Here is a 57671-nt window from a genome sequence, read left to right on the forward strand (position 1 = left end):
GCCTGTGGAGAGGAAGGCACTGGCTTGGGTCGTAAGACCCGAGTGAAACCAGCCTCTGTGAAGCAGGAAGCAATCGGTAGATTTAATCAGAAATGATTAGATTTGCGTAGGTATTGCAGAACGGTAGTGATGGTGTAAATTACGTTTTCCCCATCGTCGATAGCGTGCTTTACAAGGCGCGGTTGACGACGCCCGATGCGGCTTTTACCGACATCTCGCCGCCGGGCCAGAGTGGCAAAGTTGTGTCTTACGATTTGTCCTCGGAAAATTTCATTATTGCCTCTACCGGAGAAGCCGGTTTCTGGCGTTCGGATGATGGCGGGGCCACTTGGGCAGAAAAAAACGATGGCCTGCCATGCCAGAAGACAAGGGCTATCCGCATAATTTCGTCCAATTTGATCTTGGCTGCTGTGCGCTGCAATGACCGTGATGAAGTTTATCGCTCTAGCGATGGTGGCGAGAGTTGGAGTCGGGGTGTTGATTTTGGGCCGGGTGTGTATGTCAACCGCTTTAATATATCAAGAAGTGGCCGGGCTATTGCGATGACCACGTCAGGGCTTTACTTCTCCTCGGACGGTGGTCAGAGCTGGGTGAATGCCAATACCATGTCCTACTTTGCCGCTCTGCCGTCGGACGCAGATGTCAAGGATATGGCCAGCACAGCCGACTCTTCTGGCATAGTGAACGAAGTGGATTTGGTGCAAGGGGTTGGCGCGTATGTTGTAGTGAATAGCACCCAAGCCGGTGCTACTGCCATTTTGCACAATGACGGCCTGCCCGCTGTCCGGTTTGGCCAGCGTATCAGTGGTTTTAACGGCAAGCTGCATATTCCGGTCAAGGGGTACGGACTCTATGCCCAAGAAAATGGCCGTTGGGTGTTAAAGCTGCCCGAGCAGACCTTGCCCGGCGTGAATCGCGTGGTGGCATTGCCGTCTGCATCCAACACCTTGTTTGCCTCCACGCGCAATCAGGGCTTGTGGCGCAGCAATGACAGCGGAGCCACATGGACCAAGGTGGCTATGGCCCCTGCCCTGACGGTATCGGCATTGTTTGATTGGGCCGAAACCAGTTATAGCGACTTCTTCCCCGGCCACCAAACCGACCAGACGCTGCCACCCTACACTTACCGCTACTATCCAAGCACCGGCAACTATCTGGGCACCGATGGCTCTTTTGTCTATGTGCTGGGCACTTTGTCAGGCAACCAATTGCAGTCGGTGGGCAAGTTGTCGGATTTGACTTGTGTGGCGCTTCCAGCCACTTGTTCCAACCACTGAGATAAAAAGGTGCAATCACCAATTTTCATGCCCTAGATGCTGCTGGTTCAATAACTCGCGGCGGCTTTTCCAATGGGGCAGGTGTTGGTCTAACAAGGCCCTGAACTGGGCCGAATGGTTGGGTACTAACAAGTGCGCCAGCTCGTGTACGGGTTTCTTGCCTCACTGACCGGCACGCCAATCGGTTGCCAGCTTGGCGCGCCCGTGGCTTATGCCGCGCTGAGTGCGCCCGCTTGGGTCAGGCGCTCGGGCACCAGCAGCTGGTTCATTTCAGCTTGGCCCATGATGCCCAGCTCCTCGGCGGTGGCGGCGATGGTTTTGCCGCTGGCCATAGCAGCCTTGGCAATGGCGGCGGCTTTCTCGTAACCAATGAGGGGGTTGAGCGCCGTCACCAGCGTGATGGACTCGGCCATGCGCTGGGCCAGCAGCGCGTGGTTGGCCTCAATGCCCTCGACGCAATTAACCTGCAAAGTATGGCAGGCGCGTGCCAGGTGCGTCAGGCTTTGGTGCAGCGCCCAGCCCATCAGCGGCTCAAAGGCGTTGAGCTGCAACTGACCGCCCTCTGAGGCCATCGTGATGGCCACATCGTTGCCAATCACTTCAAAGCAGACCTGGTTCATTACTTCCGGAATCACCGGGTTGACCTTGCCTGGCATGATGGACGAGCCAGCTTGACGCGCTGGTAATTGGATGTCGCCCACCCCGGCCTGTGGGCCGGACGAGAGCAGGCGCAGGTCGTTGCTGATTTTGGACAGCTTGGTGGCAATGCGCTTCAAAATGCCTGAAATATCGACAAAAGCGCCGGTATCTGCGGTGGCGGCAATCATGTCCGCTGCTGCCGTCACCGGCACGCCCGAGAGCCGCGCCAGCTCAGGGATGACCACATCGACATAACCCACCGGGGCGTTGATGCCGGTGCCAATGGCGGTGCCGCCCAAATTCACTTCGGTCATCAGGCTGGCCGACGCGCGCAGGCGCGCTTCGTCGGCGGCAATCATGCTGGCAAAGGCGGTGAACTCTTGGCCCAGCGTCATCGGCACGGCGTCTTGTAGTTGGGTGCGGCCAATTTTCAGGACAGAGGCAAATTCATGTGCCTTGGCTTCAAACGCACCGCGCAGCTTGGTCAGGGCTTGCAACAGCTCTTGGATTTCAACCCAAGTGGCCAGCTTCAGGGCGGTGGGGTAGGCATCGTTGGTGCTTTGCGATGCGTTGACGTGGTCATTCGGATGCACAACGTCGTAGCGGCCTTTGGGCAATCCCAAGTGCTCTAGCGCACGGTTGGCAATCACCTCATTGGCGTTCATGTTCGTGGAGGTGCCAGCGCCGCCCTGAATGACATCGACCACAAACTGGTCGTGCAACTGCCCGGCGATCAGGTCGTCACAGGCTTGGGCAATGGCGTGGGCTTGGGTGGGGGTGATGGCACCGAGCTGCAAGTTGGCGTGGGCAGCGGCTTTTTTGACAAAGGCAAAGGCACGGATGAGTTGGGGCATGTGGGCCACGGTGTGGCCGGTGATGGGAAAGTTCTCCACCGCACGGGCGGTGTGAACCCCCCAGTAGGCAGCGGGAGGGATGGTCTTGACTCCGATGAAGTCGCTTTCTTGGCGCATGGTCATAATCTCGGCAGATGATAAAAAAACGGGGTGCCCAGCCCGAACCGGCCTGGCACCACCAGTGCAAAAGCCCTGCCTCAGTGAACGGGTAAACCAGTGCACCAACGCAGAGCTTCGGCATGGATTATCGCGTGTTGCGGCATACAGCCCATACCTATTGCGCCAGCGTGCCACTCAGAGTTTTTTTACCAGCACTTGGCTGCGCCGGTCCCAGTTGTATTTGCGTTTGCGTGCTTCGGGCAGCCAATCGGGGTCCACATTCTGAAAACCGCGTTTGATAAACCAGTGCATGGTGCGCGTGGTCAGGACAAAAATGCTGCTCAGGCCCATCGCGCGCGCACGTTGCTCAATGCGTTTCAGGATTTTTTCGCCATCGCCGGTGCCTTGGCTTTGCGGCGATACCGTCACGGCGGCCATTTCGGCGGTTTTGGCTTCGGGGTAGGGGTACAGGGCGGCACAGCCAAAAATCACGCCATCGTGTTCGATGATGGTGTAGTTTTCAATGTCGCGCTCAATTTCGGTGCGGTCACGTTTCACCAGCGTACCGTCGCGCTCAAAAGGCTCAATCAGCTGCAAAATGCCACCCACATCATCGGCCGTGGCTTCGCGCAGTTCTTCCAACTTTTCATCCACAATCATGGTGCCAATGCCATCGTGGACATACACCTCTAACAGCAGGGAGCCATCGGTGGCAAAGGGCAGAATATGGCTGCGCTCTACGCCGCCTTTGCAGGCTTTGACGCAGTGCTGCAAGTAAAAAGCGGTGTCGCTGGGTTGGAGTGCTGGCGGTAGCCGCTTGAGCAGGGCTTGCGCCGCATCCAGCGGCAATTCGGTGTCGATAGGGTTGTCTTCGCTGGCGGGCTGCTCCGGGTGAATGCGAATGCCCGGCACTTCGGTTAAAAAAATCAACTTATCAGCTTGCAATTCAATCGCGACGCTGGTGGCCACTTCTTCCATCGTCAGGTTAAAAGCCTCGCCGGTGGGTGAAAAACCAAACGGCGACAGCAGCACCATCGCACCAAAATCCAAGGATTGCGTGATGCTGCCAATATCAATTTTTCGCACCAAGCCCGAGTGCTTAAAATCCACGCCATCCACAATGCCCACTGGGCGCGCCGTGATGAAATTGCCCGAAATCATGCGGACTTTAGAGCCGGCCATCGGGGTGTTGGGCAGCCCTTGGCTGAACACGGCCTCAATTTCGTAGCGCAATTGGCCTGCGGCCTCTTGGGCGCAATCTAGCGCCAGTTCGTCGGTGATGCGGATGCCATGTGAATACTGGGCCGCGTGGCCTTTGGCGCGCAATTGCTCATTCACTTGCGGCCGAAAGCCATGCACCAACACAATTTTGACCCCCATGCTTTGAATCAGGGCCAAATCTTGGGCAATGCTGGGCAGTTTGCCCGCAGCGATGGCCTCGCCCGCCAAACCCACCACAAAGGTTTTACCCCGGTGCATGTGGATGTACGGGGCTACCGAGCGAAACCAAGGTACAAAGGTGAAATTAAAGACAGTGGACATGAAAATTTTAGAAAAAATCAACCGGGTAAACCCAGCATTAAGCTGGAAACATGGCTGATTTTCGCTGATTTTCTATGCAGCCGCTGCCATCGACAGCGTCCTTTGTCTTGGTTTGCGCCACGCCAAGGCGCCGGATTTTTAGCGCATCAAGAACGGCCAGCGCGCTTGCGCTCGCTTTCTTTCAGGTAGCGCTTACGCAGACGGATGGACTTGGGCGTGATTTCGACCAACTCGTCGTCCTCGATGAATTCCACGCCGTATTCCAGCGTCAGGTCAATCGGCGGCGTGATTTTGATGGCATCTTCCTTGCCCGAAACGCGGAAGTTGGTCAGTTGCTTGGTACGGGTCGCGTTGACCACCAAATCGTTGTCGCGGCTGTGGATGCCGACAATCATGCCCTCATACACCGGGTCGTTCGCCTTGACGAACATGCGGCCACGGTCGTCCAATTTGCCCAAGGCGTAGGTGAAAATTTCGCCTTCGTCCATCGAAATCAGTACGCCGTTTTTGCGGCTACCGATGTCGCCCTTGTGCGGTTCGTAGCTGTCAAAGATGTTGGAAATCAGGCCGGAACCACGGGTCAGGTTCAAAAACTCGTTGGTAAAGCCAATCAGGCCACGCGCCGGAATGCGGTACTCTAGGCGCACACGGCCACGGCCATCGGGTTCCATGTTGACCAGCTCGCCCTTGCGCTCGCCCAGCGCCTGCATCACGCCGCCTTGGTGGCCTTCTTCGATGTCGGCAGTCACCAGCTCGATAGGCTCGTGCTTGACACCGTCGATGTCACGGAACACCACGCGCGGCTTGGACACAGCCAGCTCATAGCCTTCGCGGCGCATTTCTTCCAGCAAGATGGTCAGGTGCAGTTCGCCCCGGCCCGAGACTTCAAAAATGCCGTCTTCGTCGGTTTCCTTGACGCGCAGGGCCACGTTGGAGCGCAGTTCGCGCTGCAAGCGGTCCCAGATTTGGCGGCTGGTGACGAACTTGCCTTCGCGGCCAGCCAGTGGGCTGGTGTTAACGCAGAAGTTCATGGTCAGGGTGGGTTCGTCCACCTTGAGCATCGGCAGCGGTGCGGGGTTGGCGATGTCGGTCAGGGTCACGCCAATGCCCAAATCGGCAATGCCATTGACCAGCACGATTTCACCGGGGCCGGCTTCGGTCACTTGGACGCGGTCCAGGCCCTGGAAAGTCAGCACTTGGTTGATGCGGCCTTTGTAGCTCTTGCCGTCCGGGCCTTCCATCACCAGCACATCGGTGTTGGGCTTGATGGTGCCTTGGCTGACGCGGCCCACGCCGATGCGGCCGACGAAGGTAGAAAAATCCAGGGCCGAAATTTGTACTTGCAGCGGTGCGGTGGGGTCGCCCTTTTGCGTGGGCACATGGCGCAAGATGGTGTTGAACAGGGCCGACATGTCGGGACCCCACTGTTCACCAGGCTCGCCCTCTTCCAGCGCCGACCAGCCGTTGATGCCCGAGGCATACACCACCGGGAAATCCAGCTGCTCGTCGGTAGCACCCAGCTTGTCGAACAGGTCAAACGCGGCGTTGACCACGTAGTCAGGGCGCGCACCGGGTTTGTCCACTTTGTTCACGACGACGATGGGCTTGAGGCCCAGCGCCAGCGCTTTTTTGGTGACGAAGCGCGTTTGCGGCATCGGGCCTTCTTGCGCGTCAATCAGCAGCACCACGCCATCGACCATCGACAGGGCGCGCTCGACTTCACCGCCAAAGTCCGCGTGGCCGGGCGTGTCGAGGATGTTGATGTGCGTGCCTTCCCAGCTGACGGCGCAGTTTTTGGCCAAGATGGTGATGCCACGCTCGCGTTCGATGGCGTTGTTGTCCATCACGGTATCCACGACTTTTTCGTGTTCGGCGAAGGTGCCCGACTGGCGCAGCAGCTGGTCCACCATCGTGGTTTTACCGTGGTCAACGTGGGCGATGATGGCGATATTGCGAATTTGTGTGCTCATAATGTTTCCAAAATGCTGGCAGCAGGGGCGGCCAGCGTACGACTTTCTAAAATTTGTTGAATTTCTATCGGGCTAAGAAGGCGCTCGGGGATGAGCTCTCCGGCCACGGTATGCCCAACGCCTAGCAAGGCCGCTGGTTCTTGGCCAAACACGGCCACGGCTGTGCAATCGGGCCAAGGGCCACGGCGGCGCAATCCAGACAGAAAGCGCCCTGCATCTTCAGGCCCCAATGTGACAGGCAGATGCTCGGCCAGCAGGGCTTCGGGGGGCAATAGGCAGGCCAAGCGCTGTGCTTCGTTCATGGCCTCCAAATCGGCCAAGGTAACGCAGCGCGCTACGCCCAAGCCGCCGGTGTCTGTGCGGCGCAAAAAGGTCAGGTGGGCGCCACAACCGAGTGCCGCGCCGATGTCCTCGCCCAGCGTGCGGATATAAGTGCCTTTGCTGCATGTGACTACTATTTTAAGCACGGGCTGGCCTTGGGTATCTGACGCTAACGTCAGGGCCAAAGCGTGGATGGCTACGGCGCGCGCGGCACGCTCGACTTCGACACCTGCGCGTGCGTATTCATACAGGGCTTTGCCGTCTTTTTTCAGGGCGCTGTACATGGGCGGCACCTGAAGAATAGGCCCGGTAAATTGCTGTTGCACCGCTGCCAAGCGCGCTGGGGTGAGCATCTCGGCGGTCACGGCGCATTCGTGCAGCACCTCGCCTTCGGCATCGCCGGTGGTGGTGGTGCGGCCCAAAGAGGCAATAGCTTCGTAGGTTTTGGCAGCATCGAGCTGCAACTGGCTAAACTTGGTGGCAGCACCAAAGCACAGCGGCAGCACGCCAGTGGCCAGTGGGTCCAGCGTACCGGTGTGACCGGCTTTTTCGGCGCGCAACAACCACTTGACCTTTTGCAAGGCTTGGTTGCTGGAAAATCCCAGCGGCTTATCGAGCAGCAACACCCCATGCACGGGGCGCCGCTGCACCCTCGTGCGTGGCGCGTTCATGCCTTAATCCTCTTGGGCGCGCGAAGAAACCGCCTTGGCAATCAAGGCGTTCATGTCAGCGGCGCGCTCGCTGGTGCGGTCATAGACAAAATGCAGCGTCGGCACGGTGTGGATGTGCAGGCGCTTGAATAAACCACTACGCAGAAAACCTGCGGCTTGGTTCAAGCCCTCTTGGGTTTGCTGGGGGTCGCCCACCAGCAAACTAAAGAACACCTTGGCATGGGCGTAGTCGGGGGTCAGTTCTACGCCTTGCAGCGTCACCATGCCCACGCGCGGGTCTTTCAACTCGCGCGCAATCAGTTCGGTCAAATCGCGTTGGATTTGATCGGCTACCTTGAAGGCACGGTTGGGCGTAGCAGACTTTTTGGCAGCCATGATTTACAACGTCCGCGCGATTTCCTTGATCTCGAAGAACTCCAGCTGATCACCTTCTTTGATGTCGTTGCAGTTCTTGAGCTTGATACCGCACTCGAAGCCTTCTTTGACTTCTTTAACGTCATCTTTGAGGCGGCGCACGGATTCGACATCGCCAGTGTAGATAACGATGTTTTCGCGCAGCAGGCGGAAACGGCAGTTGCGCGTAACCTGGCCCGAGGTGATGTAAGAACCAGCCACGGTACCAATTTTGGAGGCCACGAACACGGTGCGGATTTCGGCGGTGCCCAGTGCTTCTTCGCGTTGCTCTGGAGCCAACATGCCCGACATGGCGGCTTTGACTTCATCCACGGCATCGTAAATGATGTTGTAGTAGTGGATGTCAACGTCGTTGCCTTCGGCGGTTTTGCGCGCACCGGAATCAGCACGCACGTTAAAGCCAATGATGATGGCCTTGGAGGCAATCGCCAAGTTGACATCCGACTCGCTGATGCCGCCCACGCCTGCATAGACCAACTGCACCCGAATTTCGTCGGTGGACAGTTTAAGCAGCGAGGCACCAAGCGCTTCTTGCGAGCCTTGCATGTCGGCCTTGATGATGATAGGCAGGGTTTTGACCTCGCCCGCCGTCATGTCGGCAAACATGTTTTCTAGCTTGGCTGCTTGTTGCTTGGCCAGCTTGGTGTTGCGGAACTTACCGGCGCGGTAAGTGGCGACTTCACGGGCGCGGCGCTCGTCGGACAGCACGACAAAGTCGTCGCCCGCCTGCGGCACATCGGTCAGGCCTTGGATTTCTACCGGGATGGACGGGCCAGCGGTTTTGGCAACCTTGCCTGCTTCGTCCAACATGGCGCGCACGCGGCCAAAAGTTTGACCGGCCAGCACAATATCGCCCACCTTGAGGGTACCGGACTGCACCAGCACGGTGGCCACGGGGCCACGGCCCTTGTCGAGTTTGGCTTCAATCACCAGGCCCTTGGCTTGGGTCTCTACCGGGGCCTTGAGTTCTAGCACTTCGGCTTGCAACAGCACTTGTTCTAGCAGCTCGTCAATGCCCATGCCGGTTTTGGAGGAGACAGCCACGAAGGGCGATTCACCACCGTATTCTTCGGGCACCACTTGCTCGACCACCAACTCTTGCTTGACACGTTCGAGGTTGGCATCGGGCTTGTCGGCCTTGGTGATGGCCACCACGATAGGCACACCCGCTGCTTTGGCGTGTTTGATGGCTTCTTTGGTTTGCGGCATCACGCCGTCGTCGGCGGCCACCACCAAAATCACGATGTCGGTCGCTTTGGCACCACGGGCGCGCATGGCGGTAAACGCCTCGTGGCCGGGGGTATCGAGGAACGACACCATGCCGCGTGGGGTTTCGACGTGGTAAGCGCCAATGTGTTGGGTAATGCCGCCGGCTTCGCCCGTAGCTACCTTGGTGCGACGAATGTAATCGAGCAACGAGGTTTTACCGTGATCCACGTGGCCCATGACGGTCACCACAGGGGCGCGCGACAACAGCGGCACATCTTGCTGGGTGGCCTCGTCGGTAAAGGCTTCGGGGTCATCCAGTGCAGCCACTACGGCCTTGTGGCCCATTTCTTCGACCACAATCATGGCCGTGTCTTGGTCTAGCGGCTGGTTGATGGTGACCATTTGGCCCATCTTCATCAGTGCCTTGATGACTTCAGAGGCTTTGATGGACATCTTGTGCGCCAATTCGGCCACCGTGATGGTTTCGGGTACATGCACTTCGATGGTGCGTGCTTCGACCTGTGCCGCTTGGGCGTGCTGGTCATGGCCACCACGGTCGTTGCGGTCATTGCCACGACGGCCTTTGGGTGCGGCGCCGCGCCAAGAACTGCCACCGCGACCAGCACCCGCGTTGGTATCGCCACGGGTTTTGATTTCTTTCTTTTTCGCCGCTGGGTCAGCAGCCCAGCTGGAGGACAGCTTGGCCGATTTAACCTCTTTGCCCGCATTGGCGGGTGCTGGGGCGGGCGCTGCACCCGCACGACCGCCTGCTGCATTGGGCGTGCCTGCGGGTTTGTGCAGGGTGCCTTTTTTGGCTTCTGGGGCGGGTTTGGGGGCAGGCTTAGGCTCTTCGGGCTTTTTGGCCACCAAAACTTTGGCCGGTGCCGACATCATCGAGCGGATGGCAGCCGCTTCAGCCAGCGCTTTGCGGCGGCGTTCGTCCAAATCGGCAGCGCGGGCGGCTTCTTCGGCAGCGCGGGCTTTGGATTCTTCTTCGGCCTTAGCGCGCGCAGCAGCCTGTGCCGCAGCACGGGCGGCGGCTTCGGCAGCGGCTTCGCGTGAAGCCTCTTGCTTCATGGCATTGGCTTGGGCTTTTTTCTGTGCTTCTTTGGCAGCGTAGGCGGCGGCACGCTCGGCGGCTTCGCGCTCGCGGCGTTCGCGGTCTTCACGCTCTTTGCGTTTTTCGGCCAATTCTTGCTCTTGTTGGCTGAGTAACTCTACTTGCTGGCGCGCTTGCTCTTCGCGGCGCACCAGGTCAGAAGTTTGCTCTGGGGTGATGGTGGGGGCTTGAGTTTCGGTTTCGGCCTCGGCTGGCATGTCGGCTTGTGCTGCTAAGGCGGCATCTGCCGATGCGTTATCGGACGCATCTTCACGTTTGACGAAGGTGCGCTTTTTACGCACTTCGACTTGAATGGTGCGCGCCTTACCCGAAGCATCCGCTTGCTTGATTTCGCTGGTGGAACGGGTGACCAGCGTGATTTTTTTGCGGTCAGCCGCATTCACGCCGTGGCTGGCTTGCAGATGGGCCAAGAGCTTCTGCTTGTCAGACTCGGTCAGGGCATCAGAGCCTCGGTTTTTGGAAACACCGGCCTGCTTGAGTTGCTCTAGCAGGGTTTCGGGCGATTTCTTGAGTTCTTTAGCGAACTCGGCGACAGTGGTGCTGGACATATGTGATTTGTACCTCCCTGACCTTTATGCTTGCCCTGCGAACCAGTGTTCGCGTGCCTTCAGGATTAAGGCTTTGGCTTCTTCTTCGGACTGGCCGGTCAGGTCGGTCAGCTCGTCGATGGCCAGATCGGCCAGATCGTCGCGTGTATGGATGCCGCCATCGGCCAGTTGAGCGATGAGTTCGGGGGTGAGCCCTTCCAAATCGCGCAGCTCTTGCGAGACATCGTCCACGCTCTCTTCCCGCGCGATCTCCAGGGTGAGCAAGGCATCTTTGGCCCGCGCCCGCAGTTCGTTGACGGTGTCTTCATCGAAGCTTTCGATTTCGAGCATCTCTTGCAGCGGCACATAGGCCACTTCTTCGAGGCTTTCAAAACCTTCAGCAATCAGGATGTCGGCCATTTCTTGATCGACATCGAGTTTTTCCATGAACAAGCGCCGCGCCGCATCGGTTTCGCTGGCTTGTTTTTGTGCCGATTCGGCGGCATCCATGATGTTGATTTTCCAACCGGTGAGGTCAGAGGCCAAACGCACGTTTTGACCGCCACGCCCGATGGCAATGGCGAGGTTTTCTTCGTCCACTACCACGTCCATCGCGTGCTTTTCTTCATCGACCACGATGGATTGCACGTTGGCCGGAGCCAAAGCGCCAATCACAAACTGCGCTGGGTCTTCAGACCACAGCACGATATCGACACGTTCACCGGCCAGCTCATTGGTGACGGCATGGACGCGCGTGCCACCCACACCGACGCAGGTGCCGATAGGGTCAACCCGGCGGTCGTGTGAGACCACGGCAATTTTGGCGCGGCTGCCGGGGTCGCGGGCGCAGCTTTTAATTTCTAACAGGCCCTGGTCAATTTCAGGCACTTCGTTGCGGAACAGTTCTACCATGAAGGCAGGGGCTGAACGCGACAAGATAATCGGCGCACCACGCAGGGTGAGGTCCACATCCATAATCATGGCACGCACCCGGTCGCCAGTGCGGAGATTTTCTTTGGGGATGGTTTCACTGCGGCGCAGACGGCCTTCGACGCGGCCAGACTCGACGATTAAATCGCCCTTGTCTAGGCGCTTGACGGTACCCGCAAAAATTTTGTCGCCGCGCGACATAAAGTCGTTGAGCAGCATTTCGCGTTCGGCATCGCGGATTTTTTGCAAAATCACCTGCTTGGCGGCCATTGCGCCAATGCGGCCAATCGGCAAAGACTCTACGGCTTCTTCGATGTATTGACCGACTTCGATACCGGGGGCGCGATCTTGGGCATCCATGAGCAGCTCTTCGGCTTCGGGGTTTTGCAACCCGGCCTCGTCGGGCACCACCAGCCAGCGGCGGAAGGTTTCGTAGTTGCCGCTATCGCGGTCAATGGACACGCGAATGTCCACTTCGCCTTCATAGAGCTTTTTGGTGGCCTGGGCCAGCGCCAGCTCGACGGCACCCAACACCACATCGCGCTCGACGTTTTTCTCGCGCGAAATGGCTTCAACCAACATTAACAATTCGCGATTCATGCGACGACTCTCCTGTTTCCTTCACCTGCATTGGATAGCCCGGCCATGTTTGTCCGCGCTACCTAGACGTTTTTTGCACTCAAGCGGCTGGGGTGGCCGTGGGTGCGTGGCCTCGGCCTTTGAAATCGACGATGGGCGCTAGACGCGCATCCCGCAATTCATCTAGCGTAAAGCCCAGGGCCTGCAAGGGTGCAGGAACCCGCTTTTTGCTGACCTTTTGGCCGGGTTTGGGCGGTGGCTCGTCACTCCAGACAATTTGCCAACCCCCGGTTTCGGTACGCTCTAGGGTACCGCGAAATTTTTTGCGATTAGCGTGTACTTGCCCGGCTGCTGCTGCGCCCATCGGGGCCTTGAGGGTAATGTCAATGACTTCACCGACAAAGCGTTCAAAGTCTTGCGTGTGGCGCAAGGGGCGGTCTATGCCGGGCGAGGAGACTTCGAGGCGTTTGTAATCGACACCATCGACTTCGAGGGCAAATTGCAATTGGCGTGTCACCTTTTCGCAATCTTCGACCGTGACAAACTGCTCAGGGACCACAGGCGCATCTGCTGCCGGCGGCTGCCAGGGCCAATCAATGGTGATGCGTAGCAGGCCACCGGCAGAGCGTTCAATCTCTACCAGGTCATAGCCCAAGCCTACTACGATTTGTTCAACGATTTGCTGCAATGCCACGTGTTTTAATTGAGTCCCAGAAATACAAAAAACCCGATAACCCCCAGAGGCTTCGAGCTCCAAAAGCCACGGCCAAAAAAAACGGGCGGTTGGTACCCGCCCGTTTGGTCGTGAGGACTTGATTGTAACTGCCAAACGGCCCTTGGCAAGGCTTAGCAGTGTTTGGTAGCAGAAAAATTGCCAGAAAATTTAATGCGCCAAGGGTTTGAGCAGTTCGGCCAAATCATCGGAGGTGAACAGAGGCTCGCGCCGCGCAGTGGCACCGCTGTACATGCTGTCGGCCAACTGGGCCTTGCGCTCTTGCAGGGCCAAGATGCGCTCTTCAATGGTGCCTTGGGCCACCAGTTTAATCACCCAAAGGTTTTGCGTTTGACCAATGCGGTGGGCGCGGTCGGTGGCTTGGTTTTCTACCGCTGGGTTCCACCACGGGTCATAGTGGATGACGGTATCGGCTTGGGGTAAATTCAGGCCCACGCCGCCCGCTTTGAGGCTGATGAGGAACAAGGGCACTTGGCCGCTGGTAAATTGCTCAATCAGCGCGTCGCGGTTTTGGCTTTGCCCAGTCAGTTTCACCCAGCGCAGTTGGCGTTTTTCTAGCTCGGCCTCGATCAGCTCTAACATGCTGGTGAACTGCGAGAACAACAAAATGCGCCGCCCTTCGGCCAGCATTTCGGGCAGTATCTCCATCAAATAGTCCAGCTTGGCCGAATGTTGCACTTTGCGTGCAGCCTCTAGCGGCACCAAGTGGGGGTCACAGCAGACTTGGCGCAGTTTGAGCAGGGCGTCCAAAATGGTCAGTTGCGATTTGGCCAGTCCTTGGGCTTGTAGGGCTTCGCGCACACTTTGCTCCATCGTCAGGCGGATGGTTTCGTACAAATCGGCCTGCTTGCCCGTGAGTTCGACCCGCATGATGGTTTCGATTTTGGGCGGTAAATCATTGGCCACCAAGGCTTTGGTGCGGCGCAGCATGAAGGGGGTGATGCGCGCACGCAGTTGTTCCAAGCGGGTACTATCGCCCAGTTTTTCAATCGGGTTGCGAAACACTTCGGTAAAGCGTTTTTGGCTGCCCAAAAAACCGGGCATGAGAAAGTGGAACAGGCTCCAGATTTCGCCCAAGTGGTTTTCCATCGGTGTGCCCGAGAGGCACAGGCGATGGCGGGCGTTGAGTTCACTGACGATTTTGGCCGATTGGGTGCTGGCATTTTTGATGTTTTGCGCCTCATCGAGTACCACCAAATGCCATTGTTGAGCCAGCCAGCGGTCGCGGTCGCGTTGGAGCAGCGAGTACGGCGCAATCACGACATCGCAATCTTGCAGCTGCTCGGCCAGCGTGTGGCGGTCTTTGCCGTGCAGCACCAAGCAGCGCAGTTGGGGGCAAAATTTGGCCGCTTCACGCTGCCAGTTGCCCATCAGGCTGACCGGGGCGATGATGAGTGCCGGTGCGGTGAGGTGCCCGGCCTCTTTTTCGACTTGGATATGCGCTAAGGTTTGCAGGGTTTTGCCCAGGCCCATATCGTCGGCCAAAATGCCTGCTAAACCGTGGGTGCGTAAAAATTGCAGCCAATTGAGGCCCTGCTGTTGGTAGGGGCGCAGCTCGGCCTGTACGCTGCTCGGAACGGCTACGCTGGGCAGTTGGGTTTGGCCTTGCAGCTGTTGTACCAATTGGCGCAGCACGTTGGCACCTTCCCAGACGGCACCTTCGCCCAGTGCGGCGCTGGTACGCAGGGCATCCAAGCGCGATAGGCGCAGGCTGTCGGCATTGAAGTTGTATTGGCGCTCGCCCACCAAATCGAACAGCGCCGCCAGCCACGGTTGCAAGGTGTGCATGGGCAGACGCACAAAGCCGGGACTGCCATCGAGTGCGGGCAGGTACAAAAACGGTGGCAATATGGGCTGGTTGGTGTGTGCGTCGATGGGGCTTTCGGCCACCAGTGCGATGAGGTCGGGCAGCAAGGGCAGCAGGTTGTGGCGCTGGCCGTTGATTTCTATGCCCAAGGACAGCGCAAACCACGGTGAGGTGCTGCCACCGTCTGCATCGTCTTCGGGCTGCAATTGCACATCTAGCGCGTCGGCACGGGTAATCCAGCGTTCTAAGGCGGTGTCGGTACTGACTTGAAAGCCTGCGGCGCGCAAATCGGCAAAATCATCATCGAGCCATTGCAGCCATTGTTGGTGTTGGGCAGGCCCCCAAAGTTGAAAGCTGCCGTGGTTGTCCACTGCTTGTAGGCCCCAGTCTTGTAGGCTGGCGATGGCTTGCTGCTCGGCGGTCAAGTCGCGTTGCAGTAGCACTTGCTGGCCGGGGTGTTGTGGATGCTCTATCAGCACGCTAGGGGTGGAGGGGGGCCACCAACCGCGCAAGCCTTGGTAATCAAAGCGCAATTGGGCCGTGAGTAGGCTGTTTTGTGCTGCTGGCGCTGGAGGGTGCGCCGGTGCAGTAGTGGCGTACAGGTGCAGCCAGGCGCTGGGCGGGAGGTTTTCTAGGGTACTGACCTGCTGTTGCAGCACAGATGGCAGTGGCAGCTTGCCCAAGCGTTCTACTACGCGGCGCTGGTGTTTCTCTAGCACTTGGCTGCTGGCTGGGGGGGCTTGCAGCAGGGCGGTGAGTTGGTCCGGTGTCCAGCCAGGGGCCTCGACGGGGCCGCACAGGCCGTTTTGGCTGTCAAGGTACAAGGGCGGCTGGTTGACGCAAAGTTGCAAAGCTGGCGCGCCTTTGTCACCTACTTGGGCTTGGAGTTGCCACTGGGCGGCAGCGCCATCATCGGCTGGCAGTTGCGCCCATTGCCAAGCCAAATTTTGTACGGGGCCCCATTGCACTGGTGGCCCGATTTGGCCATCAGCTTGCATTAACAACAGCCGCCCGGTGCTGGCAGCGGTTTGTAGCAGTGTGGCCACCATAGGGCCTTGTAGCGCAATCGCCTCAATGGCATGGATGTAGCTTCTGCCAGAAGGCCAAGGCAGTTGGCACATACTGCGTAATAGCTCTATGGTGGTGCGGTCGGCATCGCTGGCTTGTGCATAGAGCAACGCACTTGGCAAGGGTATGTGGACCAATGGCTGTGGCTTGGCCCAGCCGCCGGTTTTTTTCAGGTAAGACTGTGCCAATTGCACCACTAGCCAAGGCAAAGTGGATGGCGCTTTTTCTTCGTGCCAAGGGGTTGCGTGGGCTTTTTGAGCCAACGATAACAAATAGACAAAACGCTCTTCGCGCTGTGCGCTACGGCCACTGGGGGTCAGGACGGTGCTGACTGGGGGGCTGGCGCTGGGCTCTAGGTTCTCGAGCCATCGTAGCCATTGCCGATCTTGTGCTTCTTGCATTGCTTTGGCAGCGGCTTGTCGCTGGCGGGCCATTTCGTCGGCAATGGCAGCGCGTATCTGCGCGCGCTGTTCGGCGCTTTGCACCGAGCCGGGCAGACCTATGTCTGGAAAAGCCTCTAGTCCGTAGTGCGATGCCTCTAGGAGCAGGGCCACGGCATGTTTGCACGACCAACCCACCGGGCAGGTGCATTCGCTTTCCCACTGGTTAGGCTGGCCGGTCATGTCCACATTGACCTCAATGGTCAATTGGTAGGGGATATCGGAGGTGCCTTGGACTTCGCCAAATACTTGCCAATGCTCGTCTAAGGCTTCGATGTCAAAATCAACTACTGCCCTGCGTTTGAATAAATCTTGGCCGCGCTCCCAAGTGGTGTGGCTGACGCGGTTTTTAATGACTTGGAGCGGAATCCACAAATTCGGCGGAGGAAGTAGTTTGGTCCAACGAGGAGTTGACATACAGCAGCGGTATCCAGTAGTTCAATAGGGCGCACCTTGGTGGGCACGGATACGCGCCCAAAATGCTTCTGCCTCGGGGTCTATGGCAGCGTTGGGTGCTGGAAAATGGGCCAACATGCGCCCCAAAACCCCGGCCTGTGGTGGCAAGGGGCCGCAAAAATGCAATTGTGCGCCAGTGGCCAAGAGCAGGGTGGGGAAGGTTTCAATCTCTAAATCGCCCAGTAAATCGGCCTCATCTTCTACATCCAGCCAAACAAAGCGCATCTGTGGATGCTGTGCGGCGGCGCTATCAAACACGGCGCGGTAGGTGTCACAGGTGCGGCACCAAGCGGCACACAGGCAAATCACCCAAGGCGTGGAGGAGGGCAAGGCAGAAGCAGTAAGGGACACAAGCAAGCAAGGGCAAAGCAGTAGCAGTGCCAATTGTGCCCCAAGTTGTACCCCCAGCGCCTAAGCATACTGGCGCGTGCTTCTACGGGGTTCTGCTTTACAGGGCGTTGAGCGGAATCTTCAGGTAAGCCACGCCGTTGGCTTCTGCCGGGGGCAGCTGGCCCGCACGGATGTTGATTTGCACGGCTGGCAAAATCAGCACTGGCATCTCCAGTGTGGCATCGCGTGCGCTACGCATGGCGACAAAAGTTGCTTCGCTGATGCCATCATGGACATGGATATTGTGTGCGCGCTGCTCGGCCACGCTGCTTTCCCAAGCGGCGGCACGGCTGGCGGGCGGGTAGTCGTGGCACATGAACAAGCGTGTTTCGGGTGGCAGGCTGAGCAGCTTGCGGATAGATTGGTAGAGCGTGTGCGCGTTGCCGCCCGGAAAATCACAGCGCGCTGTGCCCACGTCGGGCATGAACAGGGTGTCACCCACAAACACCGCATCGCCCACTTGGTAGGCCATGCAGGCTGGGGTGTGGCCGGGCACCGACAGCGCTTGCGCTGGCAGTTGGCCGATGGCAAAAGTCTCGCCATCGTGCAGCAGCGTATCGAATTGGCTGCCATCGGTGGCAAATTCAGGCTCCAGATGAAAAATGCCTTTGAACACGCTTTGCACTTGGGTGATGGCCGCGCCAATTGCAATCTGGCCGCCCAGTTGGCCGCGCAAATAGTGCGCCGCTGAGAGGTGGTCGGCGTGGGCGTGGGTTTCCAAAATCCACTGCACGCCCAGGTTTTGGCTGCGGACAAAGGCCCGCAGATGGTCGGCAGAAGTGGTGCGTGTGCGGCCCGACTTGGGGTCGTAGTCCAGCACCGGGTCCACGATGGCGCAGTGGCCGCCAGCGTGGTCATACACCACATAGCTGACCGTCCAGGTGGCGGGGTCAAAAAAGGCTTGCACTTGCACTTGCGCTGGCATGGGGGACTCCTTTAGCTTCTCAGTTTAGATATAAATAGTTTATTGACTTATAGTTTATTAGTCAATAAACTATCAATATTGAATGTTTGAGCTGTAGAGCTGTAGCCACATGACCACCGAAACCCCGATTGCTATGGATGTCGATGCCTTGCGCCGCGCCGCAGATGCGGCTTGCAGGCTGATGAAAGTGCTGTCCAACCCCGACCGCTTGCTGCTGCTGTGCCAGCTGACCGAGGGCGAAAAGCGCGTGGGCGAGCTGGAAATGTTGGTGGGCATTGCCCAACCTACCCTGTCACAGCAACTGAGCGTGTTGCGCGAGGAGGGCTTGGTCACTACGCGCCGCGAAGGCAAACACATCTATTACCAAATTGCCAGTCCACAGGCTTTGGCCTTGCTGGGCACACTGGCTGAACAATTTTGCGAACCGCAGGAGAAGCATACATGTTGATTGATTGGAACCATTTCACCCCTTGGACGGCGCTGGCTGGCGGCATGGTGCTGGGCTTGGCGGCGGCGTTGCTGGTGCTGTTCAGTGGCCGCGTGCTGGGCATCAGCGGCATTTTGGGTGGTTTGCTGCACTCGCGCGTTGGGGATGTGGCTTGGCGCTTCTCTTTTCTGTTGGGCATGTTCGCTGCCCCGTGGCTGTACCGGGCTTGGGTTGGCAGTACCGAAGTGCGGATTGATGCCAGCTGGGGCATGGTGCTGTTGGCCGGTTTGCTGGTCGGTTTGGGCACGCGCTATGGCGCAGGCTGCACCAGTGGACATGGGGTGTGCGGGCTATCGCGGCTGTCGCCGCGCTCCTTGGTGGCGACGCTGGCGTTTATGGGCACCGGCTTTGCCACGGTGTTTGTCATGCGCCATCTGTTGGCCTGAATGCTGTATTTCAATGGAGAAGATAAAAAATGAAAAACCGTATCCTTGAATTTGTCGTCGGTCTAATTTTTGGTTTGGGCCTGATTGTTTCGGGCATGACCGACCCCGGCAAAGTGATTGGCTTTTTGGACTTGGCCGGGCTGTGGGACCCCTCGTTGGCCTTTGTCATGGGTGGGGCCATTGTGGTGGGCTTGGTCGCCTTTACGCTGGCCAAAAAACGCACCACCAGCTTTTTGGGCGGTGCGATGCAATTGCCCACGGCACGCGATATTGACAAGCGCTTGGTGTTGGGCAGCATGGCCTTTGGTGTCGGCTGGGGTTTGGCCGGTTTTTGTCCCGGCCCGGCCATTGTGTCGATGGGGGCGGGCGAGCCTAAAGCCTTCTTATTTGTCTTGGCCATGTTGGCGGGTATGGCATTGTTTGAGTGGCTTGAAAGTCGCACCCGCAACCCGATGGCATCTGCCTAAACTGCCGTGAACATCCTGCCCGATTGGCTGAGCCACTATCGCCGCAGTGCGTTGGCGGGTGACCTGACGGCTGGCATTATCGTCACGGTGATGCTGATTCCGCAAAGCCTGGCTTATGCGCTGCTGGCTGGCCTGCCGCCCGAGATGGGGCTGTACGCCAGCATCTTGCCCATTGTCGCCTATGCCCTGTTTGGCTCCAGCATGACGCTGGCGGTGGGGCCGGTGGCAGTGGCCTCGTTGATGACGGCCAGCGCTTTGCAGCCCTTGGCGGCAGCAGGTTCGGCGCACTACATCAGTTTGGCGATTACGTTGTCCTTGCTCTCGGGTGGCATGTTGTTGCTGTTTGGCCTGCTGCGGCTGGGGTTTTTGGCCCATTTTTTAAGCCATCCGGTGATTAGCGGCTTTATTTCGGGTTCGGCGGTGCTGATTGCCGTGGGCCAGCTCAAGCACCTGCTGGGTGTGAGCGCCAGTGGCCACAGCGCATTGGATACGCTGCTGAGTCTGGCGCGCCACCTGCCCGATGTCAACACCGTCACGCTGGCGATTGGTGCCAGCAGCTTGTTGTTTTTGTGGGCCGCGCGCAAGTATTTGGCGCGGCTGCTGCTGGCGCTGGGCTTGTCGGCCAAACTGGCCGATGTGCTGGGCAAGTTGGCCCCCATGCTGGCGGTGGTGGTCTCTACGGCGGTGGTGGCATGGTGGCGCTTGGACAGCACGGCGGGCGTGAGCGTGGTCGGTGCCGTGCCGCAAGGCTTACCGGCGCTGGCGCTGCCTTCCTTGCAAGGCGTAGGCGTGTTGTTGCTGCCAGCGTTGTTGATTTCGCTGGTGGGCTTTGTCGAGAGCGTCTCGGTGGCGCAATCCTTGGCGCTGAAACGCCAGCAGCGTATCAACCCCAACCGCGAATTGCTGGGCTTGGGCGCGGCCAATATCGCGAGTGCATTTTCAGGTGGTTTTCCGGTCACGGGCGGCTTTGCGCGCTCGGTGGTCAATTTTGCTGCGGGGGCCAATACACCGCTGGCGGGTGTGGTGTCTGCCGTGCTGATGGGCGCGGTGATTGCTGCCATGACGGGCCTGTTCCACTACCTACCGCACGCCGTGTTGGCCGCCACCATCATCATTGCCGTGACCTCGTTGATTGACTTGGAAACCCTGCGCGAAGCTTGGCACTACGATAAAGCCGATGCCGTCTCCTTGCTGGCCACGGCTGCCGGGGTGATTGCTTTTGGGGTGGAAGCGGGCATTGTCTTGGGCGTGGCCTTGTCTTTGGGTACCTTGGTTTGGCGCAGTAGCCACCCGCATATTGCCGTGGTGGGCCGGGTGCCGGGCACCGAGCATTTTCGCAACGTCGAGCGCCATGCAGTGGACACCGAACCCGGCCTGATTGCCCTGCGTGTGGACGAGGGCCTGTATTTTGCCAACGCCAGCTTGCTGCAAGACCGTATCGAGGCGCTGGTGGCGGCACAACCCGAAACCCGACAAGTCTTGTTGGTGTGTTCTGCCGTCAATCTGGTGGATACCACTGCTTTGGGCGTACTGACCGAATTAGAGCGCAGTTTGCACGCGCGTGGCATCGCCTTTGCGCTGTCCGAAGTCAAAGGCCCCGTGATGGACAGGCTGCAAGCTACGCCCTTGGGCCAGCGTTTGCAGGGCCGCATCTTCCTTAGTACCCACGAGGCTTTTAGTCAGGCTCAACAACGCACTGATGGCTAAATGGAACTATGGGGCAGGGTTTGCCTCTTAGTTGGCACGCAATCGCGCTACACTGGATTTTCAACTTATTTTTCATGGAAGCAGCATCATGGATGTCAGCCTGAGCAACCAAATTCTCAACACCGCCAACGTGATGGCACAAGCCAAAGTAGCGCAAGAGGTCAATACCACCGTGCTGAAAAAAAGCATGGACATCCAAGAATCTACCGCTAACGCCATGATTCAATCGCTACCGCAAACACCGCAGTTGGCCACCTCGGGTTCTTTGGGTACCAAGCTCAACACCTACGCTTAAAACCCGCACCCAAACTGCACCCAAGCTGCATTAGGCTTGGGTTGGCAGGCAAATTTCCGCTGCAAATGGCCCGGTCTTGGTTGTAGCCGGTAGAATCGCTTTTTTAACAGCCAACCATTCCTCCATGTCTGCCTGGGTTTTGCCCGATTACATTGCCGATGTTTTGCCCCGCGAGGCCCGGCATATCGAGGAGCTGCGCCGTGGCCTGCTAGACACCGCACGCCGTTACGGCTACGAGCTGGTCATGCCACCGCTGCTAGAACACCTCGAATCTCTGCTCACTGGCACCGGAGAGGCGCTAGACCTGCAAACGTATAAGCTGGTCGATCAAATCTCTGGCCGTATGATGGGGCTGCGTGCCGACACCACCCAACAGGTGGCGCGTCTAGATGCCCATTTGCTCAACCGCCCCGGTGTCACGCGCCTGTGCTATTGCGGCTCGGTGCTGCACACTTGGCCAGACCGCCCCCACGCCACGCGCGAGCCTTTGCAGTTTGGGGCCGAAATTTACGGCCACGCTGGCTTGCAGGCCGATTTAGAAGCTCTAGAGCTGGCGCTGCATTGCCTGCAAGGGGCCGGTATCCAGCAAGTCAGTGTCGATTTGGCCGATGTACGCATCGTGCGTAGCCTGCTGGCAGGTGTGCCGGTCGAGGCAGCGCAGTTGCGCCAAGTCCACGCCGCTTTGGCCGCCAAAGATGCCAGCGAATTGCGCGCCCTGACGCGCCATTTTCCTGCGATTGCGCGCGATGGCTTGCAGGTGCTATTGCAGCTGTATGGCGATGTCTCGGTGTTAGATGCTGCCGCCCAAGCCTTCCGCGCTATTCCGGGGGTGCAAGCCCCCTTGGCCGATTTGCGTGCCTTGGCGGCCCATGTAGGCACAGAGCGCGTCACGGTAGATTTGGCCGATTTGCGCGGTTATGCCTATTACAGTGGTGCGCGCTTCTCCATTTACGCCCAAGGGGCCAATGATGCCTTGGTGCGCGGTGGCCGTTATGACGAAGTGGGGGCTGTGTTTGGCCGCAACCGTCCAGCTGCTGGTTTTAGCTTAGATGTCAAACAGCTGGTGCTGGCTTTGCCAGAGCCAGCATTGCCCAGCGCCATTCGTGCCCCTTGGAGTCAAGACCCTGCGCTCAATGCCCAGGTGGCCAGCTTGCGCCGCCAAGGCGAAACCGTGGTTTGCATCCTACCGGGGCAAACCTGTGAGGCGGATGCTTTCCGCTGTGACCGTGAACTGGTCTGCACCGATGGCCACTGGCTCGTGCAAGCCATTGCATCAAATTGAGAATAGATTGGGTTTTTTAATGAAAATTACCAAAGGTCGTAACGTTGTCGTGGTCGGTACCCAATGGGGTGACGAGGGCAAAGGCAAACTGGTCGATTGGTTGACCGAAAGCGCCCAAGGTGTGGTGCGCTTCCAAGGTGGCCACAATGCTGGCCACACTTTGGTCATCAACGGCGTTAAAACCGCTTTGCACCTGATTCCCAGCGGCATCATGCGCCCCGGTGTCAAATGCTACATCGGCAATGGCGTGGTGCTGTCGGCTGCCAAGTTGTTTGAAGAAATCGAAGGCTTAGAAAAAGCCGGGGTCGAGGTGCGTTCGCGCCTGCGCGTCAGCGAGGCTTGCCCGCTGATTTTGCCCTTCCATGTGGCTTTGGATGTAGCCCGCGAAGCCGCACGCGAACAAGGCGGCACCGAAAAAATCGGCACCACCGGGCGTGGCATTGGCCCCTCCTACGAAGACAAAATCGCCCGCCGCGCCCTGCGCGTGCAAGACCTGAAATACCCCGAGCGCTTCGCCACCAAGCTGCGCGAGTTGCTGGCGCTGCACAACCATGTGTTGCGTACCTTCTTGGGTTCGGAAAAGTTCAATTTTGGCCCCGGTTTGGCCCCTTACATGCAAGATGGCCAAGTGCAGTTTGAGGCCGTGTATGCCGAAGCCATGCGCCATGCCGAGCTGCTCAAGCCCATGATGGCCGATGTCTCGCGCGAACTCAACGAGGCCCATGCCCAAGGCAGCAACTTGCTGTTTGAAGGTGCCCAAGGCACACTGCTGGACGTGGACCACGGCACCTACCCCTACGTTACCTCCAGCAACTGCGTCGCTGGCAATGCCGCTGCGGGTTCGGGTGTGGGGCCGGGTTTGTTGCACTATGTGTTGGGCATCACCAAAGCCTATTGCACCCGCGTCGGTGGCGGTCCCTTCCCGACCGAACTGGATTGGGAAAAAGAAGGCACGCCCGGCTACCACATGAGTACCGTGGGCGCTGAAAAAGGTGTTACCACAGGCCGTAGCCGCCGCTGCGGTTGGTTTGATGCCGCTTTGCTCAAGCGCAGCGCCCAAGTCAACGGCCTATCGGGCCTGTGCATTACCAAACTCGATGTGCTAGATGGCCTGAGCGAGTTGCAATTGTGCGTAGGCTACGATTTAGACGGCGAACGCATTGACCTGCTGCCGATGGGGGCCGATGACATCGCCCGCTGCAAGCCAATTTATGAAACCCTGCCCGGCTGGAGCGATACCACCGTCGGCGTAACGCAATACGAGCAACTGCCCGAGGCCGCGCGCCGCTATTTGCAGCGCATCCAAGAAGTCACCGGCGTGCCGATTGCCGTGATTTCTACCAGCCCCGACCGCGACCACACCATTTTGTTGCGCCATCCCTACGTGGCCGACTAAATAGTCTAAATAGACGCTTGCGACCCCCGCCCCACAGCCGGTAAATTTTGCTGGCTGTGGGGCGTTTAGTTTGTGCCAGCTCAACCCCAAGGAGAGTGTCATGTTGACGGAAGATGGACAGCATCTGTATGTGAGTTACGACGAGTACCACAGCCTCATTGAAAAGTTGGCACTGAAGGTGCATCAATCGGGCTGGCAGTTTGACACCGTGTTGTGTCTGGCCCGTGGCGGAATGCGACCGGGCGATATGCTCAGTCGCATTTTTAGCAAACCCTTGGCCATCATGGCGGCCAGCTCTTACCGCGCCCAAGCGGGCACGGTGCAGGGCCAGCTGGATATGGCGCGCTTTATCACCACTGCCCAAGGCGAGATTGCCGGACGGGTGCTGCTGGTCGATGATTTAACCGATTCGGGCCACACCTTGCAGTCGGTGGTCGAGATGTTGCGCCGCGACTACCCCGCCATCAGCGCGTTGCGGAGCGCCGTAATTTGGAGCAAACAGGTTTCTACCTTTGTGCCCGATTATTCGGCCGAGTTTTTGCCCAGCAACCCTTGGATTCACCAACCCTTTGAAGTTTACGACCAAATGCCGCCAGAAAAGCTGTTGCAAAAATGGCGCTTGTAGGTGTAGCTGCTCGGTGTAGCTGGTTGGTGTAGTTTGGCTGATACGGGCTTGCTGGGGTACAGGCACGGCCTAGTCGGGCAATTGGGCCAGTAACTCATCGACCAGTTCTAGCGCCTTCTTAAAATTAAGACGGCCAATCGCGCTGCCCAGTGCCTCAAATTCAAGTCGAGCCATGTGAAGCCCGGCGGTTTCTTGTTGCAGGGTTTCGTGCAATTTGCGCGCGCGCAATTGGCGCTTTTCTAGCGGCTCGCGCAGGGCTTGCAGTAGTTCGCGCAGGCGCTCTGGCGTGCAAGGCTGCTTGGCCGCGTTGACGGTGGGCGTGGCTGGGTGCAGTTGGTCGGCCAATTGCTGCAACAGTAACAGCTGGGCCTGCAAAGGGGCCTCTAGCGGGGCCAGCAGGGGTTCAATGCTGGCTTGCGTGCTGTGGCTGTCGTTTTGCAGCGCGGCTTCGGTGTGCGCCACTTGGTCGGCCAGTGCTTGTGCGCCCAACGTAGCCAGCAGCCCTTTCAGGGTGTGCAAGGCGCGTAATGCCGCTTCCTGATCGCCAGCGCGCCAGTATTGGGCGGCCAACTTCAGGGCATCGGCTTGCTCTAGCGCACAGCTGCGCGCTAGTTTGGCATACAGGGCGCGGTTGTTGTCCACGCGCGCCAAGGCTTGGGGTAAATCAATCTCGGCGGGGTAGTCGGGCAATGCTGGGGCGCTGGGGCTGGCTGTTGCTGGCGGTGGTGGCGCGTCGTCCAGGCCTCCCAGACCACAATGGTGGCGCAACACGGCTACCAAATGTGCAATGTCAAATGGTTTGCCTACATGGTCGTTCATGCCGCAGGCCAAGCAGGCATCGCGGTCGCTGGCCATCGCATTGGCGGTCATGGCAATAATCGGCAGCGTCAGTTGAAGGTCTTGGCGCACAATGCGCGTAGTTTCGTAGCCGTCGATGCCCGGCATGTGGATGTCCATCAAAATGACATCGTAGGCATCGGGCTGTTTTTGTAGCAAATCAATCGCTGCTTGGCCGTGGCTGGCCACTTGTACCAGCGCCCCAGCATGGTGCAAGAGTTCGCGCGCCACTTGCTGGTTGAGCAGGTTATCTTCTACCAGCAAAATGCGTAAATTTTTCAGGGCTTGTTGTTCTAGGATGGGGCTGACCACCACTGGCAAGGACAAATGCCCGCTGGTGGCCTCAATCGCTGCATTGAGCAACGTTGAGGGCGTAAATGGCTTGACCACATAGCCATCTAAAAGATGCACTTGGGTGTTTTGGCGCTGCTCTAGCCATTCGCGTCCGTGGGCGCTGACCATCAGTACCTTGGCCAAGTGGCCCGCAGGTGAGATGCCGCGCAATTGTTCTAGTGTGGCCCAGCCATCCATGCCGGGCATCATCCAATCTAACAACACCAAGTCAAACGGGTCGTGGGCAGCGGCGGCACGTTGTACCTGTTCCAGTGCTTCGTGGCCGCTGGCCACGGCCACGGCCCGCCAGCCAAACGAGTGGGTAATCTCTAGCAGCACTTCGCGCGTGGTGGCATGGTCATCCACAATTAAGACATGCAGCTGGGAGGAGGTGGGCCAACTGTTTTCTTGTTCGGCGATTTGCTGTTCTTGCGCCAGTGTGTCGGCATCGCGCGCAAAATCAAGGCAAAAACTAAAGCAGCTGCCTTGGCCCGGTGTGCTTTCTACGCTCAGGTGCCCGCCCATCGCTTTGACCAGTGATTGGCAAATAGCCAGCCCCAAGCCAGTGCCACCATAGCGGCGCGTGGTCGAGTTTTCGGCTTGGGTAAAGCTCTCAAAAACCGCTTTTTGCCGGTCGGGGGCAATGCCAATGCCCGTGTCGCGGATGCTAAAAGCAAGGCGCGCATGGTGAGCATCATTCTCTAGCACCCGCAGGTGCAGCACAATTTCACCTTTTTCGGTGAACTTGATGGCATTGCTGCTTAAATTGAGCAACACCTGTTGCAGCCGTGGGCCATCGCCGTGCAGCACCGTGGGCAGTTGCGGGTCAATGTTGAAGACCATTTCAACGGGCTTGTTTTGCAAAGCGACGGAAATAATCATCGACAAATTGCGTAACACCTCGTCCATGCGAAACGGCACCGTCTCTAGCACCAGTTTACCGGCTTCTACCTTGGAGTAGTCCAAAATATCGTTGATGATGCCCAGCAAAGAGCGCGCCGCTTCTTGGGCTTTTTGCGTGTAATCGCGCTGGTTGGCATCCAAGGGCGTATGGTGCAGTAATTGCAACATGCCCAGCACGGCGTTCATGGGGGTGCGAATCTCGTGGCTCATGTTGGCCACAAAAGCACTTTTGGCTTGGCTGGCGGCTTCGGCGACTTCTTTGGCTTGGCGCAGTTGGGTTTCGTACTGTTTTTGTGCGGTTTGGTCGATCAAAGTGATGAGAATTTTGTCGCCCAGCAACATGCCGCCCACTTGCACGGTGCGCTCTTGGCCGTTGGCGGTGCAAAACAAAAAGGTCTGTGGTGGAATTTCGCTGCCGGTTTGTTCTGCTTGCGCCAGCGCGGCACTCCAGGCTTGGCCGGTTTGGGCAAAACATGCTGCACTGGGGTGCAGCAAAGTACGCAGGGCGGTCAGGGTCGGGGTTTGCGCTTCGGTGTAGCCTACCAGCGCGGTAAAACGGCGGTTGCGAAAATAAATTTCGTCTTGGGCATTGACTTGGCACAAGCCAATCGGCATTTCTTCTAATAGGCGGCGCAGTAGTTGCTCGGTGGTTTGCAGGGCGAGGCTTTTGGCTTTGGTCTCGGTGATGTCGTTTTTATAGCCATGCCAAGTGATGCAGCCATCAGTGCAAGCTAACGGTGTGGCTTGTCCGCTAATCCAGCGTTCGCCCAGCGTAGGGTGCAAGACGCGGTATTCATCGTGCCAAGGACTCATGTGCTGTGCCGATTGCCCAATGCTGGCGGCAACGTGTGCTTGGTCATCGGGGTGGATGTAGTCAAACACCCAGCTGGCATCTTCTTTGACCTTCTCTGGCGTCACGCCATAAATATCGGCAATGCCCGCACTGGCATACGGAAAGCAGCTGCTGCCATCGGGGCAAAGGTGGTATTGGTATAAAAAGCCGGGCACATTTTCGACCAGGCGCTCTAGTTGCTGGCGTTGTTCGTGCAGCTCACTCACATCGGAGTGCGAGCCGACGGCGCGTATCGCTTGGCCGGTGGCGTTGCGCTCAATCACGCTGCCCCGGTTCAAAATCCATTTGTAGCCGCCGTTTTTACAGCGCATTCGGTGCGTACTTTGGTAAAACGGGGTTTTACCAGCCAGGTGTTGTTGCAAGCTGGCATAAGCGGCTTCGCGGTCATCGGGGTGCAGGCGCAAAGACCACTCGCTAAACTGGTTGCCAATGTCGTCATCGGCATAGCCCAACATAGATTTCCAAACCGATGAAAAGAACACTTGGTTGGTTTGAATGTCCCAGTCCCAAATACCTTGGTTGGTGGCGTTAATCACCGCTTGCCAGCGCTCTTCTAGCGCCAAGGCTTGCAGGTTAAGCTCGGTTTGGCCTTCTTGGTGGGCTTGCCAAGCCCGGCGCTGGCGGCTTTGCAGTAGCCACAGGCCAGCGCTGGTACTCACCATCAAAATACCCAGCAGCAGTACCGTCTCTAGGGTGCGCTCTTGCCATTGGGCATAAATCGCCCCCAAATCGTGCCCCACCGCCACCACCAAGGGCTTGTCCATGTGCAAATGCGCTGGCTGTATGGTGTGCAGGGCCAACATGCGCGGCTCGCCCGTGGCATACACGGTGCCCGTAAACACGTTGCGGGCGCGCCCACTGCTAAAGTGTTGTGAAAAAAACGAATCGGAAGACTCAGCCAAATTTTTGCCAGCCTGCCCTGGGCGGTCGGGCACCATCATAAATTGCACCCCATCGCCGTGGGCCAGCGCGGACCAAATGCTGGGCGCATAGCGCACCGAGTTGAGCAGCACCTGAAACTCTTGCGGGTCCAGTGTCACGCTGACAACACCTGCAAAATCGCCATTGGCATCAGAAACAACGCGCACCATGTTCATGGCCCACACCCCTAAGGAGGTGGTAAAGGGCGCACCCATGTACAGGGTATTGCTGTCTGGGGCCTGGCGTGCCGTCTGAAAATAGCTGCGCTGGCTGTAATCGTTGCCTATCAGTTCAGGCCGGTTGGAGGCCTCGACGATGCCTTGCGCGCTGAGCAACGTCATGGTGCGTACCCCCGTCAGGGCATCGCCCAAAATACGCATATGTTCGTTGGCGTGCAGCAGCTGCTCGGGGCTGTTGCGCCACTGCGGAGCAGCAGTGCGTGCATCGAGTAAAAACTTGTTGATAGTTTCTAACTGGCGCCCCAAATTGTCATGCACAATTTGGGCTTGGCTTTGCAGGCGTTGCTGCTCACGCTGGGCGATGCTTTGGTGCTCGTCCCAGGTGACCCAAGCAACATAGCCCCCCAGCAACAGCAGCCCAAGTAGCAAAAAGAGCCACTCTTTGAGAAATTGTTTTTTGCTCGGGGGCAGGGGTGTTGTGTGGGTGCTCATTGAACTTAGTACAGCTGCCAAGCTGCCTATTATCAGGCCAGCAGTTCGCTATCGCGGCTTAGGCCGGCGGTTTGGCTAAAACCACCATCGACATAGGTAATCTCTGCGGTCACGCCGCTGGCCAAGTCTGACAGCAAAAAGGCCGCCACGTTGCCCACGTCTTCAATCGTGACATTGCGCCGCAGCGGCGAGGCGCTGGCCACCGTGCCCAACAGTTTGCCAAAATCTTTGATGCCACTGGCGGCCAAGGTTTTAATGGGGCCAGCGCTGATGCCATTGACGCGCATTCCGCGTGGCCCGAGTGATTCGGCCAAAAAGCGCACGCTGGCTTCTAAACTGGCCTTGGCCAAGCCCATTGTGTTGTAGTTGGGCACGGCACGCAGTGCGCCCAAGTAAGACAGCGTCAGCAAGGCCGACTTATCGTTCAGGTAGGGCAATGCTGCCTTGGCCATCGCTGGGAAGCTGTAAGCGCTGATGTCGTGGGCGATGCGGAAGTTCTCGCGGCTTAGGCCATCGAGAAAATCTCCGGCAATCGCCTCGCGTGGAGCAAAGCCAATGCTATGCACAAAGCCATCAAACTGGCCCCAAGCGGTGCCCAAATCGGCAAACAGTTGCTCAATCTGGGCATCTTCGGCCACATCGCAATCGAACACCAAATTGGAGCCAAACTCGGCCGCAAAATCCGTAATGCGGCCCTTAAAGCGCTCGCCCACATAGCTAAAAGCTAACTCGGCCCCTTGGGCGTGGCAGGCTTTGGCAATGCCATAGGCAATAGAGCGGTTAGACAGCACCCCGGTAATCAGCAATTTTTTGCCGGTCAAAAAACCCATGAGGATTCTCCTGAAAAAAGAAGGAACAGAAATAAGAAATGCACCAAAATGGTGCATCTACACGATAGCCAACCTAGTGCAGAATTGTCGCATGCGTGCTTTGTTTCTTTCTTTTCTCTGTGCAGCGGCCCCCGTTTGGGGCGCGCATGGCTATGCACTCTGGGGCCAGCCCCAATACCCAGCGGGCTTTAGCCATTTCAGCTACGTCAATCCGCAAGCGCCCAAGGGGGGCGAGTTGCGTTTGGTCAGTAACTCGCGTGCCTCCACCTTTGACAAATACAACCCCTTCACCATCAAGGGCAATGCCCCGGCTTATCTGCCGCAGTTGTTGTTTGATTCTTTGTTGCTAGGCTCTTTGGATGAAACCGCCACCGCTTACGGCTTATTGGCCGAAGATGTGAGCGTAGCGCCCGATGGCTTGAGTGCCACCTTCCGCCTGCGCCCCGAGGCCCAATTTCACCACGGCAAGCCGGTGCTGGCGCTGGATGTCAAACACAGCTTTGACACCCTGATTGGCCCGCACACCTCGCCCGCCTACAAAACCATGCTCATCGACGTGGCCGGGGTGGATGTGTTAGACGAGCGCACGGTGCGCTATCGCTTCAAAAAACCGAACCGCGAATTACCGCTCACCGTGGGTGGTTTGCCAGTATTTAGCCGCGATTGGGGGCTGAACGAACAAGGCAAGCCCAAACCATTCGACCAAGTGGTGATGGATATCCCCTTGGGCAGTGGCCCCTACAAAATTGGCCCGGTGCGCTTTGGCAAAGACATCACCTATGTGCGTGACCCGCACTATTGGGCTAAAGACCTGAACGTGCGCCGGGGCAGCGCCAATTTTGACCGCATTACCGTCAAAATCTACAAAGATGCCACGGCGCGGCTCGAAGCCCTCAAAGCTGGCGAGTTCGATTTGATGCGTTTTTTCAGTGCCGGTGATTGGGCGCGGCGCGTGAATGGCAAAAAATTTGACAGCGGCGAGCTGGTGAAAGGCGAGTTTCGCCACCAATTGCCAGCGGGGTTCCAAAGTTACGTCCTCAACACCCGGCGGCCTTTGCTGCAAGATGTACGGGTGCGTGAGGCGCTGGGCTTGGCGGTTGATTTTGAGTGGATGAACCGGCAAATGTTCTACAGCGCTTATGCCCGTGTGAATGGCTTGTTTGGCAATACCGCCTGTGCCGCCCAAGGCCAGCCCTCAGCGGCAGAGCTGGCGCTAATGCAGCCTTGGCGCAGCCATTTACCCGCCGCCGCTTTTGGCCCCATGACCGTGCCACCGCGCACCGATGCCCCCCATTCTTTGCGTGGCAACCTGCGCCGGGCGCAACAACTGCTGCAAGACGCTGGGTGGGAGGTGCGTGATGGCGCTTTGCGTAACGCCCAAGGCCAAGCGCTGGTGCTGGAATACATGGACAGCAACGAAGGCGGAATGCGTACCGTGGCCCCGTGGATGCGTAATTTAGAAAAATTGGGCATCACGCTGCGTTTCCGTTCGGTGGACTTTGCCCTGTACCAACAGCGCTTGCAAAAATTTGACTTTGACATCACCAGCATTGCCTATGGTGGCACGCACAACCCCGGCCAAGAGTTTGCTGACTTGTTTGGCAGCCAAGCCGCCGATACCGAAGATTCAGGCAATTTTGCGGGCATTAAAAACCCGGCAGTCGATGCCTTTATCACTGCCATGACTGCTGCCAAAACCGAAGCCGAGTTGTTGCCCGCCTGCCACGCCCTAGAGCGTGCCATCGCCCATAGCCATGTCCTCATTCCGCAATGGACGGCCCCGACGCACCGTATGGCCTACAACGCTTGGCGGCTGGCGCTGCCAGCTACCGTGCCGCCCTATACCAGTGGTGAGGGCTGGGTGATGGATACTTGGTGGGCGCGTTAATTAAATAACGTTACTATTGCAATTCGTGAATATCGAGACAGCCGCCTTGAAATCCTGGGCTATTCAGACCCCCCACCGGAGTGCAGCATGAGCAGCCAACTTACCCTGCCCACCCCCGGCGAAATCCTCGCTACCGAATTTCTGGAGCCACTGGGCATTACCCAATACCGCTTGGCCCAATCCATCCATGTGCCCCAAACCCGCATCGCCGCCATCGTCAAGCATGGCCGAGCCATCACCGCCGACACGGCCTTGCGTTTGGCGCGCTTCTTTGGTACTTCGGTTGAGTTCTGGCTAAACCTGCAAAGCCAGTACGATGCCGACACCGCACGTTTAGCGCTGGGCGCGGAACTGGAGGCCATCCAGCCTTTGGCTGCTATGGCATGAGCTGTCGTCGTACCTCACTTGGTCGCACTCACTCGCTGTATTACGAGCGCACCCCCATTTAGTACCCAGCGGGTACTGAATTGATGCCGCAAGGGCTACAAGGCTTTTCACGGCGCTGGCCACGGGCGAGTCTTGCCATCAAGGCACCAGGCAGCAACAAATTACACCAGAGGTGGGCGCGCTAAACATATAGAAACTTTGGAGCGCAAACAGGTCGAATCTATCAAGTACGTTAAACTACCGTACAAAGGAGCCTGCCATGACCGCCGCCACCGCCCGTTTAGACCTTCGCCTAGATGCTCACGACAAGCACCGCATCGCCAAGGCCGCCGCGCTGCGCGGGCTGCCCGTTTCGGCCTTTGTGCGCCAAGCGGTGCTGCGCGAGGCAGACAACGCTATCGCCGCCGCTGCGGTGGTGATGCTGTCTGAGGAAGAGTCGCGCCGCTTCTTGGCCGCGCTCGATGCCCCTTTTCAGCCCAATGAACCCCTGCGCCAAGCCATGCAGAACGCCGCCGCACTGGTGCCCCGCTGAGTTATGGCGCTGCACTTTGCCTTGCTGGATGCCCGCTTGCACCAGCGCAGTAGCTTTGCCAGTGGTGTAACCGCCCTAGACAGCTACCTGCAACAACGCGCCAGCCAGCATCAGCGCGACGGCATAGCCACCACCCATGTGCTGATAGACAGTGACAACCCTGCGCGCATTTTGGGTTACTGCACTTTGTCTGCCGCGCAACTGACCCTGAGCGCACTACAAGAGGCCGACCGCAAAGGTCTGCCTGCTTACCCTGTGCCCGCAATGCGCGTTGGCCGATTGGCGGTGGCCGCTGCCGAACAGGGCAAGGGATACGGCCAGCTGCTACTAGGCCATGCAGTCAACTTGGCCCTGTCGCTGCGGCAAACCTTGGGGGTGCGCGTGCTGGTGGTAGATGCCAAAGACACCCCAGCAGCCCTTTTTTACCAGCGCTACGGCTTCACCCAGACATCGGAAAACGCGCTCACGCTCTATCTACCGCTGGGGCGGGTGTGAACGTTTGCTACGGCCCACGAACCTTGTGAAATTCAGATGCAAATACTTTTTAGTTTTTTGACAACCAGTCCCGAGGCGGTAGTTTTTGTTGTTCTGTGCATATTTGCATCTGCTTTGGTTGCATATTTCAAGTGGTACAAGCCAAAAAATGAAAAAATCCTTGAAGAAATAAATAGGCTGTCCACTGAGTTGACAAAAAAAGACCAAGACTGGAGAGAAATTGAAAAGCATTTACATGAAACTATTGAATCATATCCGCATATAAAAGACGCATGGCGTGAAACTGAAGGTAGGGTTATTAAAATTTCCACAGCTGGTAATAATAAATATTTAATGTATGGAATGCCTCGGGATTTATGGAATGCTTCGGGTCTATTATCTAGAAATTTCAATTTAGCTTTGGCCGAGGCAGTGCCAAATATATTGGTAGGTATTGGTTTATTTTTTACATTTTTGTTTTTGTCTTTGGCATTGATAGGCACTACTACCGCGCTCACTGACGCATCGTCTTCCAAAGACACTGAAGCTGCAATAAGTCAATTGCTCAAGATTGCTGGTAGTAAATTTTTAACCTCCTTGGCTGGTTTATTGGCTTCGATTTTATGGACAATATTTTTTCGGCGTTCAATCAATAAAGTGTCAGAGGCTTGTGATGATTTCTTGTTAGCCCTAAGCAAGGTGATTTCACCTGCTGGTGGTGAAAATATTACTTTGCATCAATTGGCAGTAGCTGATGAAGCCTTGAAATCAGGTAGCGATAGTAAGATGTTGGCTGAAGAATTATTAAAGAAAGTGCGCGAAGTAACTGATCAAAGTTTGCATTCGATGAACGATAGTAACGCACTGACCGAAGAGTTATTGAACGAGGCCCGTGAACAAACTGGAACTTTCAAGCGCTTTGAAACTGATTTAGCGGTCTCATTGGCTAGTGCCATCAATCAAGCTTTTACCCCACAAATGCAGGCCATGACCGAGCGTCTAGTCGCATCGATTGAGGGCTTGAGCGAAAAAATGGGCACGATGAACCAAGAAGCACTCAAAACAATGCTGGATGATTTTGCTGGGATGCTCAAGCAAGCCACTGATGCTGAAATGACGCAGTTGCAGCAAACTCTACAAGACCTGAGTAATCAGTTGCACGGTGCAGGGTCAATGTTGGAAATTCAATCTGGCATGGCTGCTAATGCTATTTTGAATGCCGGGGTAGAAATGCAGACCCAATTGAAAGGGGCTGGTGATACGTTGAGCGCCCAGACGGCTGAAGTAGCCACAGTGATTCAAACCGCAGGTACGCAACTGGCGGCATCTACGCAGGAAATGTCAGAAAACCTAGTACAGGGTGCCCATCAGCTGGAGCAAGCCACCGCTTCTATTAGGCTTGGCTTCAAAGATTTAGGTGAAGTGGTAGAGCTGGCCTCTGCCAAGGGCAAAGAAGGTATTGCACAAATTCATATTGCCCTCGAAAAAGCCGATTTAACGGTGACACAGCTTTCTCAAACGGCCTCCGGCCTGTCTGAGACCGCCCAAGGCTTGGTCGAAACAGGCGCTTTGGTCAGTAACATGGTGGACAACGTACAAGAGTTGGCGCGTGAACAACGGGCTGTAGTGCTTTCAGTCAGGGAAGTGGTGCCCAATGCCATGGCCGCAGTGCAGCGGGTGACGGAAGTGCTCGATCAGGCGGCAGCGCAAACACTGTCCAGTATGCAGCAGACCCACCAAGCGATGGAATCTACCGCTACAGCACTGGGTAAAACCGTTGGCTCGATTACTGAGGGTGCCGGTGTCTTGGCGGTACGTACCCAAGAGATGTCAGAAAACTTGGTACAGGGGGCCCATCAGCTGGAGCAAGCTACTGCTTCTATCAGGCTTGGCTTCAAAGATTTAGGTGAAGTGGTAGAGCTGGCCTCTACCAAGGGCAAAGAAGGTATTGCACAAGTTCATATCGCCCTCGAAAAAGCCGATTTGACGGTGGCACAGCTTTCTCAAACGGCCTCCGGCCTGTCTGAGACCGCCCAAGGCTTGGTCGAAACAGGCGCTTTGGTCAGTAACATGGTGGACAACGTACAAGAGTTGGCGCGTGAACAACGGGCTGTAGTGCTTTCAGTCAAGGAAGTGGCCCCCAATGCCATGGCCGCAGTGGAACGGGTGACAGAAGTGCTCGATCAAGCAGCGGCGCAAACACTGTCGAGTATGCAGCAGACGCGCCAAGCAATGGAATCTACCGCTACGACACTGGGTAAAACCGTCGGCTCTATTACCGAAGGTGTCGGCGTCTATTCCACCCAAGTGGCCGAGCTGCATCGCCAAATGGACGGGCAATTGGCCAAGGCGGTTGGCAGCTTTGACCAAGGAGTAAAAGACTTGAGTGAAGTAGTGGAAGAATTGACGGAAAGTCTTCAGTCCACTGTTAAAACTGTCAGGAGGTAATGATGTCTTGGCATGGTTATCGCCCGCACCAAGCCCCTGATTCTGCTGGTTCCAGCGTGGAGCAGGGATACATGGCTTCCACTGCCGATTTAATGGTCGGATTGCTGTTCATTTTCATCATCATGGTGGCCTTTTTGGCGCACAAAAGAAACACTGAAACTGAAGCACTCGCCGCTGAAGCCAAGGCTTTGGCGACTGCCGCGCAAGAAGCGCGCACCGCGTTCAGTGATCCACGAGGTGCTGTCACTAGCGCCATTGGCGAGCAAATCCGCCAAACCCTTGCTACTGTGCGTATTGACCCCTCCAGCGGAATTATCAGCCTGCCTGAAGATGTGTTGTTTGATTTGGGCAGTTCGACCCTCAAGCCAGCAGCACAGCCTAAACTAATCGAAGTAGCAGAAAAGTTGGGCACAGTATTGCCTTGTTTCGTGGCTAATCAGCGTAAGCAGCAGGGTTGTACCAATAACCCTTACGGACATGAAGTTGAAACCATATTTATCGAGGGGCATACCGACAATGTGCCTATGCTACGCGATGGAGGTAATACCAAATTGTCCCTCGATCGGGCTATTTCGGTAAGTAATGCACTGGTGCAGGGCACCCCATTGGCTGGCTATCGCAATGATCAGGAGTTGCCCCTGTTTTCATACAGTGCATACGCTGATTCACGGCCATTGAAGGGAATCGCGCCCTCCGATGGCCGCAACCGCCGCGTGGACTTGCGTATTGTTCTGACTTATCGACCTCATGACGAAGCCGATTTTTTAGAACGCATGGGTAAGCATTTGAGCCGTTGATGGAATACGCTATGTTTGCTCCGTTGCCCACTAAAATGGAAAAGCTGGAGGCCGTTTTGCTGCAAATAAATGCAGTAACTGTCCAAACACCGCCGCCTTTTGTAGAAATCGGCAAAAAACTACGCCTAGCATACGAGCAACAGCGCACACAAGACTACCAATTGTTGTCTAAAAGCGACTGGCGGCAATTACCCTATGCCTTGTGGGTTAAAGGTATGCTAGCGCTCTATGAAACTGACCCAATTTTACTGAACCGTTATTGGTCAGAAGTTTTACCCGAAGCATTGCAAAGCAGCCCCAGACGCGCCAAGCGTTGGCTAATACCTTTATTCTTTGTCTATTGCAATGGGTTTGACCCGGAGAGTATTGCATTTCGGGGTTTTGCGGCCAAGCTGCGCCAAGTTTTGCAATTGGCACAAGGCGCGATGGCTGCCAAAATGCGAGAAATGGATGAGCGACAGGATTTTTTTAATCCAATTCGCGCACCTGTAAATCTTGCCAGCTTGTTTTTTACGCTGCACCAAGTCCATGAAGATGAATTGATGGGTGCCTATTTGTTCTGGCCTGGATTTGAGGGCACAGGGTTGGGTACGGCTATTTTGCGTGCTGGTTTGCAATTGCCGCTAGACCAGCTGCGTGAGCTCGCCACGGTACAGCGGGTGATGAACTGGTTACAGAAGATGCCAGCGCCCGTGGTCAAAACCGATTTACGCATTGCCTTTGCCGATGGATTGCTTTTGCCGTGGCAGCACAACCGCAAGATGCAGGATGGATTGAAAAAAATACTGCTCACATTTTTCTTGCAGCAATACGGTGATCCACGTTTTTTGCGCCATGCCAATTACCAGTGGGAAGGTGTAAATCCAGACGCTGTGCATGTGATGCACTACTTGCTCACAGGCGATACCCTCAAAGGATTTATGAGCATCTTGGAGCGCACGGCTGATGATATTTGGCGCTACCGACAAAAATTCTGGATGGCTTATTACGATGCCGGTCATATTGAAGAGGCTTGGATGGTTTTGGGTGCCCATGCCCAGATAGCGGCAAAGAGCAACAACACTAGCGCAGTCCCGCAACGCTTTGGGCGGCTGGAAGGTGGTGCCGCTCCAAATCAATCTGTTTTGCTGCTACGCATAGGTGATCTGGTTTTTTCAGAGTGGAGTCATAGTGGCAGTTTGCGCGCCTACCCTGAAGATGATTCAGATGCTCCCAGCTTTTACCAACTCAGCTACCACGGACAGACATTGCGAGAAGCGCAATCACTGGATTTTCATGATGGGCTCAATATGCGGCCCGAACTGCGCCATACCCATTCTGAACATGGAACATGGCAACGCAAAGCGCGTGACATGATTCGTCAGCGCACAGGGATTTACCTCGGTGATTGGGAAATTCTGTTGTGACTTTGGCCATCGCGCACCGCGAAGCAACCAGCGTGACATGGGCACTGCCATGCACAGTAGCGCAGTGGTTTGAAGCCTTGCCCACCCATGCCGCTGCCGCGTTGTCGGTTTATTTAGCCGATCACCCCGCCGATTGGCAAGCCGCCACGCTCACTGTTCCTGCGGCGGTAGTGGCTACTTGGTCAGCTGCAGCTGCAGCTGCTTTGGGCTTGCCGCCCAATGCGCCGTTGGGTTTTGACCTGCGCCTGAGTGGTGCGCTGGGCAAGCCCGGGGCCAGCATTACGGTGCGTTGGTTGCAGCCGGGCAAGACGATGGCTGCCCGCGATGTGCAAGCTAATGGCCTATGGCTTACATGGCAAGATAAGCCCTATCGCATTGCCTCGCCTATGTTCGATGTGCTGGGTTTGGTGGAGCAGTTCAACCAGTCAGGCCGTAGTGGGCATGAGGAGCAGTTCCGCATTTGGGCACATATCCGTCAGACCTTGGGCGATACGGCGTCTGACCAGTTGACCGATGGTTTTTTGCGTAATCTGCGCGTAGTGACGGCAACGGCGCTGACCTTCGCCATCAACACCGATAGCCACGGGGATGTGCAACTTGATCCGGTGCTGTTGTCTGCCCGCCGCGCTGATGAAGGCGATGGCACGCAGCAGGTGCGCGCCTTGCTGGAGGGAGATGAAGCGCTGTTTTCCAAGCGGCTGGATCAGTTGCCTAGTGGCGCTTCGGCCTTTGCTCTCCATCAGGGTACTTACGTGGTGGTGGATGAGCCGCTACAGCAGGCACTGGCTGCCGTGCAACAGCTGCGGCGTGCGCCCGCACAGGTGCGTAAACGCGCTGCCATGTACCCCGAGGCGGTATTGCGCGAGTTCATGGGTGCAGAAGACACCGCTCCCACGGTATTTGTCGAAACCGAGCGCTTTGCCGAGCGGGTGCGCGATGTGGGCGAGTGGCAGGCACCACTGTTGCCGTGGATCAAGATTGACCCGCAAAGTTGGGGCGCACCCGTGGCCGCTGGTGTACGGCTGGGCGGTGTGGAGCTGCCCTTGGACATCGCAACGCTGGAGCGGGCGCTGAGCGATATGCAAACCGCTCTGGCAGAAGGGCAAAGCACCATTGCCATTGCTGGCCAAGCCGTGGCGGCTACCCCGGCCAATGTCACAGTGTTACAGCAGCTGCACCGGGTTATGACCCGGGAGGAGGGGGGCCAGAAGCCGCAAGATGGAGGTTCTGAGGCCGTGAAAAACGTCCTCATTATTGAAACCAATCTGGATGAAACCTCTTTTGCGCGTACCACCACCGGCCAGCGTCTCGGCCAGCAGACGCTGCCTTTTGGGTTGAAAACCCGCCCCAAAAAGCACCAAGAATTTGGCATCACTTGGCTGCAGCGGCATTGGTGCCAAGGCTCGCACGGTGCCATGCTGTGCGACGACATGGGCTTGGGAAAAACTTTTCAGGCGCTGGCCTTTTGTCTTTGGCTGCGCGAACAGATGGAGGCTGGGCACATTGCCACCAAACCCTTGCTTTTGATTGCACCGGTGGGCTTGCTCCGTAATTGGGAAGCCGAAATCAATGCCCATTTAATGGCACCCGGTCTAGGCAACTTGGTACGGGCCTATGGCGAACATCTCAAACCCCTCAAGCGCGGCAGGCACAGCGATGGCACGGCGGGCTTGGACACTGCACGCTTGGGCTCTGCCGATGTGGTGCTGGCCAATTACGAGGCTGTATCTGATTACCAACTGAGCTTTGGCGCGATACCGTTTGCTGCCGTGGTACTGGACGAAGCGCAAAAAATCAAATCACCCAAGGCCCGCATGACCCACGCGGTCAAAGCCCTGAACGCTGATTTTGTGTTGGCCATGACCGGTACCCCGGTAGAAAACCGGCTGGCCGACCTGTGGTGCATTGCCGATGCCGTGCAGCCCGGTGCATTGGCAGACTTGAAAGACTTCAGCGCCCGTTATGAAACCGAAGGCGCTGACGTGCAAGCGCTGCGCCAGCTGGTGTGGCACGGCGAAGACCACGCCCCCAGTCTGCCGCCCCGCCTTTTGTTGCGGCGTATGAAAACTGAAAAACTCGATGGCCTGCCTGACAAGCACGAGCATGTACTGACCGTGCCCATGCCAGCCCGACAGGCTGAGGTGTACCAGCGGGCTCTAGCGCTGAAGGAGGCCGCAGGTAGCTACACTACGCTGGAAATGATCCACGCCCTGCGCCAAGCCTCTTTGCATCCGGCATTGCTAGAGGGCGGCATGGGCAATGCCGAACTGCAGTTTGAAGATTCTGCCCGCTTCATGGCGATGGTGCAGGTGCTAGATGCCGTGGCCCGGTGCAAGGAAAAAGTGCTGGTTTTTCTCGAATCGCTGGACTTGCAGCAAGCCGACCAATTGCCGCTGCTGTTGCAGCGCCGTTACGGCTTGCAGCGCGCGCCTATGGTGATTAACGGTCAGGTTCAGACTGAAGCCCGCCAGCAGAGGGTGGACAGGTTTCAGCAGGAAGTCGGGTTTGATGTGATGCTGTTGTCGCCCAAAGCTGGTGGCGTGGGTTTGACCTTGACTGCTGCCAACCACGTTATTCACCTGTCACGCTGGTGGAACCCTGCGGTAGAAGACCAATGTTCAGACCGCGTGTACCGTATTGGGCAGACCAAGCCTGTGCATATCTATTACCCGTTAGCCGTGGTGCCTGGTGCGGAGGCACACAGCTTTGATGTGCAGTTGCAGGCATTAATGAATCGCAAACGGAAGCTGGCGCAGGATTTGTTGGCGGCACCAGCGTTTTCGACACAAGACTATCAAGAGCTTCTTTCCTCGATAAACTAACCAAGTTTCTATTGAACATCGAAGCATAATTTTTAACAATTTTATTGAGTATAAAAATGTGTAACGCTCGAAACCATCCCCCGGGTTGCAACTGTGGTTGGGGAGGAGGCTGGCACAGTGGTGGCTATGGCTCTTCGGGTGGCCATTCTTCGTTTTCTTTTAGAGAACTCAACGCTTCAAGAATGCTTTCCAACATTAGCTATTCATCGACTCCTGTACCGGTCGCTTCCACACCCCGCAAAAATATGAATACCAATGCTCTCAGTGGTCCTTGGACAGAGCCCAATGCCAGCTGCCCAGTGTGTGGGCAAGGAGTATATTTTTGCCAGACCGAAAATGGCGGTCGGGTTTATTTTGATGAGTTGGGGCCACCGTGGCCGAAGCATGTTTGTACTGACAACGTAGAAAATAGAACGGCTGCTTACTCAGGGGGAAATCGTTGGGATAGACAGGGGTGGCAGTCATTGCAAAATTTTAATGTCACCATTACAGGACGAAATGAGGGTTTTTTGGTGCGCGTGCATGGCGAGGATGAACATCGGAAGGAAAGAAAATTCTTTGCTCAGATTGCAGATGATGTGCAGTTTGATATTTTTAGATTTCTTCCTAGTGAGGTGACGACACTAAGCGAGCCTATGGGAGCGAGGCGGGAAAATTTTCAGTATTATCCAGTTAGTGAAGCTAAATCCACGACAGTTGTGGGTGATTACTTATCAATATTGGCGCATAATAAACGTGGAGAGTTCCTTGTTTATGAAGGATTTGCTGGGCCGGGTAAAATTTATGATTTAAGAATAAAAGATTTTAGTGAGAGTATTGATTCAGAAAACGGGTCTATTTATAGCGAATATTTATCTGAATTTTTTAAAGATTGGAATTCGCAGAAGCCGTGGAGCGCAATCTCAAATTTAAAAATTAATTCGGTAAGCGGTAATCTTTATAAAATTAGTGGGAATACAAATGCAGGAGATGTTGTTTTTCAGATTAGAATGGATGAATTCTATTTGGTGCGATACGCAAGATTTGAAATATTCGGTGTAAATTCTGCAGTAGTTTCGCTGGTGGTAGAAAAGTCCGAAGATTCAGATAATTTTTATATATTGGAGGGTAGTGCTAGTTTAGGAAAATCTTTTCCGCCTGGAAAAAAGTTGGAAATTAAAGAGGTTCTATCAAAAAATAAAAAAGATAGTACGCCAACACATTTGGATTCAATAGCAGTGCATGAAAATATTCAGGTTGATGTTTTGAATAGAGTGAAAGCCATTGATTTGGAAATAAATGAATTGCTTGCAAAAATAGCTACTCTCAATCAGGAAAAAACCAAATTGATAGAAAAATTGGTCAGTCAAAATTCTGTTTTGGATTGAGCCATAAGCATGTTTGCCTACATCCTCAAACGCATTTTGTTAATGCTCCCCACGCTGCTGGGCGTGCTATTGCTCACCTTTATCGTTTTGCAATTTGTGCCCGGTGGCCCGGTAGAGCAGTATCTGGCCGAAGCCAAAGCGGGTGCCGGTGGTGGTGGGGCCGAAGGGGGCGGTTTGGCTTACCGAGGCGCGCAGGGGGTCGATCCCAAGCGCCTAGAACAAATCAAGGCATTGTATGGTTTTGATAAACCGGCGCACGAGCGCTTTGTGCAAATGCTGGGCCAGTTTGCTCGTTTTGATTTAGGGCGCAGCTTTTTTCAAAACAAAGATGTCTGGCAGCTGATTGTAGAAAAATTACCAGTTTCTATCAGTTTGGGCCTCTGGACGTTTTTTATCAGCTATTTGGTGGCTGTGCCCTTGGGTATCGCCAAGGCGGTGCGCGCTGGTTCGCGCTTTGATTTAATTACCAGTTTATTGATTTTGGTCGGCTACGCTATTCCGGGTTTTGTGTTAGGGGTGGCTCTGCTGGTTATATTTGGCGGCCAGTTACAATGGTTTCCGCTGCGCGGTCTCACCTCGGCCAACTGGGAAGAATTATCATGGGGCGCACGCATCGTTGATTATCTTTGGCACATTACTTTGCCTATCACTGCGATGGTGTTGGGTAGTTTTGCAGTTACTGCCATGTTAACTAAAAATGCCTTTTTGGAAGAAATACGCAAGCAATATGTACTGACAGCACGCGCCAAAGGCTTGTCCGAGCGGCAGGTGCTGTATAAACATGTGTTTCGCAATGCCTTGATTCCGATTGTGACCGGATTTCCCGCAGCGTTTATTGGTGCTTTTTTTACCGGTTCTTTGTTAATTGAAACTTTATTTTCCCTCGATGGCCTAGGTTTATTGAGTTTTGAAAGCGTTATTCGGCGCGATTATCCGGTGGTGCTAGGCACCTTGTACCTGTTCACATTGCTAGGCTTGGTTACCAAGCTCCTCAGCGATATTTGCTATGTTTGGGTGGACCCTCGTGTCAAGTTCGATTAGTGCTGCAAGTTCTGTCTCTTTATCGCCATCGCGCCGCGCTTGGCGACGTTTTCAGCGCCAACGCTTAGGTTATTGGAGCTTGGTCATTTTTTGTGCCTTGGTGTTGATAAGCCTCTGCGCCGAGTTGGTCAGTAACGATAAACCATTGCTGGTACGCTACCAAGGCCAGACTTACTTTCCGATGCTTAAAGATTACCCCGAAACCACCTTTGGCGGTGATTTTGCCACCCCCACCGATTATTTAGACCCATTTATCCAAGAGCGCATCACCCAAGGTGGCAATTGGGCGCTTTATACCCTTAATCCCTACGGCCCCAATACCCTCAATTATTTTGCCGAGGCTCCCAATCCTTCCGCTCCTTCAAGCCAAAATTGGCTGGGCACCGATGACCGTGGCCGTGACTTGTTGGCCCAATTGATTTATGGTTTTCGGGTCAGTGTATTATTTGCTTTGGCCTTGACTTTTACCGGGATATTATTAGGCGTCGTAGCGGGCGCAGTGCAAGGGTTTTTTGGCGGTAAAACCGATTTAATCGCCCAGCGCCTGATAGAAATTTGGGGTTCGATGCCCGAATTATATTTGCTGATTATTTTCAGTGCGGTGCTTTCGCCTAGCATTGGTTTGTTGTTACTGTTGCTCAGTTTATTTGGTTGGATGGGTTTATCCGATTATGTGCGCGCTGAATTTTTACGCAACCGCCAACTCGATTATGTCAAGGCGGCACGTGCGCTCGGGGTAAGTAATTGGCAAATTATTTGGCGACATATTTTGCCCAATAGCCTGACACCCGTGGTTACTTTTCTGCCGTTTCGCATGAGTGCTGCCATTTTGGCGCTTACCTCTTTGGATTTTTTGGGCTTGGGCGTGCCACCCGGTACCCCATCATTGGGCGAGCTGCTCAGTCAAGGCAAAAATAATATTGATGCGTGGTGGATTTCTCTGTCCACTTTTGCGGTGCTGGTGGTTACTTTGTTGCTGCTCACGTTCATGGGCGATGCGCTGCGCGACGCGCTCGACCCACGCAAGGCGGATTGAGCTTATTTCTATCGCAACGAATGTGACTTACATGTGTTTATGGTATGAATGAAAATAAAAAAACAAATCAACAAAAAAACGAAGGGCTTCCCGTACCTCCTTTGTTAGAAGTGCATGGGCTATCTGTCCAATTCAAGCAAAAAACTGTGGTGAATCAAGTCAGTTTTACGCTGTCTGCGGGTGAAAAATTGGCTTTAGTGGGTGAATCTGGTTCCGGTAAAACCATCACCGCTTTAAGTTTGCTCCAATTGACCGGAGCCACTCAAACCAGCGGCCAAGCTGTATTCCAAGGGCGCAATTTACTGACCTTGCCCGACCGAGACATCCGCACCGTGCGTGGCGAGCAAATTGCGATGGTGTTTCAAGAACCCATGACGGCCCTCAATCCGCTGATGGGTATTGGCCAGCAAATTGTCGAAGTCTTAGAATTAAAACAAGCACTGACCCGCGCACAGGCATGGAATGCTGCGGTAGAAATGTTGGCCCGTACGGGCATTCCAGAACCCGAACGCCGCGCCCAAAGTTATCCGCACCAACTCAGCGGCGGCCAACGCCAGCGTGCCATGATTGCAATGGCATTGGCCAGTAAGCCTTTATTGTTGTTGGCCGATGAACCCACCACGGCTTTAGATGTCACACTGCGTGGGCAAATACTGGATTTGTTGTCTGATTTGCAACGCGAAACCGGTATGGCAGTATTATTGATTACCCACGATTTGCATTTAGTGCGTCGTTTTGCAGACCGGGTAGCGGTAATGGAGCGTGGTGTGTTGGTAGAGCAAGGCACAGTGGCCTCGGTTTTTGCCCAGCCCGAGCATCCTTATACCCAGCGTTTGCTGTCCAGCCAACCCCGGCGCGATGTAGTAGAGCTGGACCCCGATAAAGCCACACCATCTCCCCTACTGCAAATGCAAAATTTGCAGGTTATTTATCCAGTACCATTAGCGGGTTGGCGCGGTTGGTTCAAAAAAGGTGAATTTGTCGCTGTGCAGGGTATTAGCCAGCAATTATTACCCGGCCAAACGCTGGGCGTGGTAGGTGAATCCGGTTCGGGTAAATCCACTTTAGCGCAGGCTATTTTGGGTTTGCTGCCACACACCGGTGATTTACAACTGGCCGGACAGCGCTGGCAGCAGCCCCCCAGCAGCAACACCCCAGCTAACCAGCGGCTACGCCAACAGGTGCAGGTGGTGTTTCAAGACCCGTTTTCCTCCTTGTCGCCACGCCTGACGGTAGAAGAAATCGTGGGCGAGGGTTTATTGGTTCACGCGCCCGATTTAAGCAGCACCCAGCAGCGCGCGCGTGTGCAGCAAGTTTTGCAAGAAGTGGGGCTGGACGAGGAACAATTTCCGGGTTTGTTGGCGCGCTATCCGCACGAATTTTCTGGCGGCCAGCGCCAGCGCTTGGCGATTGCCCGCGCCTTGGTGGTGCAACCGCGCATGTTGGTGCTGGATGAACCCACCAGCGCCTTGGATGTCACCATCCAACAGCAGGTATTAAGTCTGTTGCAAGGCTTGCAGCGTGACAAAGGACTGAGCTATCTATTGATTACCCACGATATGGATGTGATTCGGGCGATGGCGCACCATATTTTGGTGATGAAAGACGGCCAAGTGCTAGAAAGTGGCCCTATGGCCCAAGTGTTGCAACAGCCACAACATGCCTACACCCAGCAATTGATGGCTGCGGCAGCGCTCATCCCGCAAGCAGCTTTTTCTTCATAATTTTTCAAAATACATACACCATGACCACTTACCTTTGGAACCCACCTGCTACCCCATCTTTGCCGGTGCGTGGCAAAATAGAACGCTTGCCTGTGCATCGCCTGTTTTTTATTGGGCGCAATTACCATGCCCATGCCATCGAAATGGGCAGTCTGGTAGATAAAGCAGCAGCACGGGCGTTTTATTTCACCAAATCTTACCATGCCTTGGTAGAGTCCGGGGCCACGGTGCCTTATCCACCAGAAACGCAAAACTACCATTTTGAGATGGAGCTGGTAATAGTAATTGGCAAAGCCGGTTTTCGCATTACTCAAGAATTGGCCCACGAACATATTTATGGCTATGCCAGCGGCCTAGACATGACGCGCCGTGATTTGCAAGCGGTAGCCCGCAAACAAGGGCACCCTTGGGATATGGCTAAAGATGTAGAAAATGGTGCTGTGTGCAGCGAAGTAGTACCGATGTCCGGCGTGGTATTAGAGCAGGGAGAAATTTCTCTGTCGGTCAATGGTGCAAGCAAACAGCACGCTGATATAAACCAGATGGTTTGGAGTATCCGCGAAATTATTGCAGATTTGTCTTTATACTACCACTTGCAACCCGGCGATTTAATCTACACCGGAACCCCTGAAGGCGTGGGGGCCGTGTTGCCCGGCGACAAAATAGTAGGTCAGGTGCAAGGTGTAGGCACGGTAACGCTACACATCGGTGCTGCTGAGTAAGGATAAGGCACGAAAATTGCTTTCCTTCGGAATAAGCGCATCCTTCGCGATAATCCCCCCCCTTCTGAGTGCTTTTTTTCCTATTTGTATGCGCCGCGCCAGCCTGCTGTCCACAGAAACCGTCAATCGCTCGCGTGTCTTAGACACGCTGGTCAACAACTTGGCGGGCATGGCTTATCGTTGCCTGAACGATGCACACTGGACGATGGTGTTTGTCAGTCGGGGTTGTGAAGCTTTAACCGGCTACACCCCCGACCAACTATTGGGCCAGCAAGCTACCTCATGGGAAGATATTACCCATGCCGAAGACCGGCAACGGGTACGCCAAATTATTCAGCAGGCCGTGGCAACCGGGCAGCGTTTTGCGGTGCAATACCGCATCACCACCCAACAAGGCCAGCTCAAACAGGTATCTGAGCGTGGCGTGGCGGTGCCCGATGAACATGGGATGTTGGTGGTAGAAGGCTTCATCGCCGACATTACCGAATACCAAGCCACCCTAGAGGCCCTGACGCACGCCGAGCTGCGTTACCGGCATATTTTTGAACACGCCAGCGAGGGTATTTTCCAGACCACGCGCGAGGGCTATTATTTGGCGGCCAATCCGGCCTTGGCACGCATCTACGGCTACGACTCTGCCGCAGAACTGATGGCCGACCTGTCGGACATCGACCGACGTTTGTACGTCAAACCGGGGCGGCGCGAGGTGTTTCACCGCTTGATGCAGGCCCAAGGGCAGGTGCTTAATTTTGAATCCGAAGTCTATCGCCGCGATGGTACGCGCATCTGGATTTCTGAAAATGCCCACGTGGTGCTTGGCCCCAAAGGCGAATTTATTTGTTACGAGGGCACGGTGCAGGACATCTCGGAGCGCCGCCACTACCAAGAACAACTAGAGCGCCAAGCCAACCACGATTTGCTCACTGGCTTGCCCAATCGGGTCTTGTTGGCCGACCGCATCGACCAAGGCATTGCCCGTGCAGCTTTGTTGGGGTACTACTTGGCACTGGTGTTTATTGATTTAGACAATTTCAAATTCATTAACGATAGCCTAGGCCACGCCGCAGGCGATGAGCTGCTCAAGGAAGTGGCCACCCGCTTGGCCAGTTGTCTGCGTGGCCCGGATACCGTGGCGCGTTTGGGCGGTGATGAGTTTGTGTTGGTGGTCAACGACCACTACCGCACCAACAGCGTGATTTCGTTGCTAGAGCGTATCTTGCAAGAAATCAGCCGCCCAGTGATGTTGTCGGGGCGCGAGTTCCATGTCGGGGCCAGCTTGGGCGTGGCCATGTACCCCAATGACGGCGATGATGCCCAAATTTTGCTCAAACATGCCGATGTGGCCATGTACGCCGCTAAAAATCGCGGGCGCAATAATTTTCAGTTTTTTACCCGCGAACTCAACCGCTTGGCCGATGAGCGCCTCACACTAGAAGCCGCGATGCGTGCCGCCCTAGAGAGCCAAAGTTTTGCCGTGCATTACCAGCCCAAGGTCAACCACCGGCGGCGCATTGTGGGCGTAGAGGCGCTGGCGCGTTGGGTGCATCCCCAGTTGGGGGCGGTGGGGCCAGACCGCTTTATTCCGGTGGCCGAAGAAACAGGGCTGATTTTGCCCCTGACGCGCATCATCTTGCGCCAAGCCTTTGCCGCCGCCAAGCGCTGGAACCTCGCACGTGAGAAACCCCTGTGCATGGCCGTCAATTTATCGCCACAATTGTTCTTAATTGACGACATCGTGGCCCAAGTAGCGGGCCTGTTGCGTGAGGCCGATTTGCCGCCGCACCAGGTAGAGCTAGAGATTACCGAATCGGTATTTATGGGCGACAGTGAACGCGCTGTCGCTGTGCTGAGTGACTTTAAGGCGCTGGGGGTCAGCTTGGCGATGGACGACTTTGGCACCGGTTACTCGTCTTTGAGCTACTTGCGCCGCTTTCCATTGGACACCATCAAAATTGACCGCTCCTTGGTCACCGGTATTGAACACGAAGAAGAAGTGGCCATGATTGCCCGCGCGGCCATTTCTTTGGGCAAAAGCCTGCGTAAAACCGTGGTGGCCGAAGGGGTAGAAAACCAAGCCCAATTTGATTTTTTGCGCTACCAAGGCTGCGACGAGTTTCAGGGCTACCTGCTTTCGCGCCCCATCAGCGAGGCCGATTTTGGAACACTGTTGGCGCAAACCGGCGGCGTGATACCGCCGGGGCCACTCTAGGCCGTGGGGCCGTAGCGTTGCTCTACCCTATTCAACATCCACACAATGGATGCTAAATTGACCAGCGCGCCGGTCGGCAAAATAGCGCAGTAGGGTTTCGCGCACAGTACGAAACGAGAGTTCATCCCAAGGAATATCCTCCTCGGCAAATAAATGCGCCTCCATCGTCTCTGGGCCGGGGTCAAACCGGTCATTGAGCAGGGTAGCGCGATAAAAAAAGTGCACTTGACCCACCCGGCGCACATTGAGCAGGCTAAACAGCGGCCCCATTTCAAATTGCGCGCCCGCTTCTTCTAGGGTCTCGCGCGCTGCCCCCTCGGCGGTGGTTTCATCCAGCTCCATAAAACCGGCGGGCAGCGTCCACTTGCCTTTGCGCGGCTCGATGTTGCGTTTGCACAGCAACACTTTATCGCCCAACATGGGCACCGTGCCCACCACATTCAGGGGGTTTTCGTAATGCACCGTATGGCAAGCGCTACAAATGGCGCGCTGTTTGGTATCGCCATCATCCGGCAGGCGATAAACCACAGAAGCGCCACATTGGCGGCAGTGTCGGATGGGAGGATGAAAGCTCATGGAACAGTGCTGTGCTGGTAGAAAAACCTAGCAAGTGTGCCATGCTTATAAGCGCTACACTGGCAAGATGCCACCTTCTTCCTTCCACCCTGATTGGATACGCCCGCAGTGGCCAGCGCCAGCCCATATCCATGCGCTGTGTACCAGCCGCGCGGGTGGTGTGAGTGTTGCGCCCTACGATAGCCTCAACTTGGGCGACCATGTAGGCGATGTGCCGCAGGCGGTGCAAACCAACCGCCAGCGCCTGCAAATGGCCCTACAAACCGACACGCCACAGACGCAAGCGCAGACACAGGCCGTATTTTTGCGCCAAGTGCATGGTGTGCAAACCATCCATCTGGCTGCTGGTTTATCCGATGGCCTTTGCGCCGACGCTTGCGTTACCACGGCCATTGGCCCGGTTTGCACCATCATGGTGGCCGATTGCCTGCCGGTATTGTTCACCGATAGGCAGGGCCGCGCCGTCGCTGCGGCCCATGCAGGCTGGCGCGGGCTGGCCGATGGTGTTTTAGAGTCAGTATGGCAGGCGTTTTGCACGGCGCTATTAGGGCCAGAGGCCACAGCAGCGGCACAGAAAGCACTGGCCCCTTCCACCTTGGCTTGGTTAGGGCCGTGCATTGGCCCCACCGCCTTTGAGGTGGGGGCCGAGGTGCAGCAGGCTTTTTGCGCGCACCATCCAGCGGCGGCAGCACATTTTCAGCAGCAAACGGGGCAACAAGGCAAATATCTGGCCGATTTAGCCGCCTTGGCACGCCAGCGTTTGCAGGGTTTGGGCATCACGCAGATTTATGGCAATGACAGCAGTGCGGGGTGGTGTACGGTCAATAATCCGTCACATTTCTTTTCGCACCGGCGCGATGCTGTCCGCTGGGGTGGCAGCGGGCGCATGGCCGCTTGCATCTGGCGTAGCCAACCCTGAGGATGATGCTGATGCCGTTACTGCTGTATCTTCTTGTTCTGCCATCTGTTGGGCGCGCAAAGCACGTTTGCGCCCCGGAGTGCCTAAGATGTACACCACAATCGACAAAGGTAGCACGCCATACAGCAAAAAGGTAAAAACAGCCCCCAACACGCTACCCGTGCTGCTGGTGGCTTCGGCCAAGGCCATCATGACAGTGACATAAAGCCATGCGATAACTACAAGATACATTGGCGCTCCAAAAGCTAAAAAACAGTGAAAGGGGCGTTACCATTACCATAGTCATGTGGCTTATCATTTTTGCAACGGAAGTCGTTGCGTATGCGTAAGCCACCATTTCGGGAGAAAAGATGAGTTCAGAAGCATCCTCGGGACAGCATACCCCGCCATTTCAGCAAATTTTTGGCGATAGCTTGGCACAAATGCTGCAATCGCTGCAAAAAGTCGGCGCTGCTGGCACTGTCGGCCCAGTGGCACCGCTCAAAATTGCGCCAGAAAAACTCCAGCAAGTGCAGCAACAATACTTGCAAGAAGCCAGCACCCTCTGGAACCAAGGCTTGCAAGCACCTGCCGAAAAAATCGGCAAAGACCGCCGCTTTAGCAGCGAAGACTGGAAAAACAACCCGGTAGCCTCGTTCTCGGCGGCCATGTACCTGCTCAACGCCCGCACCTTGATGAGTCTGGCCGAAGCAGTAGAAGCCGATGACAAAACCCGCAATCGCGTGCTGTTTTCGGTAGAACAATGGTTGGCCGCCACCGCGCCCAGCAACTTCTTGGCCCTCAATGCCGAGGCACAGAAAAAAGCCCTCGAAACCAAAGGCGAAAGCCTGACCAAGGGCGTACAAAACCTGCTCAATGACATGCGCCAAGGCCATGTCTCCATGACAGACGAGAGCCAATTTGAGGTCGGTCGCAACGTGGCCACCACCGAAGGTGCCGTGGTATTCGAGAATGCCCTGTTCCAACTGATTGAATACAAGCCCCTGACCGACAAGGTCTATGAGCGCCCCTTCTTGCTGGTGCCACCTTGCATCAACAAGTTCTACATTTTAGATTTGCAACCGGCCAACTCCTTGGTGCGCTACGCGATTGAGCAAGGCCACCACACCTTCTTGGTCAGTTGGCGCAACCCCGATGCCGAGCTGGCGCAAACCACCTGGGACGATTACGTCGAAGACGGCGCGATTGAAGCCATCAGCACGGTGCAGCAAATCACGGGTGCCGAGCAAATCAACGCCTTGGGCTTCTGTGTCGGTGGCACCATCCTCAGCACTGCCTTGGCCGTATTGGCCGCGCGTGGCCGCGACCCGGTAGCCAGCCTGACGCTGCTCACTACCTTCTTGGACTTTAGCGATACCGGTGTTTTGGATGTATTCATCGACGAGAGCTTTGTCAAGTTCCGCGAGATGCAGCTGGGCAAGGGCGGGCTGCTCAAGGGCCAAGAGTTGGCCTCTACCTTTAGCTTCCTGCGCCCCAACGAGCTGGTTTGGAACTATGTGGTGGGCAATTACCTCAAGGGCGAAACCCCACCGCCATTTGACCTGCTCTACTGGAACAGCGACAGTACCAATTTGGCTGGCCCCTTCTTTGCGTGGTATTTGCGTAATACCTACCTAGAAAACAACCTGATGCAGCCGGGCAAACTAACCGTGTGCGGCGAAAAAATCGACCTGCGCCAAATTGATACCCCGGTGTACCTCTATGGCTCACGCGAAGACCATATCGTGCCTATCGCTTCGGCCTATGCCAGCACGCAAATTTTGCCCGGCCCTAAACGCTTCGTCGCTGGGGCTTCGGGCCACATCGCTGGCGTGATTAACCCACCCGCCAAGAAAAAGCGCAGCTACTGGGTGCGCCAAGATGGCCAATTGCCCGCTAAATTTGACCAGTGGCTAGAGGGCGCACAAGAACATGCTGGCAGCTGGTGGACCGATTGGAGTACCTGGCTGCAAGGGCACGCGGGCGCGCAAGTTGCCGCACCCAAAGGCTACGGCAAGGGCGCTAAGTTCAAGGTGATTGAACCGGCCCCAGGCCGCTATGTGAAGCAAAAAGCCTGATTTCAGGCTGCATTTCCCGTTGACAACAAGGAGAAGACTATGGAAGACATCGTTATCGTTTCTGCTGCCCGTACCGCTGTGGGCAAGTTTGGTGGTTCGCTGGCCAAGGTAGCTGCTACCGAGCTGGGCAGCATCGTCATCAAAGAAGCCCTGGCCCGCGCCAAGGTAGCCCCCGACCAAGTCGGTGAAGTCATCATGGGCCAAGTGCTGGCCGCTGGTCTGGGCCAAAACCCCGCTCGCCAAGCCATGATGAAAGCCGGTGTGGCCAAAGAAACCCCCGCCCTGACCATCAACGCCGTTTGCGGCTCCGGTCTGAAATCGGTGATTTTGGCGGCCCAAGCCATCGCCCACGGCGATAGCGACATCGTCGTCGCTGGCGGCCAAGAGAACATGAGCGCCAGCCCCCACGTACTCAATGGCTCGCGCGATGGCCAGCGCATGGGCGACTGGAAAATGCAGGACACGATGATTGTCGATGGCCTGTGGGACGTGTACAACCAGTACCACATGGGCATCACCGCCGAAAACGTGGCCAAGCAATACGGCATCACGCGCGAAATGCAAGATGCCTTGGCCTTTGGTAGCCAGCAAAAAGCCGCCGCTGCCCAAGACGCTGGCAAGTTTGCCGACGAAATCGTCGGCGTGAGCATCCCCCAGCGCAAGGGTGACCCCTTGGTGTTCAACGCTGATGAATACCTGAACCGCAAGAGCACTTTGGAAGCGCTGGCCGGTCTGCGCCCCGCCTTTGACAAGGCTGGCACCGTCACCGCTGGCAATGCTTCTGGTATCAACGATGGCGCTGCCGCCGTCGTGGTCATGAGTGCCAAGCGCGCTGCCGCTTTGGGCCTGACACCTTTGGCTCGTATTGCTGCTTATGGCACCAGCGGTCTGGACCCCGCCATCATGGGCATGGGTCCCGTGTATGCCACGCGCAAGGCACTGCAACGCGCTGGCTGGAACGCTGCCGACATCGACCTGTTCGAGCTGAACGAAGCCTTTGCCGCCCAAGCTGCTGCCGTCAACCAAGAACTGGGCATTGACCCCGCCAAGGTCAACGTCAATGGTGGCGCGATTGCTATCGGTCACCCCATCGGTGCGTCCGGCAACCGTATTTTGGTCACGCTGCTGCACGAAATGCAGCGCAGCGGTGCCAAGAAGGGTATTGCCTCGCTGTGCATCGGCGGTGGTATGGGTGTCGCTTTGGCACTGGAGCGCTAAGCCGCAAAGTGTAGGGGTTTAAGGATTTAGGGATTTAGGGGCAACCACCCCTTACCCTTGCCTTATCCAAGCTCCAAAAAGCCGCGCACCCGTCGCGGCTTTTTTATTTTGGTGTATTTTTTGCGCTTTGTTTGCTGCAAACATCTCAGCGCAAGCGTACACTTATCCTTGTATGAACCAGACAGTTTTTGCCCAACCTTTCGAGCCGGTGGGTTGCGCCGTTTGCCGCGACAAAAGCTTATTGCCCTTTAACTTCACGATGGCCTTTCAGCCGATTGTGGATGTAGAGTTAGAGCGCCCCTTTGCCTACGAAGCCTTGGTGCGTGGCACCGATGGCGAAGGTGCCGCCACGGTTTTGTCGTGGGTGGACGATAGCAATCGCTACCGTTTCGATCAGGCTTGCCGGGTCAAGGCAATTCAATTGGCCACCAGTTTAGGCTTGGCTGCATTACCCGACTGTCGCTTGAGTATCAATTTTTTGCCCAATGCCGTTTATCGGGCCGAGACTTGCATCCGCGCCACCATGCAAGCTGCAGCAGAGTTCAAATTTCCGCACAATCGCATCATGTTCGAAGTGACGGAGGGCGAACCACTGAGCAATGGCGATCACCTCAAAGCTATTTTTAACGAGTACCGCCGCCAAGGGCTTATCACTGCGATTGATGATTTTGGTGCCGGTTATGCGGGCCTCAACATGTTGGTGCGCTTTCAGCCGCATGTGCTGAAGTTGGATATGGAGTTGATTCGCAACATTGACCAAGACCCAGTGCGCCAAGCCATTGTGTGCGGCATTGCCTTGGTGTGTTCGCGCCTTCAGATTGACATGGTGGCCGAAGGCATAGAAACTGCCGAAGAATCGCGCTATTTGCAGTCTGTCGGCATACGCTACCAGCAAGGCTACTGGTTTGCCCGCCCTGGCTGGGAAAGTTTGCCACTATCGTCATAAAAAAACCTGATACCCGTGTTTTCCTTCACTGCACTGTTGCAAATTTTCGGTACAGTGGAGGGGAGACACGATTTCCATCATTATTCACAAGGAGCATGAAAATATGAGTAAAAAAGTAGCATACGTCACTGGCGGCATGGGCGGCATCGGTACCGCCATTTGCCAACGACTGCACAAAGAAGGCTTCACGGTCATTGCTGGTTGCGGCCCCACGCGCGACCATGCCAAGTGGCTGGCCGAGCAAAAAGCGCTGGGCTTCACCTTCTACGCCTCCGTAGGCAATGTGGGCGACTGGGATTCCACCGTCGAGGCGTTCTCCAAAGCCAAGGCCGAGCATGGCAGCATTGACGTGCTGGTCAACAACGCCGGTATTACCCGCGACCGCATGTTCCTGAAAATGACGCGCGAAGACTGGGACCAGGTCATTGAAACCAACCTGAACTCCATGTTCAACGTCACCAAGCAAGTGGTGGCCGACATGGTAGAAAAGGGCTGGGGCCGCATCATTAACATCAGCTCAGTCAACGGCGAAAAAGGCCAGTCGGGTCAAACCAACTACTCGGCGGCCAAAGCCGGTATGCACGGTTTTACTATGGCCTTGGCCCAAGAAATGGCCACCAAGGGTGTTACCGTCAACACCGTCAGCCCCGGCTACATCGGCACCGATATGGTCAACGCCATTCGCCCTGATGTCTTGGAAAAAATTGTGGCTACGGTGCCCGTGAAGCGCTTGGGCCTGCCCAGCGAAATCGCTTCAATCATTGCTTGGCTGGCTTCGGATGAAGGTGGCTACGCTACCGGCGCTGAATTCTCGGTCAACGGTGGTTTGCACATGAGCTAAGCACGGGTTCGGCGTTTTAGCCAAACCACAAAAAACCCCGTACAGCGTGCTGGCGGGGTTTTTTTATGGTCTTAAAATTCCAGACTTCAGATGCGGCTGGGAGCGCGCTTGCGGTCGCGTTCGTCTTCGGGCCAAACTGCAAGGGTAGTGAAGGAGGTCATGGTATTTGCTCTGCAAAAGTGTCTGTGATGTACCTTCAACGTTGCTGCTGTGCAGGCCGTTGACAGCCTTGAACAAAAAAATAAGCCCCAAAAATGGGGCCTATTGGGGCTTGAGCGGTGCTTTGGCCAGGTTAGCTGTGCGCTTCTATCTGCTCCGACAATTCCAGCCAGCGCTCTTCTAAGCTGGCGATGGTATCGGTGCAGGTTTTGAGGCTACGGCCTGCTTGGGCAATTTCTGTCGGGGTCATGGGTTGGGCCATGCGCTGCTCTAGCTGCTGGCGCTCGGTATTGAGCGCTGCCATACGCTGTTCTACCTGCTCTAGTTCGCGCTTGAACGGGCGTAGCGTTTGTGCCAGCTGCTGGCGCATTTGGGCTTCTTGCTTGCGTTGTTCGCGCAGGTCAGTGGCGATAGCAGAAGCAGCTGGTTTATCGCTGGCCTTGGCCGCTTCGGTCAGTGGCTTGGCAGCTTCTTGTTTTGCGTCTTGCTTGGCCAGTTCACGCTGGCGTTTGGCTTCATCCAGCAGGTAGCGCTGGTAATCGTCCAAATCGCCATCAAACGGCCCCACCGCCCCTCGGCCTACCATCCAGAACTCATCGCACACGGCACGCAGCAGGGCGCGGTCGTGGCTGACCAGCATCACCGTACCTTCAAACTCGTTCAGCGCCATAGACAGCGCCTCGCGCGTGGCCAAATCCAAGTGGTTGGTAGGCTCATCGAGCAGCAGCAGATTGGGGCGTTGCCAGACAATCATCGCCAACACCAAGCGGGCTTTTTCGCCACCGCTCATGCTGCCCACGCTTTGCTTGACCATATCGCCATTGAAATTGAAGGTGCCCAAAAAATTGCGTAAATCCTGTTCGCGGCTGGGTTCTTTGCTCTGTGGCCCCAGTTCTTTGGCCAAGCGAATCATGTGCTCTAGCGGGTTTTCGTGCGGGCGCAGCACGTCCAATTCTTGCTGGGCAAAATAGCCAATCGACAAACCCTTGCCTTCGGTGATGCTACCGGCCAGCGGTGTCATGGTGCGGGCAATGGTTTTGACCAGGGTTGATTTACCCTGCCCGTTGGCCCCCAAAATACCAATGCGCTGGCCTGCCAAGACACTGCGGTTGACCTTGTGCAAAATAGCTGTTTCACTGCCATCTTCAGTACGGTAACCAAACGCAGCATCGGTGATGGCCAGCATGGGGTTGGGTAAATTTTGCGGCTCTTTGAACTCGAAAGTAAAGTCGGCATCGGCCAGCACTGGGGCGATTTTCTCCATTCGCTCCAGTGCCTTGACGCGGCTTTGCGCTTGCTTGGCTTTGCTGGCCTTGGCCTTGAAACGGTCAATAAATTTTTGCAGGTGGGCGATTTTGTCTTGCTGCTTGGCAAAGCTGGCCTGTTGCAACTCTAGCTGCTGGGCGCGCAGTTCTTCAAATTTGCTGTAATTGCCGCCGTAGCGCGTGAGTTGTGCATTATCAATATGCATGGTGACATTGGTCACGGCATCGAGAAACTCGCGGTCGTGGCTAATCACAATCATAGTGCCTTCGTAGCGTTTTAGCCAGGCTTCTAACCAGACCAGCGCATCCAAATCCAAGTGGTTGGTGGGCTCATCGAGTAGCAATAAATCGGATGGACACATCAAGGCGCGCGCCAATTGCAAGCGCATACGCCAGCCACCCGAAAAGCTATTGACGGGATGGTTTAACTCGGACACCTTAAAACCCAGGCCCAAAATCAGGGCTTGGGCGCGTGATACCGCATCATGTACGCCGGCATCGTGCAAATCGGTGTAGGCATGGGCAATCGCCATGCCATCGCCAGATTCTTCGGCTTGGCTTAATTGGACTTGGGCCTCGGCCAGACGGGTATCCCCAGCGACAACGAAATCGGTGGCCGAGTCGTCGGTTTCAGGCATGTTTTGTGCCACTTGGGCCATGCGCCACTGCGCTGGGATATTGAAGTCGCCACCGTCTTCGTGCAGTGAGCCATTGAATAAGGCAAATAAGCTGGATTTGCCAGCGCCATTGCGGCCCACCAAACCGACATGCTCGCCGGGATTGATGGTGGCATTAACACTATGGAGCAGAACTTTGGCGCTGCGGCGCAGGGTGACGTTTTTGAGAATAATCATGAACAGTATCAATAAACCT

Annotated in this window: 45 protein-coding genes; 28 read left to right on the forward strand and 17 right to left on the reverse strand. The window is 56.1% G+C overall.

What is annotated here, in order from left to right; translation table 11 throughout:
* Positions 1–113: 113 nt before the first annotated feature.
* Entirely contained in the window at positions 114–1277 is a 1164-nt protein-coding gene (locus PHX60_RS01380) for a hypothetical protein (RefSeq protein ID WP_300073623.1), read from the forward strand.
* Between the two features lie 15 nt (positions 1278–1292).
* Here PHX60_RS01380 and PHX60_RS15970 read toward each other — a convergent pair whose 3' ends face one another.
* From PHX60_RS15970 to PHX60_RS01435, 12 genes are all read right to left on the reverse strand, one after another.
* Positions 1293–1418, reverse strand: a complete 126-nt coding sequence (locus PHX60_RS15970) for a YgjP-like metallopeptidase domain-containing protein (RefSeq protein WP_366144326.1) — start codon at positions 1416–1418, stop codon at positions 1293–1295.
* 68 nt (positions 1419–1486) lie between these two features.
* Entirely contained in the window at positions 1487–2887 is a 1401-nt protein-coding gene (locus tag PHX60_RS01385) for an aspartate ammonia-lyase (protein WP_300073626.1), read from the reverse strand.
* A gap of 177 nt (positions 2888–3064) precedes the next feature.
* The gene (gene argA, locus PHX60_RS01390; RefSeq protein ID WP_300073629.1) at positions 3065–4411 is read right to left on the reverse strand and encodes an amino-acid N-acetyltransferase; all 1347 of its coding nucleotides are present in this window, start codon (positions 4409–4411) and stop codon (positions 3065–3067) included.
* A 146-nt stretch (positions 4412–4557) separates the two neighbouring features.
* Positions 4558–6381 carry a translational GTPase TypA gene (gene typA, locus PHX60_RS01395; RefSeq protein ID WP_300073632.1) on the reverse strand — a complete coding sequence of 608 codons (1824 nt, stop codon included), beginning with the start codon at positions 6379–6381 and terminating at the stop codon, positions 4558–4560.
* Positions 6378–7373, reverse strand: coding sequence for a tRNA pseudouridine(55) synthase TruB (gene truB, locus PHX60_RS01400; RefSeq protein ID WP_300073635.1), 996 nt, complete (start codon positions 7371–7373; stop codon positions 6378–6380). The genes typA and truB overlap by 4 nt, the downstream gene beginning before the upstream one ends.
* 3 nt (positions 7374–7376) lie before the next feature.
* A complete protein-coding gene (gene rbfA / locus PHX60_RS01405; protein ID WP_300073637.1) occupies positions 7377–7748 on the reverse strand; it encodes a 30S ribosome-binding factor RbfA in 372 nt (123 codons plus the stop codon).
* 3 nt (positions 7749–7751) lie between these two features.
* Positions 7752–10664 (reverse strand): translation initiation factor IF-2, encoded by a 2913-nt coding sequence (gene infB / locus PHX60_RS01410; RefSeq protein ID WP_300073640.1) that lies wholly within the window; start codon positions 10662–10664, stop codon positions 7752–7754.
* A gap of 24 nt (positions 10665–10688) precedes the next feature.
* The gene (gene nusA, locus PHX60_RS01415) at positions 10689–12173 is read right to left on the reverse strand and encodes a transcription termination factor NusA (RefSeq protein ID WP_300073643.1); all 1485 of its coding nucleotides are present in this window, start codon (positions 12171–12173) and stop codon (positions 10689–10691) included.
* A gap of 79 nt (positions 12174–12252) precedes the next feature.
* A complete protein-coding gene (gene rimP / locus PHX60_RS01420) occupies positions 12253–12846 on the reverse strand; it encodes a ribosome maturation factor RimP (protein ID WP_300073646.1) in 594 nt (197 codons plus the stop codon).
* A 189-nt stretch (positions 12847–13035) separates the two neighbouring features.
* The gene (locus tag PHX60_RS01425; RefSeq protein WP_300073649.1) at positions 13036–16617 is read right to left on the reverse strand and encodes a DEAD/DEAH box helicase; all 3582 of its coding nucleotides are present in this window, start codon (positions 16615–16617) and stop codon (positions 13036–13038) included.
* Positions 16618–16638: 21 nt separating this feature from the next.
* Positions 16639–17007: a thioredoxin family protein gene (locus tag PHX60_RS01430; protein WP_300073652.1), complete on the reverse strand. Its 369-nt coding sequence runs from the start codon at positions 17005–17007 to the stop codon at positions 16639–16641.
* A gap of 97 nt (positions 17008–17104) precedes the next feature.
* Positions 17105–17971, reverse strand: a complete 867-nt coding sequence (locus PHX60_RS01435; RefSeq protein ID WP_300073654.1) for an MBL fold metallo-hydrolase — start codon at positions 17969–17971, stop codon at positions 17105–17107.
* Positions 17972–18080: 109 nt separating this feature from the next.
* Here PHX60_RS01435 and PHX60_RS01440 point away from each other — a divergent pair, with 109 nt between their 5' ends.
* The 8 genes from PHX60_RS01440 to PHX60_RS01475 all read left to right on the forward strand — a co-directional run bounded on the left by PHX60_RS01440 (position 18081) and on the right by PHX60_RS01475 (position 24616).
* Positions 18081–18419, forward strand: coding sequence for a metalloregulator ArsR/SmtB family transcription factor (locus PHX60_RS01440; protein WP_300073657.1), 339 nt, complete (start codon positions 18081–18083; stop codon positions 18417–18419).
* Positions 18413–18844: a YeeE/YedE family protein gene (locus PHX60_RS01445; protein WP_300073660.1), complete on the forward strand. Its 432-nt coding sequence runs from the start codon at positions 18413–18415 to the stop codon at positions 18842–18844. The genes PHX60_RS01440 and PHX60_RS01445 overlap by 7 nt, the downstream gene beginning before the upstream one ends.
* Before the next feature lie 29 nt (positions 18845–18873).
* Positions 18874–19311 carry a DUF6691 family protein gene (locus tag PHX60_RS01450; protein WP_300073663.1) on the forward strand — a complete coding sequence of 146 codons (438 nt, stop codon included), beginning with the start codon at positions 18874–18876 and terminating at the stop codon, positions 19309–19311.
* Between the two features lie 6 nt (positions 19312–19317).
* Complete coding sequence (gene sulP, locus PHX60_RS01455; RefSeq protein WP_300073666.1) at positions 19318–21018, forward strand: sulfate permease; 1701 nt, start codon at positions 19318–19320, stop codon at positions 21016–21018.
* A gap of 88 nt (positions 21019–21106) precedes the next feature.
* Positions 21107–21313 carry a YjfB family protein gene (locus tag PHX60_RS01460; protein WP_300073669.1) on the forward strand — a complete coding sequence of 69 codons (207 nt, stop codon included), beginning with the start codon at positions 21107–21109 and terminating at the stop codon, positions 21311–21313.
* 124 nt (positions 21314–21437) lie between these two features.
* On the forward strand, positions 21438–22595 hold the full coding sequence (locus PHX60_RS01465) for an ATP phosphoribosyltransferase regulatory subunit (RefSeq protein WP_300073671.1): 1158 nt from the start codon (positions 21438–21440) through the stop codon (positions 22593–22595).
* Between the two features lie 19 nt (positions 22596–22614).
* Positions 22615–23991 carry an adenylosuccinate synthase gene (locus tag PHX60_RS01470; RefSeq protein ID WP_300073673.1) on the forward strand — a complete coding sequence of 459 codons (1377 nt, stop codon included), beginning with the start codon at positions 22615–22617 and terminating at the stop codon, positions 23989–23991.
* Between the two features lie 100 nt (positions 23992–24091).
* On the forward strand, positions 24092–24616 hold the full coding sequence (locus tag PHX60_RS01475) for a phosphoribosyltransferase (RefSeq protein WP_300073675.1): 525 nt from the start codon (positions 24092–24094) through the stop codon (positions 24614–24616).
* A 69-nt stretch (positions 24617–24685) separates the two neighbouring features.
* Here the strand turns inward: PHX60_RS01475 and PHX60_RS01480 are convergent, their stop codons facing one another.
* The gene (locus PHX60_RS01480) at positions 24686–29134 is read right to left on the reverse strand and encodes a response regulator (RefSeq protein ID WP_300073676.1); all 4449 of its coding nucleotides are present in this window, start codon (positions 29132–29134) and stop codon (positions 24686–24688) included.
* A gap of 32 nt (positions 29135–29166) precedes the next feature.
* Complete coding sequence (fabI, locus tag PHX60_RS01485; RefSeq protein ID WP_300073679.1) at positions 29167–29964, reverse strand: enoyl-ACP reductase FabI; 798 nt, start codon at positions 29962–29964, stop codon at positions 29167–29169.
* A 91-nt stretch (positions 29965–30055) separates the two neighbouring features.
* Here fabI and PHX60_RS01490 point away from each other — a divergent pair, with 91 nt between their 5' ends.
* The 14 genes from PHX60_RS01490 to PHX60_RS01555 all read left to right on the forward strand — a co-directional run bounded on the left by PHX60_RS01490 (position 30056) and on the right by PHX60_RS01555 (position 48817).
* The gene (locus PHX60_RS01490; protein WP_300073681.1) at positions 30056–31852 is read left to right on the forward strand and encodes an extracellular solute-binding protein; all 1797 of its coding nucleotides are present in this window, start codon (positions 30056–30058) and stop codon (positions 31850–31852) included.
* Between the two features lie 87 nt (positions 31853–31939).
* On the forward strand, positions 31940–32239 hold the full coding sequence (locus tag PHX60_RS01495) for a HigA family addiction module antitoxin (RefSeq protein ID WP_300073683.1): 300 nt from the start codon (positions 31940–31942) through the stop codon (positions 32237–32239).
* A gap of 259 nt (positions 32240–32498) precedes the next feature.
* On the forward strand, positions 32499–32771 hold the full coding sequence (locus tag PHX60_RS01500) for a DUF1778 domain-containing protein (RefSeq protein ID WP_300073686.1): 273 nt from the start codon (positions 32499–32501) through the stop codon (positions 32769–32771).
* 3 nt (positions 32772–32774) lie between these two features.
* Complete coding sequence (locus tag PHX60_RS01505; RefSeq protein WP_300073688.1) at positions 32775–33266, forward strand: GNAT family N-acetyltransferase; 492 nt, start codon at positions 32775–32777, stop codon at positions 33264–33266.
* A 36-nt stretch (positions 33267–33302) separates the two neighbouring features.
* Positions 33303–35693 (forward strand): hypothetical protein, encoded by a 2391-nt coding sequence (locus PHX60_RS01510; RefSeq protein WP_300073690.1) that lies wholly within the window; start codon positions 33303–33305, stop codon positions 35691–35693.
* A gap of 71 nt (positions 35694–35764) precedes the next feature.
* Complete coding sequence (locus tag PHX60_RS01515; RefSeq protein ID WP_300073692.1) at positions 35765–36490, forward strand: OmpA family protein; 726 nt, start codon at positions 35765–35767, stop codon at positions 36488–36490.
* Positions 36491–36501: 11 nt separating this feature from the next.
* Positions 36502–37896, forward strand: coding sequence for an EH signature domain-containing protein (locus tag PHX60_RS01520; protein WP_300073694.1), 1395 nt, complete (start codon positions 36502–36504; stop codon positions 37894–37896).
* A complete protein-coding gene (locus PHX60_RS01525; RefSeq protein ID WP_300073696.1) occupies positions 37893–40718 on the forward strand; it encodes a DEAD/DEAH box helicase in 2826 nt (941 codons plus the stop codon). Before PHX60_RS01520 ends, PHX60_RS01525 begins: the two co-directional genes overlap by 4 nt.
* Positions 40719–40774: 56 nt before the next feature.
* Positions 40775–42085 carry a hypothetical protein gene (locus PHX60_RS01530; RefSeq protein WP_300073699.1) on the forward strand — a complete coding sequence of 437 codons (1311 nt, stop codon included), beginning with the start codon at positions 40775–40777 and terminating at the stop codon, positions 42083–42085.
* A 9-nt stretch (positions 42086–42094) separates the two neighbouring features.
* Complete coding sequence (locus PHX60_RS01535) at positions 42095–43126, forward strand: ABC transporter permease subunit (protein WP_300073702.1); 1032 nt, start codon at positions 42095–42097, stop codon at positions 43124–43126.
* On the forward strand, positions 43092–44162 hold the full coding sequence (locus PHX60_RS01540) for an ABC transporter permease (protein ID WP_300073705.1): 1071 nt from the start codon (positions 43092–43094) through the stop codon (positions 44160–44162). The genes PHX60_RS01535 and PHX60_RS01540 overlap by 35 nt, the downstream gene beginning before the upstream one ends.
* 44 nt (positions 44163–44206) lie before the next feature.
* A complete protein-coding gene (locus PHX60_RS01545; protein ID WP_300073707.1) occupies positions 44207–45886 on the forward strand; it encodes a dipeptide ABC transporter ATP-binding protein in 1680 nt (559 codons plus the stop codon).
* Between the two features lie 20 nt (positions 45887–45906).
* Positions 45907–46608, forward strand: coding sequence for a fumarylacetoacetate hydrolase family protein (locus PHX60_RS01550; RefSeq protein ID WP_300073710.1), 702 nt, complete (start codon positions 45907–45909; stop codon positions 46606–46608).
* A gap of 88 nt (positions 46609–46696) precedes the next feature.
* Positions 46697–48817 carry a bifunctional diguanylate cyclase/phosphodiesterase gene (locus PHX60_RS01555; protein ID WP_300073713.1) on the forward strand — a complete coding sequence of 707 codons (2121 nt, stop codon included), beginning with the start codon at positions 46697–46699 and terminating at the stop codon, positions 48815–48817.
* Between the two features lie 27 nt (positions 48818–48844).
* Here PHX60_RS01555 and PHX60_RS01560 read toward each other — a convergent pair whose 3' ends face one another.
* A complete protein-coding gene (locus PHX60_RS01560) occupies positions 48845–49393 on the reverse strand; it encodes an NUDIX hydrolase (protein ID WP_300073716.1) in 549 nt (182 codons plus the stop codon).
* Between the two features lie 67 nt (positions 49394–49460).
* Here PHX60_RS01560 and pgeF point away from each other — a divergent pair, with 67 nt between their 5' ends.
* Positions 49461–50312, forward strand: a complete 852-nt coding sequence (gene pgeF / locus PHX60_RS01565; RefSeq protein WP_300073718.1) for a peptidoglycan editing factor PgeF — start codon at positions 49461–49463, stop codon at positions 50310–50312.
* On the opposite strand, the gene PHX60_RS01570 is transcribed toward pgeF, so the two are convergent.
* Entirely contained in the window at positions 50226–50543 is a 318-nt protein-coding gene (locus PHX60_RS01570) for a hypothetical protein (RefSeq protein WP_300073720.1), read from the reverse strand. The genes pgeF and PHX60_RS01570 overlap by 87 nt on opposite strands.
* 119 nt (positions 50544–50662) lie before the next feature.
* On the opposite strand from PHX60_RS01570, the gene phaC reads away from it, so the two are divergent.
* The 4 genes from phaC (at position 50663) to phbB (ending at position 55374) form a co-directional block, all read left to right on the forward strand.
* Positions 50663–52369, forward strand: a complete 1707-nt coding sequence (gene phaC, locus PHX60_RS01575; RefSeq protein ID WP_300073722.1) for a class I poly(R)-hydroxyalkanoic acid synthase — start codon at positions 50663–50665, stop codon at positions 52367–52369.
* A 39-nt stretch (positions 52370–52408) separates the two neighbouring features.
* Complete coding sequence (locus PHX60_RS01580; protein WP_300073725.1) at positions 52409–53587, forward strand: acetyl-CoA C-acetyltransferase; 1179 nt, start codon at positions 52409–52411, stop codon at positions 53585–53587.
* A gap of 172 nt (positions 53588–53759) precedes the next feature.
* Entirely contained in the window at positions 53760–54533 is a 774-nt protein-coding gene (locus PHX60_RS01585; protein WP_300073727.1) for an EAL domain-containing protein, read from the forward strand.
* A 103-nt stretch (positions 54534–54636) separates the two neighbouring features.
* Positions 54637–55374 carry an acetoacetyl-CoA reductase gene (phbB, locus tag PHX60_RS01590; protein ID WP_300073730.1) on the forward strand — a complete coding sequence of 246 codons (738 nt, stop codon included), beginning with the start codon at positions 54637–54639 and terminating at the stop codon, positions 55372–55374.
* Between the two features lie 292 nt (positions 55375–55666).
* On the opposite strand, the gene PHX60_RS01595 is transcribed toward phbB, so the two are convergent.
* On the reverse strand, positions 55667–57652 hold the full coding sequence (locus PHX60_RS01595) for an ATP-binding cassette domain-containing protein (RefSeq protein WP_300073733.1): 1986 nt from the start codon (positions 57650–57652) through the stop codon (positions 55667–55669).
* Between the last annotated feature and the right edge of the window lie 19 nt (positions 57653–57671).

It is taken from the genome of Giesbergeria sp., assembly GCF_028686475.1.
Taxonomy (GTDB): domain Bacteria; phylum Pseudomonadota; class Gammaproteobacteria; order Burkholderiales; family Burkholderiaceae_C; genus Simplicispira.

Coding starts and splice junctions, on each gene's coding strand:
- PHX60_RS01585 (WP_300073727.1), top strand. CDS start 53,760: ATGAACCAGACAGTTTTTGCCCAACCTTTCGAGCCGGTGGGTTGCGCC.
- rbfA (WP_300073637.1), bottom strand. CDS start 7,748: ATGGCTGCCAAAAAGTCTGCTACGCCCAACCGTGCCTTCAAGGTAGCC.
- PHX60_RS01445 (WP_300073660.1), top strand. CDS start 18,413: ATGTTGATTGATTGGAACCATTTCACCCCTTGGACGGCGCTGGCTGGC.
- PHX60_RS01560 (WP_300073716.1), bottom strand. CDS start 49,393: ATGAGCTTTCATCCTCCCATCCGACACTGCCGCCAATGTGGCGCTTCT.
- phbB (WP_300073730.1), top strand. CDS start 54,637: ATGAGTAAAAAAGTAGCATACGTCACTGGCGGCATGGGCGGCATCGGT.
- PHX60_RS01385 (WP_300073626.1), bottom strand. CDS start 2,887: ATGCGCCAAGAAAGCGACTTCATCGGAGTCAAGACCATCCCTCCCGCT.
- PHX60_RS01450 (WP_300073663.1), top strand. CDS start 18,874: ATGAAAAACCGTATCCTTGAATTTGTCGTCGGTCTAATTTTTGGTTTG.
- PHX60_RS01535 (WP_300073702.1), top strand. CDS start 42,095: ATGTTTGCCTACATCCTCAAACGCATTTTGTTAATGCTCCCCACGCTG.
- PHX60_RS01595 (WP_300073733.1), bottom strand. CDS start 57,652: ATGATTATTCTCAAAAACGTCACCCTGCGCCGCAGCGCCAAAGTTCTG.
- PHX60_RS01465 (WP_300073671.1), top strand. CDS start 21,438: ATGTCTGCCTGGGTTTTGCCCGATTACATTGCCGATGTTTTGCCCCGC.
- infB (WP_300073640.1), bottom strand. CDS start 10,664: ATGTCCAGCACCACTGTCGCCGAGTTCGCTAAAGAACTCAAGAAATCG.
- fabI (WP_300073679.1), bottom strand. CDS start 29,964: ATGGGTTTTTTGACCGGCAAAAAATTGCTGATTACCGGGGTGCTGTCT.
- PHX60_RS01570 (WP_300073720.1), bottom strand. CDS start 50,543: ATGTATCTTGTAGTTATCGCATGGCTTTATGTCACTGTCATGATGGCC.
- truB (WP_300073635.1), bottom strand. CDS start 7,373: ATGAACGCGCCACGCACGAGGGTGCAGCGGCGCCCCGTGCATGGGGTG.
- PHX60_RS01440 (WP_300073657.1), top strand. CDS start 18,081: ATGACCACCGAAACCCCGATTGCTATGGATGTCGATGCCTTGCGCCGC.
- PHX60_RS01495 (WP_300073683.1), top strand. CDS start 31,940: ATGAGCAGCCAACTTACCCTGCCCACCCCCGGCGAAATCCTCGCTACC.
- PHX60_RS01510 (WP_300073690.1), top strand. CDS start 33,303: ATGCAAATACTTTTTAGTTTTTTGACAACCAGTCCCGAGGCGGTAGTT.
- typA (WP_300073632.1), bottom strand. CDS start 6,381: ATGAGCACACAAATTCGCAATATCGCCATCATCGCCCACGTTGACCAC.
- PHX60_RS01505 (WP_300073688.1), top strand. CDS start 32,775: ATGGCGCTGCACTTTGCCTTGCTGGATGCCCGCTTGCACCAGCGCAGT.
- argA (WP_300073629.1), bottom strand. CDS start 4,411: ATGTCCACTGTCTTTAATTTCACCTTTGTACCTTGGTTTCGCTCGGTA.
- PHX60_RS01425 (WP_300073649.1), bottom strand. CDS start 16,617: ATGTCAACTCCTCGTTGGACCAAACTACTTCCTCCGCCGAATTTGTGG.
- PHX60_RS01475 (WP_300073675.1), top strand. CDS start 24,092: ATGTTGACGGAAGATGGACAGCATCTGTATGTGAGTTACGACGAGTAC.
- PHX60_RS01580 (WP_300073725.1), top strand. CDS start 52,409: ATGGAAGACATCGTTATCGTTTCTGCTGCCCGTACCGCTGTGGGCAAG.
- PHX60_RS01500 (WP_300073686.1), top strand. CDS start 32,499: ATGACCGCCGCCACCGCCCGTTTAGACCTTCGCCTAGATGCTCACGAC.
- PHX60_RS01550 (WP_300073710.1), top strand. CDS start 45,907: ATGACCACTTACCTTTGGAACCCACCTGCTACCCCATCTTTGCCGGTG.
- PHX60_RS01480 (WP_300073676.1), bottom strand. CDS start 29,134: ATGAGCACCCACACAACACCCCTGCCCCCGAGCAAAAAACAATTTCTC.
- PHX60_RS01490 (WP_300073681.1), top strand. CDS start 30,056: ATGCGTGCTTTGTTTCTTTCTTTTCTCTGTGCAGCGGCCCCCGTTTGG.
- PHX60_RS01540 (WP_300073705.1), top strand. CDS start 43,092: ATGTTTGGGTGGACCCTCGTGTCAAGTTCGATTAGTGCTGCAAGTTCT.
- PHX60_RS01545 (WP_300073707.1), top strand. CDS start 44,207: ATGAATGAAAATAAAAAAACAAATCAACAAAAAAACGAAGGGCTTCCC.
- PHX60_RS01515 (WP_300073692.1), top strand. CDS start 35,765: ATGGCTTCCACTGCCGATTTAATGGTCGGATTGCTGTTCATTTTCATC.
- PHX60_RS01435 (WP_300073654.1), bottom strand. CDS start 17,971: ATGCCAGCGCAAGTGCAAGTGCAAGCCTTTTTTGACCCCGCCACCTGG.
- PHX60_RS01460 (WP_300073669.1), top strand. CDS start 21,107: ATGGATGTCAGCCTGAGCAACCAAATTCTCAACACCGCCAACGTGATG.
- PHX60_RS01530 (WP_300073699.1), top strand. CDS start 40,775: ATGTGTAACGCTCGAAACCATCCCCCGGGTTGCAACTGTGGTTGGGGA.
- phaC (WP_300073722.1), top strand. CDS start 50,663: ATGAGTTCAGAAGCATCCTCGGGACAGCATACCCCGCCATTTCAGCAA.
- PHX60_RS01520 (WP_300073694.1), top strand. CDS start 36,502: ATGTTTGCTCCGTTGCCCACTAAAATGGAAAAGCTGGAGGCCGTTTTG.
- pgeF (WP_300073718.1), top strand. CDS start 49,461: ATGCCACCTTCTTCCTTCCACCCTGATTGGATACGCCCGCAGTGGCCA.
- PHX60_RS01555 (WP_300073713.1), top strand. CDS start 46,697: ATGCGCCGCGCCAGCCTGCTGTCCACAGAAACCGTCAATCGCTCGCGT.
- PHX60_RS01470 (WP_300073673.1), top strand. CDS start 22,615: ATGAAAATTACCAAAGGTCGTAACGTTGTCGTGGTCGGTACCCAATGG.
- nusA (WP_300073643.1), bottom strand. CDS start 12,173: ATGAATCGCGAATTGTTAATGTTGGTTGAAGCCATTTCGCGCGAGAAA.